This window comes from Oceaniglobus ichthyenteri, from assembly GCF_003057885.1.
GTDB classification, from domain to species: Bacteria; Pseudomonadota; Alphaproteobacteria; order Rhodobacterales; family Rhodobacteraceae; genus Oceaniglobus; species Oceaniglobus ichthyenteri.
Map to the genome: position 1 here is coordinate 54,877 of NZ_QAGK01000011.1, position 56,545 is coordinate 111,421.

Genomic DNA, 56,545 nt, shown 5'->3' on the forward strand with positions numbered 1-56,545 from the left:
CGCGACCGCCTGAAATCGTTTTGTTGTGATCATTGGAATCTGTGGCAAAGGCGACTCCGCAGGAAATTCATGATCTATTAACCAGCCCTGCGATAGATTGATCGCATGTGGACCTTGCGCGCGCTTTTGTTGGTTTTTTCGATGGCTCTGGCGGGATGTGACAGCCCGTCATTGGCGTTTCAGGGAATGCCATCCCAGACGGTCGCAATCGGACCGTCAACTTTCAGCGTGCGTATGCGCGGTGACCGGGTTGAATCCCTGCGCACCAGTCGCGAATGGCGTCCGCGCGAAGCCGATATTATGGCCCGCGCAGCTCAGGCCATGGAACGTGCAACTGGGTGCCCATTGCGCAAGGGGTCATTGATCGGGGATCAGGCGATACAGCGCGCCAAGGTGGTGTGCGGCAACCGGCCAAACCCGCCGCCGCAAAAAGTTTCGGTGCCGGTGGACGCCGAATGTCTGCCATCGGGATCATATGTCGTGCGCGGGCGCGGGGTGAAAGTAACCGAGGTAGAGTGTGAAACCTGGTATCAGCGCGCTAATTCCAGCGCGTTACCCTGAAATGTTCGGTGTCGTTTGATATCCAGTCAAAGTCATTCATCCGGCTTTTTCGGTTCTGTGGCGTTTACAGCCTCCCAAATCCGGGCCGGGGTCAGCGGCAGTTCGGGCAGGGTTGCGCCAGCCTGGCGCAGGGCATCGGCGACGGCGTTCGTGGTGGCGGCCAGCGCGCCGGTGGTTCCGGCTTCGCCCACGCCCTTGGCCCCCAGCGGGTTGGTGGGCGATGGGCTGTCCTGGGTGATGATGTGCACCGGCGGCATGTCTTGGGCGCGGGGCAGGGTGTAATCCATCAAGCTCCCGCTCAGGATCTGGCCTGATGCGTCAAATACATGGCCCTCGAACAGGGCGTTGGCGATGCCTTGGGCGATACCGCCGCGCAATTGCCCATCGACCCCATGATGGGACAGAACGCGCCCCGCATCATCCACCGCCAGATACCGCAAAACATGACACAGGCCCGTGGCCGGGTCGATGGCGACTTCGGCAATATGGCACCCTGACGGATAGGTTTGCCGCACAGGGGCTTTGCCCGAAATCGAAAACGCGCCCTGTGACGCGGCCCGGTCCAGTGCGGCGGCAAGGGTGCATATTATATTGCCCGAATTGTCACGGATTGCCTGAACATCGCCGGTCAGGGTGTCGGGTGGAACGCCCTGCGCGGCGGCGGTGTCGTCAATCAGGCGCGCGATCAGGGCATCACAGGCGTGATACAATGCCGATCCGATCTGCGTGGTTGAACGTGATGCATAAGATCCCGCCGCCTCAAGCATTGCGTCTGGCGCGCTTTGCTCCAACGTCACGGCAGTTGGCGGCAGGCCAAGGCGCGCCGTGATCATATCGCAAAACAATCCGGCATGATCCTGCCCCGTGCTTTGGCTGGCGGTGATCAGGGTGATATGCGCCGTGCCATTGTGGCTGTCGATGTGCAACTGCACCTCATCACGGGGGGTGGCGCCGCCGCCGGCCACCTCAACAAACAGCGCCGCGCCGATCCCGCGCAGCAAACCTGCGGCGCGGTCGGTATTGGCCCGGGCGGCGAATCCATCCCAATCGGCGGCGCGCCGCGCCGTGTCGATCAGGGCGGGATAATCGCCGCTGTCGTATTCCGCACCCAAGGGAGTGCGCCAAGGGAAATCAGCCGCGCCAACGGCATTTATTCGGCGCAAATCTAACGGGTCTTGCCCGGTTTCTATCGCCGCCATATCCACCAACCGCTCAACCAGCAGCGCAATATCGGGGCGTCCCGCGCCGCGATAGGGGCCCATGGGAACGGCGTTGGTGAACATCAGATCGAACTGCGCCCGCGCCGCCGGAATACGGTAACATCCGGTAATGGTCATCAGCGGGTTGTTCACGCTGATATGCGCGCCGACCGGGTGCACATAGGCGCCCAGATCGGCGTTGATCTGAACCGAAATGGCGGTGAACCGGTGCGCGCTGTCCAGCGCCAACCGCCCGGTCAGCCGGGTGCCGCGCCCATGATAATCGGTGGCAAACCCGTCACTGCGGCTGGCCTGCCAGCGCAGCACGCGCCCGGTGCGCCGTGCTGCGGCCAAGAGGGCGATGGTTTCGGGATAGGCCGCGCCGCGCACGCCAAACGCCCCGCCCACACGCTCGGCGTGAATCCGAACCGCACCGGGGGCCACGCCCAAAACGGCGCAAATATCGCGGCGTTGCTCGGCAATACCCTGATGCGGGACCCACAGATCGAAAAGGTCGCGATCAGGGTCAAAGGCGGCGATGGCGGCCATCGGCTCCATCGGGTGGGGGGCGACACGGGGCAGGGCGATGGTGGTTTCAACCACCCGCGCGGCGTTGTTCATCGCATCCGCCACCGCGCCCGCATCGCCCAGATCAACCCGGGCGGCCCTGTTGCCGGGGGCCTCGGGGTGAATGTCGGGGCCTGTGCGCGCGCTGTCCAACCCGACGATGGCAGGCAGATCATCATATTCCGGTGCCAATGCTTCAACACCATCCTGGGCGGCGGCGGCGGTTTGTGCCAAAACCATCGCCACAAGCTCCCCAACATAACGCACGCGATCTGTCGCCATTACCGGGCGGTGCGGCACGATCAGGGGGCGGCCATCGATTGTGGGTTGGCGCAGAAACGCCGGAAAATTGCCCAAGCGCCCCAGATCACCGGCCACCAGAACATCAACGACACCCGCCACATCCTGTGCGCCCGCGATATCCAGGCCCAACAGCACCCCATGGGCGCGATCCGCGCGCAAAAACGCCACATGCAGCGGGCCTTTGGGCGTAACATCGGCGGTATAGCGGGCGGTGCCGCGCAGGGGATCACTCATCGCGCGAGGCGGAAGAAATCCACCGCCGTTCCGGATAAAACCGCCGCTTGCGCCGCCGCGTCGGGCACCGCCGCGCGCACCAATGTAACAGGATCGGCATCGCCCATGTCAAAGGGCCAATCGCTGCCCATCATCACCCGGTCGGCCCCGGTCAGATCAACCAGCCGCGCCAAAGTGGGCGCATCGAACACGCAGGTGTCATACCACATCCGCCGCAGATACGTGGACGGCGCATCGCCAATCAGGCGGCGCAATTCGGGGCGCGCGTTCCATGCGTGATCCATCCGCCCGACGTAATAGGGGAAGTAACCGCCGCCATGGGCCACCAGCACCCGCAAATCCGGGTGGCGATCCAACACGCCGCCAAAGATCAGGTGATGAACGGCGATGATTTCTTCTAACGGTTGGCCGACGACATTAACCATAAAGAAATCGCTCAGCCGCTGACCATGGCTGAACCCCAGGGGATGAATGGCCAGCACCGCACCCAATTGCGCCAGCCTTGCCCATACCGGATCAAGCGCCGGATCGGATAGCTCCATCTCATGGGCGCGGCTGTCGATTTGAAAACCGCGCAGGCCCAGTTCTTCGACCGCGCGGGTGGCTTCGCGCACCGCCGCGTCAGGTGCGCTGAGAGGCAGGGTGCCAAGGCCGGCAAACCGCCCCGTATCGCGCCCGACCGTGGCCGCGACATGATCATTTTGCGCCCGCGACAGGCGCGCCAAAAGATCGGCCTCGGCCCAGTAATGCTGTTGGCCGGGGGCGGGCGCGATGATTTGAAAATCAACGCCCATTGCCGCCATTGCCCTGTCGCGCGTTGGGCCATCGTTGAACTTTTGCATCAGATCGGGCCCTTGGGCGCCGTCCACCGCGCGGCTTTCTTCGGACATATCGCGCTGATAGGGGACGGCCCCCCGGGGTGGTGGCCCGCCCAGAATATCGTTGACGCCGGGGCACAGGGTGTGGGTGTGGATGTCGATGATCATGGGGCGACACTTTCGGGTTGGCGCAGGTGGAAATCACTTGCCTGTTGAAACGCATCGGCAAGGCGCAAAAGCAACGGTTCGCACCAGGGCCGCCCGACGATCTGACAGGCAATCGGCAGGCCCGCCCGGTCAAACCCGATGGGAAAGGCAATGGCGGGCAGGCCCAAATAGTTGATCGCGCGGGTGTTGCGGGTAAGCGTGGCAATTGCGCGCGCGATGTCTTGCGGCGCGCCTTGGGTGGTGGCGGCGATGCTGGGCACGGGTACGGGATAGGCGGGCAACAGCGCCGCATCGGCCCCGCCCATCACCGTATCGATCCAATTTTGCGCGATGGCGCCGCGCCGCATCAGCGCCCCTGCATAATCGGTTGCGCGGTAACACAGGCCCGGCTCGATCCGGGCGCGCACCTGATCGGCGTAGTCCTGTGGCCGGGTGATCAGCCATTCGCGGTGCAGCGTCGCCGCCTCAACCGCCATGACAAGATGGGCAAAGGCATTGGCCGGGGCCATTTCGGGGGCTGTGGTTTCAACCAGAGTCGCGCCCAGCCCGGTCAGCGTGGCGGCGGCGTCATTCAGCGCACTGGCGATGACGCTGTCCAGTTCCTCGTCGTAATAACCGCGTGGGCGGGCCAGGGTCAGGCCCGCGATTTTCCCGGTCAATGCCGCCTCGTGGTGCAAAACCGGGGCCCAGGCGGTGGTAGGATCGGCGCGGTCTTCCCCGGCGATGACATCCATGATCCGGGCTGCATCCCGCGCACTGGTGGTCAGCGGCCCGACAGTATCAAGCGTGGCCGACAGCGCCATCGCCCCGGCACAACTGACCGCGCCGTGGGTGGGTTTCAGCCCGGTCAACCCACAGGCCGCCGCCGGATGGCGCAGGGAACCGCCGGTATCGGTGCCCAAAGATCCGGCAATCGCGCGCGCCGCCACGGCAATGCCCGACCCCGAGGACGAGCCGCCACAGATATGATCGGGGTTCCAGGGGTTGCGCCCGTGACCGTAATGTTCGTTATACCCTGTCGGGCTGAGGGCGAATTCGGCCATGTGCAGCGTGCCAAGGTCGATGGCCCCGGCGCCATCCAGCCGGGTCAGCACGCTCGCGGTGGTGGTGCCGACAACGCCGCTGGCGATGGTGCTGCCACAATGGCTGGTGCGACCTGTGCGATAAAACAGATCCTTGTGCGCCATCGGCACCCCGGCCAGAGGGCCAAGCGGGCGGCCCTTGGCGCGGGCGGCATCCTGTGCGCGGGCCTGTTCCTGCGCGGCATCGGGTGTCAGGGTGGCAAGGGCGTTCAGCCCGGCGATGGAGTTCAGCCGCGACAGGGCGGCGGTTGTTGCCGCTTCGGCGCTGATCTCACCCCGGGCAAAGGCATCGGCAGCGGCGATCACGCCGGAACACCGGCTCATCGGGGCGGCCCGGGCAGGCATGACGCCTTGAGCGCGGCAAAGCTTTGCGGTGTTGACGCAAATGGCAGCGGTGGCAGCGCGGCGATGCTGGCCTCGGTGGCCTTGATTACGGCGGCGTGGCGTTGACACATATCGTGTTGCGAATCAGAACGTTCGGTCATGGGCGGCCTCAGAGTAAAAATAGCGAAATCGCGGGAATATAGGTGACAAGCAGCAGCACGAGGATCATTAGCCCGACAAACGGCAGCACCCCTTTCACGGCTTCGCCGTAGCCGAGGCGAAAGGTTGTCATCCCAATAAACAGGTTCAGCCCGAAAGGCGGCGTGATCATCCCGATAGACACGTTCACAACCACGACAGCACCCAGATGGATCGGATCAATCCCGACCGCCATGGCCGACTGATAGATCAGCGGCGCCATGACAATGATGGCCGAGTTCGGATCAATGAACATCCCAGCAATCAGAAACGCAAAGTTGATCATCGCCAGCAGGGTTTCCGGGGCAAACCCGCCAATCGCCTGACTGATTTTTACCGGATACTGCATCAGCGTCATGAAATAGGTCATCACCGTGCCTGCCGCGATCAGGATCAGCAAAATGGCGATGGTCTGGGCCGAGGCCGCCGAGATTTTCGGCAGATCGCGTATCCGCAACTGACGATAGATCAGGGTTTCGACAAACATCGCATACACACAGGCAAAGGCCGCCGCCTCGGTCGGGGTGGCCGCACCGGTATAAATGCTGCCCAATACGATTACCGGCAGGCCCAGCGCCCATCCCGCCCGGCGCAGGGCAATCATCCGGTCGCGCCAGGATGCCTTTGGCGATTTGCCGATATCGCGTACCCGGGCATAGACATAGGAATACACCCCCAAAACCAGGGTAAACACCGCCCCCGTGGTCAACCCGGCCAGAAACATCGCGCCAACCGAATTGTTGGTTTCAATCGCATACAGGATCATCGCCACGCTGGGCGGCACCAACATCGCCAGGGTCGAGGCCGACAGGATCAGCCCCACGGCAAACCCGCGGCTGTACCCCTGCCGCACCAGTGACGGAAAAACAATCGGCCCGATCGACACCACAGCCGCCGGCCCGATGCCCGACATCGCGCCAAAGATCGCACAGGCCCCGGCGGTGGCGATGGCCACGCCGCCGGTGATATGCCCGGTCATCGATTCCGTCAGCACGACAAGACGTTTGCCGATTTGCCCGCGTGAAATGATATCGGCGGCAAAGATGAACAGCGGAATCGCAACAAGGGCAAACCGGTTGACCCCATCAATCATCCGCTGAGGCAAAACCATTGACGGGATCGGCGGTGCGAAAACCTCAAACCCGACCACGGTGGCGGCAAGAATTGCCAGAAAGATCGGCGCCGACATAAGCAGCGCCAGAAGGGCAACAGCAGAAAAAACGATGGCCGGCATGGCTATATCTCCTTGTCGGCAACGGGCGCGGGCGTGGCGCCCGCCACCACCTCGGGGGCCAGCACATCGGGGAGCGGTGGCAACCTGTTGGTGAACGCCTGAAACAGGGTTTCAAGGCCCGACAAGGTGGCCAGCGTGGCGCCAAGCGCGGCGGGCAAAAAGAAAAAGTAACGCGGCACCGGCAATGTCGTGCTGCGTTGTCCGGTGCCGGCCGAAAAAATCACCAATTGCCACGCGGTATAGGCCAGAAACCCCATCACCAGCACAACAAGCAGCCCGATCAATCCGCGCATCACGCGCTGTACCCTCGCAGATGCCATCAGCATCACGATATCCACGCTGACATGGCCGCCCCGCCGCAACAACGTATAGGTGCCCAGAAAACACAGATACACCATCAACAGACGCGCGCCTTCTTCCGCACCCAAGATGTTGAACGAAAACAGATAGCGCCCCAGCGCGTTCAGAAATACGATTGCGGTGATCATCATAAGCGACAATCCCGCGAAGAAATCGATCACGGTGTCGATCCGGTCGAGAAAGCGGCTGGCGGGATGTCCGGGCACGGGTCTTCCTTTGGCTAGGGGCCGGTTTGTACCGGGTAACAGACAGGGGGTGCCCGCCCCGGAATGGGGCGGGTCGGATGACGAACCGAAGGTGTCGCGCTATTGCATTTCGGCTTCAAATGCGTCGAGGATCGCCTGACCCTCATCTCCGGTGCGTTCCAGATACCACTTTTTGATCCCTGGCAGCGTGGCATCGCGCATCGCCGCGCGCTCATCTTCGCTGACTTCGACAACTTCGACGCCGCCTTGGCGGATCAGTTCGATATATTCTTTTTCCTGACGGGCGGTTTCATCGAACGACACCTTGTTGCCTGCGGTGACGGCTTCGTCGATGGCCGTGCGGCACTCATCGGTCAGCTTTTCCCACCACGCTTTGTTCACGGTCACGTATTGATCCAGCGTGCCGTGCGATGTCATCGTCACGTAATCCTGCACTTCGTGGAATTTCATGTTGTATGTGGTTGGAATCGGGTTTTCCTGCGCCCCGATGGATCCGTTCTGCAGCGCGCTGTAGGTTTCGGAAAACGGCATCGTTGTCGGGCTGAGGCCCAGCAGGATCTGGCGTTCGGTCATCAGCTCTGATGGCATCACGCGCGCCAGCTTGCCCTCATAGGCGGCGAGGGTGTTCAGGGGTTCATTTGATGTCCACTGCATGAACCCGGTGTGCCAGATATCCAGCATGACAAGGCCGTATTTATCAAACGATTCGGCCAGCATGGCGGCAGCGGGGCCTTGGTGAAGCGCCAGCAATTTGTCGGTGTCGGTGGGCCAGAAGAACGGAAAATCCAGGATCGCCGAAGTTATGTTGATCGGTGCCATATAGGCGGCGGGCTGCACGCTCATCTCGATCGAGCCGAATTGCACGCCTTCGTTGATTTCGGTAAATCCGCCCAACTGGCCCGATGGAAACACCTGAACGGCGATATCGCAGCGCTCGTCCGCCTCTAACAGCTCACCTACCTTTTGCGCGCCCAGATCGCGCGGATCGCCGGGTGGCAGCAGGTGGGCGATTTTCATGTTATAGGTTTGCGCGCTGGCCGCCGACAGCCCGATGATTTGCGCAACCACCAATGCGGTGGCGGCGGTTAATTTTAAAGATACATTCATTTTCATTCTCTCCCGTTGGGTCGGACGGGTTGGCCCGACCTGTTCCATTTCATTGTTTTTGTTATGTTTTTTGGGCCTTGTGCCAGTCGCAAAGCGCGCCGCCGGTGGTAAAGGTAACATCATCGCGCTGCGATAGATTTTCGATCACTTCGCGGAAATACCGGCAGCGATGCGGCGCGCCCATGATATAGGGGTGCAAGACCAAGGCCATCACCCGCGCCGATCCGGTTGCATCGTCAAGCAATTGTTCGGCCTGATCCAACGCGCGATCCCGATATTCGCGCGCGGCGTGGTGTTGAATCAGCATCATCGCCACATCGTTACATTCTTGGGTATAAGGAATGTTGACGATTGAGCCATTGCGCGTGCGCAGATCGACCGGTTGATCGTCAAGCACCCAATCGCAAACATAATCATACCCCGCATCGACCAGATGTTCGGGCGTATCCCATGTTTCGGTCAGACCGGGGCCCAGCCAGCCGCGGGGTTTTTGGCCGGTGAACCGCTCGATCGCCTCGGTGGTTTTGCGAATATCCTCGGGTTCGTCGGGCACCTTTTGCATGTTTTGTTGGGTAAATCCGTGGCCGATAAATTCCCAATTCCGTTCATGGGCGGCGCGTGAAATCGGTGCGTAACTGTCAATCGCCGATCCGTTGATTGCCAGACAGGCAGGAATGTTGAAATCGTCAAACACCTTGAGCAGCCGCCAGAACCCAACGCGGTTGCCGTATTCGTGCCAGGCCCAATTCGGTACATCGGGCGTGGGCGATCCGCCTGCCGGGGGCGTCAGAACGGTGCGCGGCATCGTGCGTTCGGGATCCCATTCCTCGATATTGACGATCACCCAAACCGCCAGCTTTTTGCCACCCGGCAAAGACAGCGGCGCGCGTTCGGATATGGCGGAATACTCCAGCCGTTGATTTGGCAACATGCGGGTCATTCCGGGCCTCCTATGGTGATCGACAGGGGCGGCAGGCCGTCGGCGCGTGCCTTAATCTTTTGCCCGGGGGTGACCGCGCCAACCCCTTCGGGGGTGCCGGTCATAATCACATCGCCGGGCTGCAATTTATATTGGCGCGACAGGTTGGCGATGATTTCGGCCACCGACCAGATCATATGCGCCGTAGTCGAATTTTGCCGTTCGGTGCCATCGACCGACAGGGTGATGGCACGGGTATCATGGCCCGCATCGCCCACCGGGCACAGCGGGCCGATGGGGGCGGAATGATCGAAAGATTTGCCCATTTCCCAGGGCCAGCTTTTTTCACGGGCGCGAAATTGCAGATCGCGCCGGGTCAGATCAATGCCGATGGCATAATACCCGACATGGTTCAGGGCGTTTTCAACCGTGATTTCGCGCCCGCCGGTGGTGATGGCGGCGACCAGTTCAAGTTCGAATTGCAAATCATCGGTCATTGGCGGGTACGGCACGGTTGCACCGGTTTCAACCACCGCATCGGTGGGTTTTTGGAAAAAGAACGGTGGATCGCGTGGATCGGCGCCTTCGTTCATTTCCAGGATATGCGCGGCATAGTTGCGCCCGACGCAATAAATCCGCCGCACTGTGAACCGTTCATCGCGCCCGGTTATGGCCAGGGTCGCGGTCATGGGTGCACCTTGTGACTGGCATTATACCAATCATAAATCTCTTCGCCGTTCATATGCAGCACACCGTCATGGGCGTTGATATGGCTGTATACCTCTTCAAGATATTTGATCCGGTGGGGTTGGGCCGAGATATAGGGGTGAATGGCAATCGCCATGATCCGCGGGCGGTCGGCCCCCTCTTGCCACAAACGATCAAACTGATCGCAACATTTCTGTTTCCAATAGCCGGATTCGTGGTGCTGCACGATCATCGTCGGGATATCGTTCAACTCAACCGAATAGGGCAGGGTGACAAGTGGGCCATTGTCGGTGGAAATCGCCGTGGGTTCATCGTCATACACCCAGTCGCCGATATATTTCACCCCCGCCTCGGCCAGCAATTCGGGCGTGTCATAGGTTTGGGTCAACCCGGGGCCAAGCCAGCCAACCGATGGTTTGCCGGTGAACTCATGCATCGTATTCATTGACCGTTTGATCATGCCGCGCTGATCTTCGATCTTGTGCATCGGGCCTTGCTCCCAAGCATGGCCCATAAACTCCCACCCGGCATCGCGTGCCTGTTCGGCCACGCGGGTGTAATCCTCGATCACGCGGGCGTTGATGGATAGGGTGGGTTTGATGCCCAGCTTTTCATACAGATCATAAAACCGCCATACACCAACACGCATCCCGTATTCGTGCCACGACCAATTCGGCACATCGGGCAACAGGGTTTGGCCGGTGGGGGCCGGAATCACCTGGCGCGCCATGGGTTTGGAAATATCCCACACCTCAAGGTTCACAATGGTCCAGACGATAATGCGGTTATCGCCCGGCAGTTTCAGCGGCGGGCGGTCGACAATCGCCGAAAACGGCGCGCGCGATGATGGGATTCTGTCGGTCATGTTGTGCTCTCCTTTGGCTTTGTAACCTGCCATTCGGTTTCGATCCTGGTTCCGGCCGCGCGCAGGATCACCGACATCGGACACCGCGCCTCAAGTGCGTCGCGCAGAGAATCGAGCGTTGCCGCGTCGGCATCGGTTTCCGCCTCAAGCGTCAGGCGAATATCGGGGAACGGCACCGGGACGTCGGCCTCGGCGTCGATGCCGCGATGATCCAACATGCCCTCGCATCCGATGCGGCGAAAATGCAGGTGGATCCCCCGCTCGTGGGCAATGCGGCGGGCAATTACATTGGTACAGGCCACCAGCGCGCCCAACATGGTTTCAAGCGGGGTCGGCCCCACATCGGTGCCGTGGCGATAGGGTGGTTCATCAATGACAAAGGCGTGGTTGCGCATGCGCACTTCGGTCAGGCTCATCGTGGGGCAGTGGCCTTCGACGTTGACGCGGATAAGGGGCTTTTTGCGAACATTCATGTGGGATCAATCCTCCAGGGATGCAGCCCCTCGTTCAGGATCTGCGTAAGGGTCAGGTAAAACAGCCGCGCACCTTTGGCGTGCCAATCGCGGGCCGTGTCGCGCGCCACCGGCAGGCCAAAGGGCATACCGTGTGCGCGCAATCGATTGGCAATGTCATTTACCGCTGCTTGCACATCGGGGTGGGTCGGTTGCCCCGGATGGCCCATGGATGCGGCCAGATCATTTGGCCCGATCAAAACCGCCGCAACACCGGGGTTATCGGCAATGTCATCCAGTGCACCGTGCCTGCCACGCTTTCGATTTGTGCGATCAGGGCAGTGCGCGGCGCGGTCGCTGCGTGCACGTCAAAAAGTTGCGCCAGGGCGGCACACTGCGCGCCACTTTCGACCTGTGGCACCACCAGCGCATCAACTCCGCAATCGAGGTATCGAATGATGCTGCCCGGTGCCACGCTTTCGGTGCGCAGCAACGTCGCCAGACCCGCCGCGCGGGCGGCGCGCGCCATATGCGCGGCCTGCGTGATGCCAATGGCGGTGCGTTCGCAATCAATGAACAGTGCGCTATCGGCAATACGCGCCAGCGCATCGCCCACGGCCAACCCTGCACCGCCGGGATTCACCGCACAAAGCGGAGTCTCACCCCTTAACCGTTGGCGCAGGTTCGCCATCCGATACCCCCCTCTGTCGTGCAATTGCTCTGCTTAAGCTGAACACAGACCCGTGTAGAAAATTGTGCACAATTTTATTTGCATCTGTCAAACTTTTTTGAAGTTATCGGAGGTAGGAGGGGTAATATTTTGAAATAGTAAATAAAAACAAATTGTTAAAATTACGATGGGGCAGCGGGCAACCTTTGGATTCCAATCTTTAGAATAATTGTACGCGATTCTTCATCCTCGGTTATATTCCCAAATAATAAACTATACGGATGCGCCCCATGACCGATACTTTTGACACCCCCGATTCGCCAAAACGCGCACGTCGCGGCCCACGATCAATGCAGGTGGCCGACCGTTTGCGCGAACGCATTCTGGCAGGCGAAATTCACGCCGGAGAGCGGGTGAACGAAGCCCGGCTCAGCCTGCAATTGGGGGTATCGCGCACCCCAACGCGGGCCGCATTGCACGCGTTGGCCGCCGAAGGGCTGTTGGATTATGAAACAAACTGCGGCTTTACCGTGCGCAGCTATTCCGACGAAAGCATCGCCGAGGCGTTTGAAATTCGGGCCGTACTGGAAGGGTTGGCCTGTCGGCTGGCCGCCGAACGCACCCCCGACCCGGCCGTCACCGATGCATTTCGGCGCGCCCTTGCACAGGGCGATGAAATTGTCGCCGGTTTTCGCGAAACCACCGCGCAGATGGAGGCATATCGGCAAATGAACATTGCCTTTCACAACGCGGTGATGGCAGCCGCCGAAAACCAGATGTTGGAAGAAACTTTGCGCCTGGCCCTGGCCCGCCCGGCCAGCAGCCTGCGCAATATCGTATCGTTCACACAGGCCCAGATCCGAAGCCGCCATGACGACCATCACCGGATTTTCGATGCCATTCAAAACGGCGAAGGCTGGCGCGCCGAATTGTTGATGCGCGAACATGTGACCCGGATCAAATCAAGTCAGGTCAGGCCGCAAACCGCGCCCTGACCGCAGGCGTCGGATTTATCGCCCGATCCGCCGACCATCGGTCAGCGCGCCGATCTTGTTCACGATGCTTTCGGCGTCAATGCCGAAGTGGCGGTACAAATCGCCGATGGTTCCGGTTTGGCCGAAATGCTCAACCCCCAGCGGAATCGTGCGGTGGCCCGCAACCGAGCCAAGCCATGACAGCGTGGCGGGGTGGCCATCAATCACCGTGACCAACCGGCAATGGGGCGGCAGATCTTGCATCAACCGCTCTACATGGCTGGTGGCGTCGGTCTGGCCGCGGGTGCGGGCGCGCTGGGCCGCTGTCCAGCCGGCATTCAACCGATCCGCCGACGTGACGGCCAGAACCCCCACATCGCGGCGATGTTCGCCCAAGGCCCCGGCGGCGCGAATTGCCTCTGGCGCAATGACCCCCTGATAAGCAATGACGACGTCGCAGTTCGGCCCCGGCTTGCGCAGCCAATAGGCCCCATCAATCGCGCCCTGTTGCCAATCGGTATCGGGCCGTTGCCCCGGTTGATCGACCGGGTTGGTGGACAGGCGCAAATAGACCGAACCGCCGATTTCATCGCGCAGCCAGGTGTGTTCGTCCGGGTCACCGGTGCCGTCGCGCTGAAGATAATCAAAGGCCCAGCCCATGATCACCGCCAATTCATCGGCAAAGGCCGGTTCAAACGCGGCCAATCCATCCTGGCTCATCCCGATCAGGGGGGTGCCGATGGATTGGTGCGCGCCGCCCTCGGGGGCCAGGGTGACGCCCGACGGTGTGCCAACCACGATGAACCGCGCGTCCTGATAGCAGGCGTAATTCAACGCATCGAGGCCGCGCATGACAAACGGATCATACAGCGTGCCAATCGGAATCAACCGTTTGCCAAACAACGAATGCGACAGGCCCGCCGCGCCCAGCAACAAAAACAGGTTCATTTCCGCAATGCCCAGTTCGATATGCTGACCCTCGGGGGTAAATTCCCATTTCGCGGTTGATGGAATGCGGTGTTCGATAAACGCGTCGGTCTGTGCCTTGCGGGAAAAAAGCTTGCGCCGGTTCACCCAAGGGCCAAGGTTGGTTGTGCCGGTCACATCGGGCGATGTGGTGACGATACGTGCGGCCAGATCGCTTTGGCCCTTTGACAGATCGTCAAGGATTTTGCCAAAAGCCATCTGGGTTGAAATCTCGCGGTCAGAGGACAGGGTGATTTCAGGAACGGGCAAAATATCATCGGAAAACCGGCGCCGACCCCTGGCGAAAAATGGCACGCGGTCAAGAAAGGATTGCAATGCGTCGGGGTCATCGACCGCGGCGAATTTATCCCATTCCTGCCCCTCTGGCACACCCATATGCGCCTGCCAATCGGCCATCTGCGTCTTGGTCATCAACCCGCCGTGGTTGTCTTTGTGCCCGGCAATCGGCGTGCCCCAACCTTTGATCGTATAGGCCAGAAAACAGGTGGGCCGATCATCTTTCACGCTGGCAAACACATCGGCCATGGTGGTTACGCAATTGCCGCCCAGGTTTTCCATCAGCGCGCTCAATTCTTCATCGCTGCGCCGCTCGATCAGTGCCGAAACAGGCCCCTGATCGCCCAGATCATCCATCAGCCGTTTGCGCCACACCGCCCCGCCCTGATAGGTCAGGGCCGAATATTGCTGGTTCGGGCAGGCATCAATCCAGTCGCGCAGGGCGGCGCCGCCTTCTTCCTCAAACGCGGCGCGTTGCAAGGCCCCGTGTTTGATGCGGATCACATTCCAACTGAACGCCTCAAATATCTTTTCAATCCGCTCAAACAGCCCCTCGCGCACCACCCCATCCAGGGATTGCCTGTTGTAATCAATGATCCACCAACAATTGCGCAGATCGTTTTTCCACCCCTCTTGCAGGGCCTCATACACATTGCCTTCGTCCAACTCGGCATCTCCAACCAGGGCGACGTGCCGCCCCAAGGGTATGTCGCCGCCCCAATCCTTGGCGGTGATGTAATCCTGCACGATTGACCCGAACGCGGTGATCGCCACGCCCAAACCGACCGACCCGGTGGAATAATCCACATCATCGCCATCCTTGGTGCGGCTGGGGTAACTTTGCACGCCGCCAAAGCCGCGAAAGTTCTGCATTTTTTCCAGGGTTTGATTGCCCATCAAATATTGCATTGCATGAAAAATGGGCGAGGCATGGGGTTTCACCGCCACCCGATCTTCGGGCCGCAGGGCCGAAAAATACAGCGCCGTCATGATCGACACCATTGAGGCAGAACTGGCCTGATGCCCGCCGATCTTGATCCCGTCCTCTTTGGGGCGGATGTGATTGGCGTGGTGAATCATCCAATGCGACAGCCACAAAAGGCGGGTTTCCAGGGTCTTGAGCGGATCAGCGGTATTCATATCACAACCTTTGGGCAACGGTTTTGGGGCATTGTTTTTTCTCACAATACCCGGAAATGCGCGCATATCCTTATCAATTTTTTTGGCTGATAGGGGATGCATTGGTTAGTATCGCCAAAAATTACAGAAAAAGTGGCGATAATGACCAAACTTGATACTTACGATTTGGCCCTTCTCAGGATGTTGCAGAAAAACGGGCGCGCCACGATCAACGATCTGGCCGAAGGCGTTGGGCTGAGCCCTTCGCCGGTCGCGCGTCGGGTACGGATGTTGGAGGACGCGGGAATCATCACCGGCTATGCCGCCCTGTTGGATGAGGCGGCGCTGGGCTTTGAATTTTCGGTGTTCGTATCGGTGAAACTTGACCGGCAGGTTGATGATGCTTTGGCAAAGTTTGAAGCAGCGGTGCGCCGCTATCCCGAGGTGGTGGATTGCTGGCTGATGACTGGCAATCGCGATTATCTGTTGCGCGTCGCCACCCGCGGTCTGGCCGATTTTGAACAGTTCCTGACCGGCACATTCACCAAGATCCCCGGCGTGACATCCATCGAAAGCTCGATTCCCCTGCGGCGGGTCAAATCGGGGCTGGCGCGGATTCTGGATCAGTGACAGGGGCCGAGTTTCCTTTTGCCCTGTCGGCAAATCACCCCTATACCACCGGCGCGTTGGCCTGGGCGTTTCCGCCGGGCCAACAGCGCGACACAAAAATGAGGCAGACACAGCGTGCGGTTCACCCGGTTAAAATTGAACGGGTTCAAATCCTTTGTCGATCCAACCGATCTGGTCATTGCCGAAGGGCTGACCGGGGTTGTTGGGCCGAACGGCTGTGGCAAATCGAATCTGCTTGAGGCGTTGCGCTGGGTCATGGGGGAAAATCGTGCCAGCGCGATGCGCGGTGGCGGTATGGAAGATGTGATTTTTGCCGGCGCCGCATCGCGGCCCGCGCGCAACTTTGCCGAAGTATCCCTGCATATCGATAATTCCGAACGGCTGGCCCCGGCCGGGTTTAACGATGCCGATGTGTTGGAGGTAACGCGCCGGATCACCCGCGATGCCGGATCGGCCTATAAGGCGAACGCCCGCGATGTGCGGGCGCGCGATATTCAGATGTTGTTTGCCGATGCTTCAACCGGCGCGCATTCCCCGGCCTTGGTGCGTCAGGGGCAGATTTCAGAACTGATCAACGCCAAACCCAAGGCGCGGCGGCGGATATTGGAAGAAGCAGCAGGCATTTCCGGCCTCTATCAGCGTCGTCACGAGGCCGAGTTGAAACTGAAAGGTGCCGAGGCAAATCTGCTGCGCGTTGATGACGTGGTTGAACAACTGGCAACCCAGCTTGCGCAGTTGTCGCGCCAGGCGCGGCAAGCGGCGCGATATCGTGAAATCGGCGCCGATTTGCGCCGCGCCGAAGGCTTGTTGTTGTATCGCCGCTGGCGCGAGGCGGACGTGGCGCGCGCCGCGGCCGAATCCGATTTGCGTGCCAAAATCGCCGCAGCAACGCAGGCCGAGCGGGCCGCCCTTGTGGCCGATGCCGCCCGCGATCAGGCCGAAGAGTCCCTGCCGCCCCTGCGCGAAGAGGCGGCAATTGCGGTGGCGGTTTTGCAGCGCCTTGAGGTTGAGCGCGAGCAATTGGCCGAATCCGAAACCCGGGCGCAGACGCAGATTGATGCCTTGCGTGCCCGGATCGATCAGTTGGAAAAAGACGCCGAGCGCGAAGAGACCCTGAACAGTGATGCCGGTGAAACCATTGCCCGGCTTGAGGATGAGTTGCGCCGTTTGCTGCGTGACATGGAGGGGCAGGACGACGCCCTGGCGCAAGCGGCCGAGGCCGCAGCCGAGGCGCGCGATGTGTTGGCATCGCGCGAAACCGCCCTATCGCAACAGACCGAAGATGTGGCGCGCCTGTCGGCCCGCCATCAATCGGCGCACCGCCTGGCCGAAGACGCCACCCGCACCCGCGACCGCGCCGAACACGATGCCGAACTGGCCCGCACAGCCGTTGCAGCGGCGCAAACCGCATTGTCCGAGGCCGAAGCCGCATTTGAAATGGCACAAGAGGCGCAAGACACCGCCGCCGATCTGGCCGAAGACGTCGAGGCGGCGCTGTTGGCGGCGGATGAGGCGCGCAGTGATGTGCAATCGCGCGAGGCCGAGGCGCGTGCGCAACGGTCTGCCGCCGAGGGCGAATTGGGCGCATTGCGCGCCGAGGCGGCGGCGCTGGCGAAACTGGTGGCGCGCGATACCGCGGAAGCCGGGCAGGTGATGGACCTGTTGAGCGTCACACCGGGATACGAGGCGGCGCTGGGCGCGGCGTTGGCCGATGATCTGCGCGCGCCCGCGATTGATGTGGCGGGCGTGTCGGGTTGGGCGCCGTTGCCCGAATACGACAGGGCGCAGGAGTTGCCCGAAGGCATCCCATCGCTGGGCGATCATGTGAGGGTGCCCGATGTCCTGGCCCGGCGGATCGGCCAGATTGGAATTGTCGCCCGGCAAGAGGGCAGCCAGATGCAGGGCCGGTTGTTGCCGGGCCAACGGTTGGTCAGTGTCGAGGGCGATTTGTGGCGCTGGGATGGGTTTCGCGCCGGGGCCGAAGATGCACCATCAACCGCCGCGTTGCGGTTGCAACAAATGAACCGGCTGGAAGGGCTGAAACAGGATATCGCGCGCCTGGCATCCCAGACCGATGATGCGGCACAAGCCCATGAGATGCTGAAGCAAAGGCTTGATCAGGCGACCAGGGCCGATCATGACGCCCGCGCGGCGCGCCGCGATGCCGACCGGCAATTGGCCGATGCCAACCGCGCCCTGTCACGTGTTGAGGCAGATCGCAACATTTCCGCCGGTAAACTGGAAAGCGCGCGCCTGGCCGTGGCTCGCCACGAAGAAGAGGCGATGGAGGCGCGCCGCCGCGCCAAAGAAGCACAAACCGCCGTCGCCGGTCTGGCCGATCTGTCGGCCCTGCGCGCCGATGTCGAAGACATCAAGATGACCGTCGAAGCATCGCGGATGACAATGATGCAGCGGCGGTCGTTTCACGATGAATTGCGCCGCGATGGCGAAGCCCGGGTGCGCCGCCAAAAGGCGGTTGAAAAGGATTTGGCGGGATGGCGCACCCGGCTTGAAACAGCGGAAAAACGCATGGGCGAACTGGATGCGCGGCTGGCCGCATCGCGCGCCGAATTGGCCCAGGCGCGGGGGATTCCCGATGATATTGCCCGCAAACGCGCCGAAATGGATAGCGCGTTTGAGGAAGCGACGGCGCGCCGTCAGGCCTCGGGCGATGCACTGACTCTGGCGGAAACTGCCCTGCGCCAGACGGTGATCGCCGCGCGCGATGGTGAACGCGCCGCCAGCGATGCCCGCGAGGCCCGCGCGGTTGCCGAGGCACGGGAAATGGGCGCGCGCGATGCCGCAACTCAGGCCGCTGAACGGATCGAAGAGGCGTTGGATCTGTCGCCCGATGCCTTGCTGAACACGCTTGAGGCCGACCCCGAAAAAATGCCGCCCGCAGAACAGATCGAATCCGAGGTGAACCGGCTGAAACGGCAGCGCGATGCCTTGGGTGCGGTGAACCTGCGCGCCGAAGAAGACGCCAAAGAGGTGCGTGACGAGCACGATCTGCTGGTCACGGAAAAGGCCGATCTGGAAGAGGCGATCAAGGCCCTGCGCAGTGGCATTGCCGGGTTGAACCGCGAAGGGCGCGAACGTTTGCTGACCGCATTTGAGCAGGTGAACAGCAATTTCGGCATGCTGTTCACCCATCTGTTCGGCGGCGGTGAGGCAAAGCTGGAATTGGTGGAATCCGATGATCCGTTGGATGCGGGGCTGGAAATCATGTGCCAACCGCCGGGCAAAAAACTGTCGGTGTTATCGTTGTTGTCGGGCGGAGAGCAGACGCTGACGGCGATGGCGCTGATCTTTGCGGTGTTCCTGGCGAATCCTGCGCCGATTTGCGTGCTGGATGAGGTGGACGCGCCGCTGGACGATGCCAATGTCACCCGGTTTTGCGATATGTTGGACGAAATGACCCGCCAGACCGACACACGGTTCCTGATCATCACCCACCACGGGGTGACCATGGCGCGGATGGATCGGTTGTTTGGCGTCACCATGGGCGAACAGGGCGTGAGCCAGCTTGTTTCGGTTGATCTGAAAAAAGCCGAAAGCCTGGTGGCATGAAAAAGGGTCGGCGCGTGATGCGCCGACCCGATTTTTCAGGATATCATCCCAAAGTGCTCAGCTTATTTTGCTTCGTACTCGGGCATGTCCTTCAGCGTTTCACCGGCTGCGTCGACATGTACCGATATTTCGTCGGCATCGTCAGCGTCGCGCATCAGCTGGATCTGGTCCATCGACATGGCGACCTGATGTTCGCCCATGCCCAGGAAACCACCGATATCCATGATGACTTCGGTTACTTGGCCTTCGTTGCTGATCAGAAGTTCGGAAACTTCGCCGATCCACTCGTTGTTCACGTCATAGACGGGCGCACCTGTCAGATCTTCGGTGTTCAGATCACCGATATCAAAGGCAACCATGTTGTCGGTGTTGATCGGATCGCGGGCCATGCGATCGATTTTCATGGTGTCGTCTGTGGCAACAACGGGCGCGGTTTCGGTCGTGGCCACTGCATCGCGACGCTGATATGCGCCGCCATCGGCCGAGCGGGTCCAGGCATCAACGCGGTCGACGTCAAATTCGGGAGCATTGTCCAGCTGGGCTTCGGTGGCTTTTACAACGATCCAATAGTCGCCTTCACCGTCGCCATCGCGCACGAACTGCAACTGATCGATTGTCACGGCCACTGTACGTTCGCCCAAGCCGAGGAAACCGCCGATATCCAGCAGAACGGCTTCGGTTTTGCCTTCGCGTGAAATCAGAATGTCGCTGATTTCACCGACGTCGTTCCAATCGTCGGATACGTCCATGTAGCCATCGGGGCTCATCTCGTTTTCGGATGTATACAAACGCTTGCCGATCAGGGTCGAGGCGCGCATTTCAAACTGCGAAACGTCGGCTTCGGAGGCAAAGAACGGGCTGTTCATGGTGTGGCTGTCGGCCAGAGCGGGAACAGCGAACAGGGTTGCGAAAGCGGTGGTTGTCAGAAAACGTTTCATTGTCGAGATCTCCTATCTTTTTTACGAGGGTCATTGCCCTGCGATCTGAACAACCAATGGCCAACCGGGTCGGTAAGTTCCGGCTTGTAAAATAAATTGTGAACCTTTTTTTACCGGGGAACCAACCGGGCGCGGCGCGCGTTTGTGACAATTTTTGTCAGATAGGCGGCGTTGGTTTCACCGTGCTTGACCGAATGGCGCGTGGTGCGGTTAAGTTGAACAATAGCTTTGGGAAGGGAATTTTCAAAATGAGATTACTTACCACTATCGGCGTGGTCGCCGCCCTTGTCTGCACACCGGCGCTGGCACAGGGGATCAGCAAAGGCGTGGGCAGTTTTCCGGTAACCGAGAGCCCGGCAACACCCGGCGTGACGCCCTTGCCACCCCCAGAAGAGCCAGGCGGGCTGCGCAAAGGATTGCTGGCATCTGACCCGGCTTCGATTCAGCAGGTGATGTTGGCCGAGGGGTATCAAGCGCGCCTGACAACATCCAATGGCGGCAATCCGTTGATCACGGGAAAGATTTCGCGCACGGAATACTGGGTGTATTTTCTGGACTGTCAAGATGGGCAAAACTGCAAAGGTGTGCAGTTTCACAGCGGGTATATCGTTGATCGTCCGATTGATGCGGCCGAAATGAATGAGTTCAACGGGCGGTATCGCTATATTCGGGCGTGGCTGAGCGATGAGGGGCATCCGCGGATGCAGATGGATTTGCTGATGCGTGATGATGGAATGGGGCCGGAAACATTTGCCACCTATCTGGATCTGTGGCGGCAGCTGGTTTCGATCTGGGAGGAACAGCTGGGCGTTTAAGCGGGTGATGGGGGTGACGTGCGGCTGCGCCGACACCCCACCCGCCATCCCACATGCGCCTAAAGTTTTGACAGCAGAGCCGGGGTAGGCCAGGCATCGGCAGGCAGGCCGAGGCGCTGTTGTTCGAGCTGCACCGCCTCGCGGGTTTTTGCACCCAGAATACCATCGATTCCACCTACATCATGGCCCCGTGCAACCAGTTTGGCCTGCAGGCGTTCCATTTGATCGTTCGACAGGCCCGGTTCGGGCGTGCCCGCGTCAAACACCTTGGCGCCTTCCAGCCGGGTGGCGAAATAGGCGGCGGTGGCCACGTAAACAAAGCTTTGGTTCCATTCAAAGTAGACATCGAAATTGGGATAGGCCAGAAACGCCGGGCCTTTGCGCCCTTGAGGCAGCAGAACGCGGGCGATTGTGTCAGGCGCGGCCAAGGGGTCGTTGCGCGGGGTGATGCCCAGGGCCGCCCATTGTGCCACGGTTTGGGGATGGTTCAGGCCGGTTTTCGACCAGTCAAGATCGGCAGGCACGTTGATTTCATGCAACCACGGTTCATTGGCGCGCCAGCCCAACGATTGCAGCATTGCCCCGCCCGACATCAGCGCATCGGCGGGAGAGGTTTTCAGACTGACCTTGCCATCGCCATCCCCATCGCGGCCATTTTCCAGAATATCGCGCGGCAGCATTTGCACCATGCCGATTTCACCGGCCCAGGCCCCGGTGGTGGTGGCGGGGTCAATTTCGCCCTTTTCATATAATTCCAGCGCGGCGAACACTTGTGGGCGAAACAGGTCGGGGCGGCGGCAATCATGGGCCAGGGTCATCAGGGAATTGACCGTATTGAAATCGCCCTGCACCGCGCCATAATCGGTTTCAAGCGCCCAGAACGCGGTCAGCACTCCGGGGCTGACACCAAATTCCGATTGCACACGGTCAAAGGTTTCGGACCATTTGCGCAGGTTGGCGCGGCCATTGTCGATGCGATTCTGGCTGATCAGGCGGCGCGAAAAGTCGACGAAGGGGATTTGGAACACGCCTTGGCGGCGGTCGGCGTCAAGGGTGCGTTGATCCATGCGCGTGGCTTGGAAAAAGGCCCGGGCCTTGGCCGGGTCATGGCCGCGGGCCACGGCCTCGGTCTCCATCCTGGTGCGGAAATCGGCAAAGCTGCCGCCGCAGTCAACCGGGGATTGGGCCAGCGCCATGGGTGCGGACAACAAGAGGGTCGTAACGGTGGCGACGGTGCGTATCATCAAATTATCCTTTGGGCGAAATGAAATCTGGAGGAGTGTAGCAGGCGCATCCGGTCAGACAAATGCAATGCAGATCAAAAGCGCCAGAGCAGAGGCCCAACTGCGCCAGAGCAGTTTTATGGCGCCGTCGATATCATCGGCGCTCAGGCTGTGGCGGCCGGTCGGGTTGACATAGGGAAACGGTGTGGTCTGGCCTTCATAACTGCGCGGGCCAGCAAGGGCGATATCAAGGGCGCGGGCCATCGCCGCCTCGGGCCAGCCGGCATTGGGGGATTTATGGCGTTTGGCGTCGGCGCGGATCGCGGCCCAGTGGCGCATCTGCCCCGTGGTCAAGGCTAAAATCAAGGCGGTGAGCCGTGCCGGGATCAGGTTGAGCAGGTCGTCAAAGCGCGCGGCGGCCCAGCCAAAGTCGGCATGACGGGGGGTGCGATAGCCAATCATGCTGTCGGCGGTGTTGGTGATTTTGTAGATCAACAGCCCCGGCAGACCGGCAAGCGCAAACCAGAACGCCGGCGCGATGACGCCATCGGAAAGGTTTTCGGCAGCGGATTCAATCGCGCTGCGCGCCACGGCGGTGTCGTTCATTTGTGCCGTGTCCCGGCTGACGATCATGGCAACGGCGCGCCGGCCATCGGCCGTGGAGCGGCGCAGGCCGTCAGCGACGGCGCGCACATGGTCGACCAGACTGCGCTGGGCCAACAGGATTGCGGCGACGATCAGTTCAGGAAGCGGGCCAAGCGGAATGGCGGCAATCAACGCCGCAATGGCCAGCGCAAGGGCGATCAAAAGGGCCAGCGCGATGATGCCTTTTGCCCGCCGTCCACGTCCGGTGTTGAGCGTTGTATCAAGCCGGGAAATGGCGCGGCCCATCAACACGGCCGGGTGCGGCAGACGCGACCACAGCCAGCGCGGTTCGCCAAAGATGGCATCCAGGATCAGAGCGAGGATCAGGGTCATGGCCGCTGCGCGACGCTCGGCTGCGCCATCGCCCCGCCCACCGTCCCGCAGGCGGTTTTGACCCGGTGCCAGTGTTCGGGTGCCGGTAACCCCAAGCGCAACCAAGTAGTATTGTAAGGAAAGGTGCGCGTCAGAATCTTGTGCGCGGCAAAATGCGCGTGCCACGCGCTGGCATCCGGCACGGTATAAAGACGGAACAGCGGGCAATCGCCCTGCACCGTGGCCCCGCCCGCCTGCATCAGCGCATCAAGGCGCGCGGCGTCACCGGCCAGCCGGATGCGGGTTTCATCGGCCCATGAATGATCTTTCAGCGCGGCCGTACCGATGCGCAGTGCCGGCCCCGCTACGGGCCAAGGGCCAAGGTGCGCGCGCAAAGCGGCAATCAGATCGGGCGCCCCGATGGCAAAACCCAGCCGAAGCCCGGCAAGACCCCAGAATTTGCCAAAGCTTTTCAGGATTACGCGATCGTCGCCAGCCGTATGCACAAAACTTTGGTGCGGGGCCGTGTCGCAAAAACTTTCGTCGATAACGGCAAAGCCTGACATATCCCCCGCAAGGAACTCTCCTGTCGGGTTGTTGGGGTGCACGACCACCTGCACGTCGCCGGGGGTGGCCGAGACGGCCCAACCGGCCGCCTGAAATGCGGCGGCGTGTTCATTATAGGTGTCGGTGCGAATTTGCACCCGTTTGCCGGGCAGGCACCGGGGCAGGGCCGAGATCAGGCATGATGCGCCGGGTGCGGCCAGTATGTCGGCATTTGGGGGAACGTTCCAAAAGGCCCGCGCCGCCTGTTCCAGACCGGTGCGCGCACCCGCGTCGGGCAGAGCGGCCCAATCGGACAGGAGCAGATCTGGCAAGGGGAAAGGCACGGGGTTTATGCCGGTGGACAGGTCGATCCAATCCGCCCGTGTACCGCCCCAGCGTGCGCAGGCGGCATCCAACGCGCCCCCATGATCGCGCGGTTCGATCATTCCTGATTATCGGGCATGAAATGTCGGCGGGCAAAGGAAATGGCCATCTTGGTGCTCGGGTCCATGATCAGATCAGTTTGGCGGAATGTGACCGGAACGCCCGGAACTGCAAGCGGAAATGCGCCTGTGGGTTTCGGGCCTGCAAAACAATTAACCGTTCATGATTTTGTTAACTTTTCGTTAGCAATTAGATCACACAAGTCCTACCTAAGTGTAAATGCCACGAAACACGGAGTGCGGCACATGGACGTGTTGATGGTTGAAGACAATACAGCCTTGTCGGCGCTTTGGTCTGCCAGTTTGCGCCGCCATGGCGCGCGGGTGACGATTTCGGCCTCTCAGGCCGAGGCCATCGGGCAGTTGCAACGCACCGCGTTTGACGTTCTGATCCTGAGCCTTGGTCTGTCGGATGGATCGCCCCTCGCAGTGGCCGATTATGCGGGGTATCGCCGCCCCGAAACCAAAATCATCCCTGTTACGTCGGATACGTTCTTTTCTGATGGGTCGGTGTTTGCCCATGTGCCCAATACCTGCACCACCTTGGCCAGCACTGCACGCCCCGATGACATGGCGGCCATTGTTGAACATTACGGCAGCGCCGGGGTGCGGTAACCTTGCCTGTGCCGCCCGCCTGGATCGTACCGGTTGCGCCTGAATTATACGGGCATGGACAGCAAAATCTGAATATCCGCCACATTCGTACCTGTGGCGTCGGTGATGAACAGGTCATTTGCAAGCGTCAGCGCGGCGTTGCTGTCATTGTTGGCAAGCAAGGCATCGGCGTCGCCTTGGGCGGTGATCCGCGCCCAGGTGTCGGCATCCACAATGCCGCCCGCCGCTTGGGTCGGGCCATCGCGCCCATCGGTGCCGCCGGACAGAAACAACCAGCGCCGGGCCAGGGGCGTGGCGTGGGCCAGTTTGGCGAACCGCAGCGCCAATTCCTGATTGCGCCCGCCCAAGCCCGTGCCGGTCAGCCTGACCGTGGTTTCCCCCCCAAAAAGCAGGGCCACAGGCGGCGCATCGGGTGCAATTTTGGCGGCGGCCCCATGAATGGCGCGGGCCGCATCGCCCACATCCCCGATCAGACGTTCGCTGACGATTTTTGCAGTGAAATCGGGCGCGGCTGCGGTGGCGGCGGCGGCCACTGATTGACTGTTTGATCCGATCAGATGATTTTGCGCGCGCAACACCGGGTATGGCGCGGCGGGCGCGGTGAGATGGGCGCGCATGGCCGGGGGTAACACATCCCAGACCCCGACGCGCTGCAATGTTTCGCGGGCCTGGGCGCGGGTGCCGATTGGTGCTGTGGTGGGCCCCGAGGCGATGGCATTCAGATCATCGCCGATCACATCCGACAGGATATATCCCGTAACCGGCGCAGGGGCGGCGAGGCGCAGCATCCCGCCGCCTTTCAATTGCGATACCTGTTGGCGGATCATGTTCATTTCCACGATATCCAGACCACTGGCCAAAAGAGCACGGTTCAGCGCAATCTTGTCAGACAGATCCAACCCTTCGGCCGGGGCCGGAACCAAGGCCGAGCCGCCGCCGGAAATCAGTGCGATCACCTGATCGTCGGGGCCTGCCGTGGCCAAAAGCGCGATCACCGCCTGACCTGCTGCCAAACCGGCGGCATCGGGCACCGGATGGCCCGCGTGCATCAGGGTGGCACCGGGGCAGGGCGCGGTGTTTTCGTGATGGGTGATGCACAAAGCCCGGTGCGGGCCGGTCACATGCGCGAGGGCGGCGCCCATCATCGCCGGCGCCGCCTTGCCAATCGCGATCAAGATCGTTTGACCTTTGGCTTTGGGAAACGGGGTGTGGCCAAGAAACCGGGTCAGCGCCGCTGCCGGATCGGCCTGTGCCACGGCGCACAGGAACATGCGGCGCGCAACCTGGCGCAGATCTTCGGTGGTGTGCATCGCGTGGCCCCGCATCGGATGTGTTTTGCCACAGACAAGGCCGTGGCGCGGCGGCTGTCAAGGCGCGGCGCGGCCAGGGTGCGGCATTGTGCCGTGTGATTCGCGCGCCGACAGGGGGAAAAGGTTGTTGCGCCCCCCGCTCCGGGCTAGGATAAGCCCCATCATGTCAAACCGCCATATCACCCATTCCTTTCCGGCTGATTTTTCTGCCGAACCTGCCCTGCCCTCAACCGTAGGGAGGTGCAGCGAATGCCCGATTCGTCACAATGCGGTATGTTCGCAATGCGAATCGACCGAGTTGCAGCAGTTGGAAAACATCAAGTATTATCGCAGTTTTGCGCCCGGTCAGCCGATCGTGTGGCGGGGCGATCGGATGGAGCATGTGGCATCGGTGGTCAGCGGTGTCGCGTCGATCAGTCAATCCATGGAAGATGGCCGCACGCAAATGGTGGGCCTTTTGATGGGCGGTGATTTCATCGGCCGACCGGGGCGCGAGGTGGCGCCCTATGACGTCACCGCCGTCAGCGCGGTCACGCTGTGTTGTTTCCGCCGTCGTCCGTTTGAAACGCTGTTGATGACCACGCCCAATGTGGCCCGGCGCCTGTTGGAAATTGCATTGGATGAACTGGACGCTGCGCGCGAATGGATGCTGCTTTTGGGCCGCAAGACCGCGCGCGAAAAGATCGCCAGTCTGCTGGTGTTGATTGCCCGGCGCAGTCATGTGCCCGGCACCGCGCGCACCACACCGTTTGAGTTGCCCCTGACGCGCGAAATGATGGGCAATTATCTGGGGCTGACGTTGGAAACTGTCAGCCGCCAGATTTCGGCGCTGAAGGCCGCCGGTGTGATCGAGGCCGATGGCAATCGCGCGATTTCGGTGCCTGACATGGCGCGGTTGCGCGCCGAGGCTGGCGAAGATGACTTCGCCAGCGGGGGCCACTGAACCGGGTGCGCCCATAGCGTTAGTGCGCCATGAGGATAGGCAGCGGGCTGTGTTCCAGCATCCGCCGGGTTGTACCGCCAAGGATATACTGACGGGTGCGCGAATGGCCGTACCCGCCCATCACGATCATATCCGACCCTTGCGATTTCGCCTCGGACTGGATCACGTCTGAAATGCGCTGACCGCTTGATGGAATGACCGAAATCCGTACCTTTGCGCCGTGGCGCGACAGGAACGCCGCCAATGCGCCGCCGGGGTCCGACCGTTCCGGGCCATGGGAGGGCGGATCGATGACGCAGATCAGAACCTCGTCCGCCTCGGCCATGAATGGAATCGCCGCGCGGGCGGCGGCCATGGCAGGCGCGCCCTGATCCCAGGGCAACAGGATGTTCTTGGGTGGCGCGGCTGTTTTCGCGCCTGTGGGCAACACCAGAACCGGCGCCGCGCTATCCAGCAGCACCGCCTCAAGCGCGCCGACATCCACCGATACGGCATCTTTGCCATAGGGCTGTGGCAACACCGTCAAATCACCGAATCGCGCCCGTTGCACCAGGGCATGCCCCACATTTGCGGAAGGCGTGACAAAGGACACATCATCCCAGGTAATGTCTTCTGCGGCCATACGTCGCTTGAGCGCGTCTGCCATATCCTTGACGGCGGCATCGGCATCGTTGAGCGCGGTGGTCAGAACGACGGCGTTCATCCCCGCATAATACACCCCCGGATCAACCGCGTTTACCCCGGCCAATACAACCGTCAGGTGCGCGTCCAACCGGCGGGCCAGATCAATGGATGCATCCAATGTGCCGGTCTGGTCGGTTTCGCTGTGTATCAAGGTTGTGAGCGTGCGAAAGGCCATCTTGGGTCTCCTTCTACATGGTTTACCCGCCAAGTTTGCCATGTGTGGCAGGTTGGCACCTTGACGGGTATCATTGCATTGGGTGATTAGTGTTGATCCAGATCAAGGCGCTGTCAAATTCGATACCGCATTCCTGACCTGTGAACAGGGCTGGGTACGTGCGATTCGTGCTTGGTGAAATTCGAAAGACGGGGAACACGTATGTTCAACACATTTAAACTTATCATCTTTGGGGTGATCGCGCTGTGCGCCGCGATTGCCGCCAATTACGGGCGTGATATCGCCTATCAGGTGCATGCAATCATCATCATGCTGGCTGCCGCCGGCATGTTCATCATGGTTTTGCGCGGGTTCGATGACACGCCGCGCGTCGATGACCGCACCGGATATATGGACGGCGTGATCCGGTATGGCGTGATTGCCACGGCTTTTTGGGGCGTGGTCGGGTTTCTGGTGGGAACCTATATCGCGTTTCAGCTGGCCTTTCCGGTCTTGAATCTGGATTTTGCACAACCTTTTACAAACTTTGGCCGTTTGCGCCCGCTGCACACCAGCGCGGTGATTTTCGCGTTTGGCGGCAATGCCCTGATCATGTCGTCGTTTTACATCGTGCAGCGCACCTGTGGAACGCGTCTTTGGGGCGGCAATCTGGCGTGGTTCGTTTTCTGGGGCTATAACCTGTTCATCGTCCTGGCGGCGACCGGATATGTTCTGGGCGCGACCCAATCGAAAGAATACGCCGAGCCCGAGTGGTACACCGATATCTGGCTGACCATCGTCTGGGTGTCGTTCCTTCTGGTGTTCATGGGCACGCTGTTCACCCGCAAGGAAAAGCACATCTATGTGGCCAACTGGTTCTTGCTGGCGTTCATCATCACGGTTGCGATGCTGCACCTTGTCAACAACATCAGCATTCCTGTTTCGATCTTCGGCAGCAAATCCGTACAGCTGTTTTCAGGTGTGCAGGATGCGATGGTACAGTGGTGGTATGGCCACAATGCCGTTGGCTTTTTCCTGACCGCCGGGTTCCTGGGGATGATGTATTACTTTGTGCCCAAACAAGCCGGTCGCCCCGTGTTCAGCTATAAGTTGTCGATCATCCACTTCTGGGCACTGATCTTTCTTTATATCTGGGCGGGTCCGCACCATTTGCACTATACCGCACTGCCCGATTGGGCCGGGACATTGGGCATGGTGTTTTCGATCATCCTGTGGATGCCCAGCTGGGGTGGCATGATCAACGGTCTGATGACGCTTCAGGGCGCGTGGGACAAACTGCGTACCGATCCGATCATCCGGATGATGGTGGCTTCGCTGGCGTTTTACGGCATGTCCACATTCGAGGGTCCGATGATGTCGATCCGCGCTGTGAACTCGCTGTCGCATTACACCGACTGGACCATTGGTCACGTGCATTCCGGTGCCTTGGGCTGGAACGGCATGATCACATTCGCCGCGCTGTATTTCCTGACTCCGCGTCTGTGGGGCCGTGAAAAGATGCATTCGATGGCGGCGATCAACTGGCACTTCTGGTTGGCCACGATCGGCATCGTTTTGTATGCATCATCGATGTGGGTCAGCGGCATCATGGAAGGCCTGATGTGGCGCGAGGTGGATTCCCAAGGGTTCTTGGTCAACTCGTTCGCCGATACGGTGTCCGCGAAATATCCGATGTACGTTGTGCGCGGTCTGGGCGGGGTCATGTACCTGGCTGGCGGCATGCTGATGTGCTGGAACATGTGGATGACGATCCGCGGAGGTGCCCGTGTAAAGGCCCCCGTTGGCGTCCCTGCAGAATAAGGAGGCCGCAGATATGGCCAATAATACAAAAATCCCGGATCCCGAAAACGATCCAAATGTCAGCACCGTAAAGGATTTTCCCGAAGAAATCCCCAACGAGCTGCCGCACCAGTCGTCGTTTCTGGCGCGTCACCAGATCATCGAACGCTCGCCGACTTTGCTTTTGGTGTGTTCGCTGCTGGTGGTGTCGATCGGCGGGATCGTGGAAATTGCACCACTGTTCTACCTGCAAAACACCATCGAAGAGGTGGATGGCATGCGCCCCTATTCCCCGTTGGAATTGACCGGCCGTGACATTTACGTGCGCGAAGGCTGCTATACCTGCCACAGCCAGATGATCCGCCCCATGCGGGACGAGGTTGAGCGGTACGGCCATTACTCGTTGGCGGCGGAATCGATGTATGATCACCCCCACCAATGGGGCAGCAAACGCACCGGGCCCGATGTGGCCCGGGTTGGCGGGCGCTATTCCGATGCCTGGCATGTGGACCACCTGAAGGATCCGCAATCCGTGGTGCCGGAATCGATCATGCCGAAATATGCGTTTCTGGCAGATACGCCGATCACCGGTGAATATGTCGCTGATCTGCTCAGCACCCACCGCTTTATCGGCACACCATATACCGACGAGATGGTGGAACTGGCCCAGGCCGATTTCATCACCCAGGCCAACCCGTTTGGTGATGGCGATATTGATGGGCTATTAGAGCGGTATCCAGGGGCCGTGGTCAGCAATTTCGACGGTCAGGATCGCGTCACCGAAATGGATGCGCTGATTGCTTACCTGCAAATGTTGGGTACTTTGGTCGATTTCTCGACCTTCACGCCTGACGCCAGCCGATAGGGGGCACCATGGAAACATATACTTTCCTGCGCTACGTGGCTGACAGCTGGTTTTTGCTGGCTATGACGTTGTTTTTTCTTGGGGTTATTGCATGGGCATTCCGCCCGGGCAGCCGCAAGACACATGACGATATCTCGCAGATCCCCCTGCGCGAAGAACTTGAGACGATAAAGAAAGGGGGCAAGAAATGAGCAACAAAAAAGAAACCGACCAGATCACCGGTGTTGACACCACCGGCCACGATTGGGACGGCATCAAAGAGCTGAACAACCCGTTGCCGCGCTGGTGGCTGTGGTGCTTTTACGGCACCATCATCTGGGGCGTTGCCTATACCGTGGCCTATCCGGCCTGGCCGATGATCTCGGGCGCGACAACCGGTTTGCTTGGGTATTCGACCCGGGCCGAAGTTGCCGAAAACATCGCCGCAGTCGAAGAGGCGAACGCCGAACTGACAGCGAAGTTGGCCTCGGTCGATCTGACCGTTCTGGCCGATGATCCCGATTTGAACCGGTTTGCCAGTGCGGCGGGGGCGGCGGTGTTTCGCACCAACTGTTCCCAGTGTCACGGGTCGGGCGCGGCGGGGGCCTTGGGGTATCCCAACCTGCTCGATGATGATTGGCTGTGGGGGGGTGATATCGAAAACATCGCCTATACCGTGCGCCACGGCATCCGCAACGAGGCCGATCCTGACGCGCGTTGGTCAGAAATGCCCGCATACGGCGAAGTGTTCACCGACGAGGAGATCACCCAGGTGGTCAACTATGTTCAGAACATTTCAGGGCAGGACCACGACGCAGCCTTGGCCGAGGCGGGATCCGAGCTGTTTCTTGACAACTGCGCGGCGTGTCACGGTGACGCAGGGATGGGCGACCCGGAATTGGGCGCGCCAAACCTGACCGATGCACTGTGGCTGTATGGCGGCAATGCCGAAGCGTTGGAATACACCGTGCGCAATGCCCGCTTTGGGATCATGCCGCCGTGGACACCGCGCCTGTCGGATGCCGAAATCAACGCTGTCGCGGCCTACGTTCACCAGTTGGGCGGCGGCGAATAATCGAACACCAGAGGCAAAGTTCCCCGCCTCTGGTCACACCTCTGCCGGTCCCTCCTGTTCGCACTCGGGGATGGGCGGGGGTGTTTTCATATGGGTCAGGCAGATTGGCGGTGCCCTGCGTCAGAAGGGCCCTTTGACATTCTGCAGGACGATACCCAATTTGACGTGTAATGTAATGCGATCAACGCTTTTCATGGCCTTGGCCGCCGGATCGACCGAAACCGCGAACAGGTTCGGTTTGGTTGATCTGCATCAAGGCCAACAGCCTAATTCAGCTTTACACCAGCATTGCGAATAAAACCGGAGCCGCACCATGGCCACAGATACCCCCCCATCGCTTTACGCCGCACGGGAACCGATCTTTCCCCGCCGGGTCAACGGATTTTTCCGTAAGTTCAAATGGTGGATCATGATTGTCACCCTTGGCATTTACTATCTAACCCCCTGGATCCGTTGGGACCGTGGGCCTGCCTTGCCCGATCAGGCTGTTTTGGTCGATCTGGCGGGGCGGCGGTTCTATTTCTTCTGGATCGAAATCTGGCCCCACGAATTTTATTTCGTCGCCGGACTGTTGATCATGGCGGGGCTGGGATTGTTCCTGTTCACCTCGGCCTTGGGGCGGGTGTGGTGCGGTTATACCTGTCCGCAAACCGTGTGGACTGATCTGTTCATTCTGGTGGAACGCTGGATCGAAGGTGACCGCAACGCCCGTATCCGTCTGCACCGCGCCAAATGGGATGCGCGCAAATGGATGCTGCGGCTTAGCAAATGGTCGGTCTGGTTGGTGATTGCCGTGGCCACGGGCGGGGCTTGGGTGTTTTACTTTGCCGATGCGCCGACCCTGGCCAAAGATCTGTTCACCTTCGGTGCGCCGGGCGTCGCCTATGCCACCATCGCGATTCTGACGGCCACGACCTTTGTGTTTGGCGGGTTCATGCGCGAACAGGTGTGTATCTATATGTGCCCCTGGCCGCGGATTCAGGGCGCGATGATGGACGAAGGCACGCTCACCGTTGGCTACCGTGACTGGCGGGGTGAACCGCGCGGCAAGCACCGCAAGGGCGCCCGCGCCGCTGCGGCCACACGCACCGCCACCGCCTATGGCACACCCGAAAGCGATCTGCCGCCCGAACCCGAGGCACAGGTAGGCGATTGCATCGATTGCATGGCCTGCGTCAACGTCTGCCCCATGGGCATCGACATTCGTGATGGTCAGCAGATGGAATGCATCACCTGTGCGCTGTGCATTGACGCCTGTGATGATATCATGGCCAAAATCGGCAAACCCCGTGGTTTGATTGATTATCTGGCGCTGGATGATGTGCCGCCCACGGCGCGCGGTGATTTGGCGGCGGTGCGCCCCCTTGGAACCGATTCAACCGATGACCGATCCGTGACCGTGCCCGTCGAAGGCCGCATTCCCGACGCGCCCTATGCCGGGGCCGCCCCGGTGATCACCACGGGTGTTGGCGATTGGAAACCAAAACCGGTATGGAAGCACATCCTGCGCCCGCGCACGATTATTTACACATTCCTGTGGACATTGATTGGCATCGGCCTTGTCTGGGCGTTGTTCGTGCGCAGCGATATCGGCCTGACCGTCGAACCGGTGCGCAACCCGACCTATGTCACCCTGTCGGATGGGGCCGTGCGCAACGCCTATACCCTGCGTTTGCGTAATATGACCGGACAAGACCGGGAATTCCGCCTGCTGCTGACGTCGGATGATACATTTGCCATCACGCTTGAGGGCGAAGGCGATGCAGATACCGTGATCGTGCCGGCGCAGGAAACCCTGCAACAGCGGATTTATATCACGTCGCGTCCCGAAGAACCCGCCGCCAGCCGCGCCCACACCGACCTGCGACTTTGGGTCGAAGATGTGGTAACAGGCGAACGGGCAGGCCGCGAAACCACCTTTAACGGAAGGGCAAACTGATGCAAAAAGAACTGACCGGGCGCCATGTGGCGATTATTGTGTGCAGCATGTTTGCCGTGATCATCGCGGTCAACCTGACCCTGGCGTTTCAGGCGGTGGCGACATTTCCGGGGCTTGAGGTGAAAAACTCTTACGTTGCGTCGCAAAATTTCGACAGTGATCGCGCCGCGCAAGAGGCATTGGGGTGGGATGTATCGGCGGTGCTGGATCAATCCGGCACCCTGCGTCTGACCTTTGGCACCGAAACCGGCGTGGCACAGCCCGATATCACCTATGCCGTGTTGGGGCGGGCCACCAATGTGGCACAGGATGTGACGCCGGACTTCACCTTTGATGGCCAAAGCTTTGTGTCCCATGTCGATCTGGGCGAAGGAAACTGGAACCTGCGTCTGGTGGCCCTGGCCGAGGATGGCACCGAATTCAAACAGCGTGTGATCGTCAAGGTGCTGAAATGACAACGGCCTGCCCTGCCTGCGCGACAATGCCCGACACAACGCCGATGGCCGAAGGGGGATTGCAGATATCGCTGCCCACGATCCACTGTGCCGCCTGCATGCGCGCGGTGGAACAGGCATTGGCCGATGTTGACGGGGTGATTTCGGCGCGGGTGAACCTGGGTCTGAAACGGGTGCGGATCGAAACCGCACCCGGCGTCAGTGCCGCGCCCTGCCTGGCGGCAATCCGTGCGGCGGGCTATGACGCACTGGAGCTTGACGGCTCGGCCCTGGGTCAGGAAACCGACCCGACGGGGCGCAGATTGCTGATCGCCATGGGCGTATCAGGCTTTGCAATGATGAACGTGATGTTGCTGTCGGTTTCGGTGTGGTCTGGCGCCGATGTGGTGACGCGCGACATGTTCCACTGGATCTCGGCCGTGATTGCCGTGCCTGCCGTGGCCTATGCCGGGCGGCCGTTTTTCGATTCGGCGGTGTCGGCGTTGAAGGCCGGGCGGCTGAACATGGAGGTGCCGATATCCCTGGCCCTGATCCTGGCCACGGGGATGTCGATTTTTGAAACGGCGCAAAGCGGGCGGCATGCCTATTTCGATGCCGCGCTGTCGCTGACGTTTTTCCTGCTGATCGGGCGCTATCTTGATCACCGCACGCGTATTGCCGCCCGGTCGGCGGCGCGCGAATTGGCGGCGTTGGAGCCGTCGCGCGCCGACAAGATCACGGCGCGCGGCGTTGAAACCGTGCCGATTGCCGATGTTGCCTTGGGCGATATCCTGCACATTCCCGCCGGAATGCGGGTGCCCACCGACGGGATCGTGACACGGGGCCACACCACCCTTGATCGTGGGTTGGTGACAGGCGAAAGCGCGCCTGTGGCGGCCGGTGTCGGCGATACCGTGGTCGCGGGCGAGGTCAACCTGACCGGTACGTTGGAAATGCGGGTGACGGCGGTGGGGGCCGACACGACATTGCGGCGCATGGCGGCAATGGTCGAAGTGGCCGAAAGCGCGCGCAACAAATATTCGGGTCTGGCCGATCGTGCGGCGGCGGTTTACGCGCCGGTCGTGCATATCATGGCCTTGGTCGCATTGCTGGGCTGGTGGATGTACAGCGGTGATTTGCGGCTGTCGCTGAATATCGCGATTGCGGTGTTGATCATCACCTGCCCCTGCGCCCTTGGGCTGGCGGTGCCTGCGGTCAGCACCGCAGCGTCGGGCCGGTTGTTCCGTCAGGGGATATTGCTGAAAAACGCCACCGCGCTGGAGCGTTTGGCCGAGGTCGACTGTGTGGTGTTTGATAAAACCGGCACCCTGACCGATGGCGCCGCAGCGGCGCAAACCGGGCTGTCGCGCGATGAAATGTCGGTGCTCAAGGCGCTGGCGCTGGCCTCGTCCCACCCGGTGGCGCGGGGGTTGTTGGCCGGGTTGCCCGGCGATCTGCCTGCCGCCGATCTGGATCATATCGAAGAAATCAGCGGCAATGGCGTGCAGGCCAGTTGGGATGGCACGCCGGTTGCCTTGGGGCGGGGCGCGTGGCTGAATACCATCGGCAACCCGACATTGAAAATCGGCACGGCCACGCGGGCCCTGGCGACGGGCGAAACCATGCGTCTTGGCGTGGCCGAGGCCGTGCGCGGATTAAAGGCGGCCGGCGTGCAAACCATTCTGTTGACCGGCGATACCGCCCATGCCGCCGACCGGATCGCGGCACGTGCCGGCATTGCCGATGTGCGCGCAGACATGCGCCCCGAAGACAAGGTGGCGGTGCTTGACGCGCTCAAGGCCAATGGGCGAAAGGTGCTGATGGTTGGTGACGGGCTGAACGATACGCCCGCCTTGGCCAGTGCGTTTGTGTCGATGGCACCCGCCAGCGCGATGGATGTGGCCCGGGTGGTCAGCGACATGGTGTTGCTGAACCCCGATGTGGCGGTGTTGCCTGATGCGCTGGATCTGGCAAAGCGCGCGCGCAAACGGATCGTTGAAAATTTCGCCACAGCCGCCATATATAATGTGGTGGCGGTGCCCTTGGCGCTGTTTGGCTTTTGCACCCCGCTGATGGCGGCTCTGGCGATGTCCACATCCTCGATTTCGGTGCTTCTGAACGCTTTGAGGTTACGCAAATGAATATTCTGGTCGTTCTGGTTCCGGTTTCTTTGGCTTTGGGCACGATGTGGCTTGTCTGGTTTGTCTGGGCGTTGAAGAATGATCAGTTTGAGGATCTGGAAGGCGATGCACAGCGCATTCTGTTTGATGAGGATGATAACGCCCCAAAGGAATAATGCCGGGCAATCCGTGGCGTTTGGTCAAGGGAATGTGTGATGATCATCAAAACGATACGCCCCCGGATCGCGGCCCTGTGCCACATGATCGCGATCGCCTGATGCGCCCCGCCCCGCGATTTTTGCAAGGCGGCATCCCACTTCCGAAATCGGTGTTGTGGATGATTGTCGGGCTGTCGCTGTGCGCGGGGGTCTTGGGGTTTTCATTGGGCCGCGATATCGCCGCGCTCAGCGAAACCGAAGCAATTGCCGCCTATGCCACGATTTATGCCCAGGATACCGGGGGGGATATCAGCGATTGCGCCGCGATCCCCGGCAACGGTGCCGTCTGGTTAATTGTGCGCTGTGGAACCGGCGCGGCATTTCGCAGCTATCGCGTGGCGCGCGACGGTGGGCTGGTCAAGGGCGGCGGCGGGCCTTCGGCCTGATCTTGCGGAAACACCCGCGCCGCCGCTGTATCTGATTGAACTGGCGCGGGCATCCTGGCGCGATTGGCCAAAGGCTCAATCGTTGTACATGCCTTCATAGATCGGGCCAAGTGTGTCGGGATCAAACAGGGATGACACGCTGGTGCCGTTCCAGATGTTCAGAATCGCCTGGGTGAACATTGGCGCGGTGGGCACGATACGGATGTTGCCGGCGGATTTTACGGCGTCGGTGGGTTCAATGCTGTCGGTGATAACCAGCGATTTCATCACCGATCCGGTGATCCGTTCGACTGCGGGGCCCGACAGCACGCCATGGGTGATATAGGAGTGCACCTCTTTTGCGCCGGCTTCGATCAACACTTCGGCGGCTTTGCACAATGTCCCGGCGGTGTCGCAGATATCATCGACAATCAGGCACACCTTGTCGGTCACATCGCCGATCACGGTCATTTCGGCCACTTCGCCGGCCTTTTCGCGGCGTTTATCGACGATGGCCAGCGGGCTGCCCACCCGTTGGGCCAATTCGCGGGCCCGGGCCACGCCGCCCACATCGGGCGAAACGATCATCATCTCATCCATCCGGCCCTTGAACTGATGTTTGATATCCAGGGCAAAAACCGGCGAGGCATAAAGGTTATCCACCGGAATATCAAAGAACCCCTGAATTTGCGCGGCGTGCAGATCCATGGTCAGAACCCGTTCGATGCCTGCCTCAACGATCATGTTGGCAACCAGTTTGGCGGTGATCGGCGTGCGCGCCTTGGTGCGGCGATCCTGACGGGCATAGCCGAAATAGGGGATCACGGCGGTGATGCGCGCTGCCGAAGACCGGCGCAGCGCGTCGGCCATGATCAGCAACTCCATGAGATTGTCATTGGCCGGATTCGATGTAGGCTGAATGATGAACATATCTTCGCCACGGACATTCTCGAACACTTCGACAAAGATTTCCGCGTCGTTGAACCGTTCGACCCGGGCATCCAGCAACTTTGTGCTCATTCCGCGGTGCATCGACATGCGGCGCGCGATGGCTGTTGAAAGAGTGCGATTGGCATTGCCCGAGATCAACTTGGGTTCGGATATGGCTGGCATGAGAGGGGTTCCCGTGGTGGCATTCCATGACGGAATCGTGACGTTGACACCGCTTAGCATGGGGTTAGGGTGACGCAAACCTTTTGGCGGCTGGGAATGACGAAAAATGGCACATATCGACTATTTCTTTGCAACAACTTCGCCCTATACCTATCTGGCGGGCACCCGGCTGGAAGAGATCGCACAGCGCCACGGTGCGACGATCACCTATAAACCGGTGGACATGATGCAGGTTTTTGCACGCACGGGCGGTGCCGCGCCCAAAGATCGCCATATCTCACGACAGGAATATCGGCTGATGGATCTGGCGCGGTCAGCGCAGTTTCTTGAGATGCCGATCAATCTGAAGCCGGCCCATTGGCCCACCAACATGGCCCCGTCGGCCTATGCGATCATTGCCGCGCAATCGGCGGGCACCGGCGATGTCGGGGCGTTGGTTCATGCATTCACCCGCGCCTGTTGGGCCGAAGAATTGGACATTGCCGATGACACCGTCATTCGCGATTGTCTGACGGCGTCGGGGTTTGACCCTGATTTGGCCAACTCGGGGTTGTTGGCAGGGGCCGAAACCTATGCCGCGAATACCGAACAGGCAGTGGCGCGGGGCGTGTTTGGCGCACCATTCTATATTACCGATGATGATGCGCGGTTCTGGGGCGGTGATCGGCTGGCCCATCTGGATGCGCATCTGGCGGGGTAAGCGGGCGGGTTGGTTACAACAGCGCGATGAACCGATCAATCAGGGTCGGATCAATCGACCAATCACACACCAGACGGGCGCGAAATGTGCCATCCGCGGTTTCATCGGCAAAATATACAGCCCCGGCTTTTTGCAAACGGGCATGGGTTTGTGCGGGCAGATCGACGAACATCATGTTGCCCGGCACCGAATAGTTCAGCGTCAGGCCCGCCGCACGCAGCCCATCGGCCAAACGGGCCGCATTCGCGTTGGCCGCCCGCGCCATGGTCAGCCACAGATCATCTGTCAGATAGGCGTGCATTTGCGCGCTGAGATAGCGGTGTTTTGAAAACAGATGCGCGCCACGTTTGCGGCGCAGTTCAAATTCCCATGCCTTGGCGGGGTCGAATATCACCGCGGCCTCAACCCCCAGCAATCCATTTTTGGTGCCGCCAAACGACAGGGTATCAACCCCCAATCGCCAGGTCATATCGGCAGGCGTGCAATTCAGCGCGGCGATGGCATTGGCAAACCGTGCCCCGTCCATATGCACCGGTAGTCCGTGATCGCGGGCCACATCGGTAAGGTCGGATAATTCCGCCAGGCTGTGCAAGGTGCCGGATTCGGTCAGCTGCGTAATCGTCAGTGGGCCGGGTTGCACCCCGTGCACCACCCCGCGCGGATGTTGCGCGATGGCCGCTTTCAGGGCCTCGGGTGTCATTTTACCATCAACCGTTGCGACCTGCGACAATTTCGCGCCGCCGGTGTAAAATTCCGGCGCGCCGCATTCATCGACATCGACATGGGCGGCATCGGCGCAAAACACCGTATCCCATGGCTGTGCCATGATACCCAGCAACAAGGCATTGGCAGCGGTGCCCGTGCCCACAAGATAAACCGCCGCTTCGGGGGCTTCGAACAGATCGCGGATCTGATCGCGCACCTGATCCATCATCGCATCATTGCCGTATCCCGCAGAAAACCCCTGATTGGCGGCGGTCAATGCCTCCATCACCGCAGGGTGGGCCGGGCCCGCATTATCAGAGGCGAAAAACATCAGGTTGGCTCCTCGATGATATAATTTTCCCATTCTTCTTCGGGCACTTCGAATTCCGGAATTGTGAATCCCTGCACCGACACGCCCGCATCATGAACCGACTGCGCCGTGCCGGAAATCAGCGGGTGCCAATGAAACAGCTGTTTGCCCTCGTGCAACAGGCGATAGGCACAGGTTGTCGGCATCCAATAGGCGTTCTTGCCGATATTGCCGGGGGTCAGGGTGATGCATTCGGGTACGAATTGATGGCGGATCGGGTATTGCGAACAATGGCAGCTTTCCCCATCCAACAGGCGACAGGCCACGCGCGTCAGGGCGACTTCGCCGGTGTCCTCATCCTCAAGCTTGTTCAGGCAGCATTTGCCGCAGCCGTCGCACAGGGCCTCCCATTCCTTTTTCGACATGTTTTTCAGGGGGATACGTTCCCAAAACCGGTCACGCAGGCCATCGCGGTTGATCGGGTCAGACATTGGCCAAAATCGCGCGCGCCTGGGCGCTGTCGGCGTCCATTTGGGTGATCAGGGCTTGCAGGCTGTCGAATTTCTCTTCGCCGCGCAGATATTCAACCAGGGCAACCGACAGGTGGGCACCATAAAGATCGCCTTTGAAATCGAACAGGAAGGTTTCGATATTGGGTTCGTTATTGCCAAACATCGGCCGCACCCCGATTGAGCTGACAGCGTCATAACTGCCCTGATGCGAGCCGGTCAGAACATCAACCTTGACCGCGTAAACGCCAAATTTAGGCGGGTGCAGTCCGGCGATCGACATGTTCGCGGTGGGATAGCCCAATTCACGGCCACGTTGCTGGCCACGAATCACCGCGCCTTCGATCCGGTGCAGATGGCCCAGCATCGCGGCGGCGTCACGGGGTTTGCCGGCGCTCAACGCTTCGCGAATCCGGGTTGATGACACGGCGCCCTGATCGGCCTGAAGCAATGGCGCAATGGTCACACCAAACCCCATTTCAGCGCCATAGGTTTGCAGATCGGCGGCGGTGCCCGCGCGCCCCTGACCAAAACAGAAATCAGCACCCACCACCACATGGGACAGGCCCAATCCATCGGCAATCACCTGACGCGCAAACCCATCGGGCGTCAGGGCGGCAAGGCCGCGATTAAAGGCGATTTCATACAATCGTTCGATGCCCAGCTTTGCCAGCCGGTTTGCCTTTGCCTCGGCGTTCATCAGGCGAAAGGGCGGGGCATCGGGGGCAAACACCTGCCGTGGGTGGGGTTCGAACGTCAGAATGCCCAAGGGCCGGTTGAGCCGTGTGGCATGGGTGCGGGCAATATCAATGACCGCCCGATGGCCCGTATGCACGCCATCGAAATTCCCGATTGCAACGCTGGCGCCGCGATCCTGGGGTGAAATAAACTGATAATCACGGATAATTCGCATGCGCACCGGATAGCGGGGCAGGCGCGGCGGCGCAAGCGGTCAGTCGAACTTGCGCGAGGGGGCCAAAACCGTGGCTTCGCCTTTCAAAACCGGTTTGCCGTCAATCAGGCATTTGGTTTCAAGCTGTACCCGACGTTTGGCGTAATCAATCGCCAGAACCGATACTTCGGCGCGCACCACATCGCCGGGGCGCACCGGGGCGAGAAATTTCAACGATTGCCCCAGATAGACGGTGCCATGCCCCGGCAGTTGTTCGCCAATCACCGCCGAGATCAGACCGGCCGTCAGCATGCCATGGGCGATTCGCCCTTCAAAGATGGTGTCGCGGGCGTAATCATCATCCATGTGAACCGGATTATAATCGGTACTGACCTCGGCAAATAATTCAATGTCGCGGTCGGTGATTTGCTTGGTCAGATGCCGCATCATCCCGACTTCCAGATCTTCAATGCAGATTGTTCCCCGTGGCATGTTATCAAGCATTGAAACCCCTCCGCGCAATAAAGCGACACGTTTTGACTTTATGAGGTAACAATATTACTTTGCAGGTGCAGAAATCAAGAAAAATCTGAACCCGTTTTCTGCCTTGAACATTCATCAAGCCACGATTGGCGAACCTGAGAGGTTGGGCAATGCCCATACCCCGCCGCGTTTGCGCACCTGCCGCGCAATTTTTCTGCGCATGCAGCATGAAGCCGCGTGCGCGCAGAGCATCAAGATGAATTATACGAAAGGGCTGGAGCGGGCGGCGGGAATCGAACTCGAACGGATTGAGTGTTGATTAGCAGCGATAATGCGCATTAGCTATTGTGTATGCGCCTGTATTGCGTAGCAAAATGTGAAGCAAATATAACATGGTGAACCCAGACTTCCTACCCAGCAGAATGACGGCCCCGGCCCCGGCGCCGAAGGTGCTGGTCTTAAGGCGTGCTGACCGAGACGTAGTTGATTTTTTTCGCGCCGATGGCCCTGGGCACCTCTCAAGGATGCACGCGGTTTTGCGGGCATCTGTTGATGCTGCGAGGGCGGCGCAATGACCCGCCCCACCGACGCCAACTCCGTTGCGGCAGACGCGCACTATGATCGACCCGAGGCTATCGGCCACGATGATGGCGAGACGTGCAATCGCGTGGTCTAGCCGGCTGAGGGCGCGCCACGCGGGTATCCCCGAGCGCGGGATTTACGACAATAAGCGAACCGCAGTTGACCGCGGGTCGCGGGAAGGAGCTAAAGTCAACATGCTAAGTTACTTATCAGTTGCTGGCGACGTTTTCAACGGTTGCGGAAGGGTGGTTTCGCATCGTTTTCGCGTGCGACTCGTCAAACGTTGACACAGCGTTGACACAAAATGCGCAAGCAAAAGCCCGACTGTTTTGGTCGGGATTTAAGCTTTTGATTTAGCGCTATTTTTTGATTGCGGGAGTAGGATTTGAACCTACGACCTTCAGGTTGTGAGCCGAAATCTCTACAATTACAATAACTTACGAAAAACAAATACTTAGCTGCCAAGCCTTTGATTGAGCGATATTTTCACTTTTGCAAGCATCAGCACTCGCACGGATTTACCGGCAAAACCTGCGCGAAATACGCAGTCGCAGGTTGATGTGGCGTTGATGTAAGCTGACCGGTGGTGCACTGGTCATAATCGGTTTCGGCCTATTGCGGACGTTGGGTTTAAGCCTCCATGAATTTGCGCTTACTACAACTGGGGCCCGGCTTAGAGCTCTTGAAGTAAATCAATAGACGCTTCAGTTAGGACTTGCTCATCATACAGCCGTCTGCTTGCAAGTCGCTCGATGCGCGGATCTGCAATTGAATACTCATTTGACGGCTTCCCACCCGCTCCGCCCTCTGCTTCGCGCTTACCGTTGAGCGATATTGCCCCAGAGTCTTGCCACTTCACAATTCGGTTTGTCGCGCCGCCTGCGCTAAATTTGAAAGCTTGCTGAACTTCTTTGTTAATAAAGGTAGTCTTATCCAACCGTAATATTTGACTCAGGATGTCTTTGTCATATAGCGACCAAATTACATCGGAGACATATTTATCCATTCCAATATCTAAGTCGTTCTCAGAAATAAAGAGGCGATTGTCTGACAATGCATGTGTTGCATCAAACTCTCTCGCAACGGTATCAAGTAGGCGAATGATCTCTCTCGGCGACTTCACGGCCAAAACCAGTATTTGGCCGATCTTTTCGTCCGCCATATCCTCATCTTCAACGAGGTCTGCAAACCCATTAAGTCTATTTGAGCTAAAGAATCTAATCCGTGTATCGATCATCACGCGTAAAAATTCTGGCGTCCACGACACTTCGCTCAAAGCCAGCTTGTCCAGCCGAACTTCAAGCGGTCCACTGGTTAAGTGATCCCGCATGCGATCCCAAAGGAAAAACTGCCACCCAAGCCCTTCAACCTCCATGAGTTGGACATGTGCAAGAAGTGGATATATCAAGTGGGCAGACGTCTCGGGCGAGCTTTGGGTTTTGGGATGCTCGTCGACCTTGTCTACAAAAACTGCTATACCTGAAAACCCGAATACCCTTGCGATTTCAACCAATTTCGCGAGCACGGCCGTACCTGATAGAATTGCACCATTCTCGCTTAGTAGAATTGAAATTTCGGCCTCTAAGCTTCCTGTATTGGCATGTTTTTCGGCCAACCCCGACGAAACTCTTCCAACCATCTGAGCAATAACTGACCACTTTCTGTTGACCCAATTCGATGTACGGCTTTTCCAGTTTTGCCTTAAAATCGTCATTGCAGATCGCTGACTTACACGCCGATTGGCTTCTGGCACCGAGAGGTAGAACGCCCGCACCAAACATAAAAACAGGGCCAACTCGTCTGGCTCCAATAGTTCAACTATATCTTCGGCGTCGTCCTGATCGGAAACCCAAAGTAGTAGTGTTTCCACCACTCTAAAAGATAGTTCTTTGATCAGCTCATCCGAAGTCACGTCATCAACATTACCGTTGTCTAACAGCCTCGAAAAATCGACGAGCGGTACAACCAATGGGACTTCATCTCCATCAGCATGTTTCCTCCAAAGCTCTCGCTCCGTAGATAGGCGAGTTGCTGATTTCCCTGATCCACGCGCACCAAACAAAATATGAGTAGAGGGTGTCAGAGCTCGCCTTTTTGCAACCTCAAAGTAAGGAAGAACCACAGCGTAATCTAAGATATCGGGTTCATTTTCTGCAACGTACTGTTCAAACGGGCTACCGTCGAAAACAAAGTTCTCCTCAAACGTTGGCATGTCTGTTCTCATAATAATATTGTAGGGAGCCTATAACTACGCCAGTCAAACCAAAACCAAAAAATTCACTGAAGTTGAAAGCAACTAAGGTAGGTTCAGCGCCTCATCTTGGAAAAGCTGATCGGGCGTCCATTGTTGAAATTCTACGCCCAATTTTTACTGTAGGGCACAAATTTCGCGCTTACAGCAAAGGTCTGCTTCCGGCCCGAAATAACAGCCGCGTGCATGGCCACAATGCCGTCGCAGACGCTGCCACCAACCTCATCTTTGCTTTTTCCCCAGATTCGTCCGTTTGACCCTCTTGCTCCGAATCGAGCACCCGTGCAGGTTGCACGTGTGGGGAGAGCGGTCCTCAACCAAAAGCAAAACAGGTCTATCGGAAAAACAAATTCGGCCGCTAGAGGCGCGTTAACGCCCGCCAGGTCGTTCCACCCAGACAATTACCCTGCGCCGTCGCGTCGCGGGCTGCAGACGGTTTGAGCTCAGATCATCCTCGGGTCATTTTGAGGAGGTTTTAGCCATGGCCTTGCCGCCCCGCGTGTTTTTCACCCTTCATGAAGCCTCAGCGCGCTGGGGCTGCAACATCGCTGACATTGCTGGTTGGGCTGATGCGGGCAGGATTCGCATTTTGAGCGGGATTCCGCCTGTCTGCTGTGGCGCGGAGATCATTGCAGGCAAGGTCGTGCTGTCGCCTATGGAACTGCTCCCGCTATTCCGCCGGTGTGGGACTGGCCCCTCTGAAGGCGTGATGCGGCGCATCCAACCTCTGGTCGGCCATGACTGGATGCTGATCACCGATCCCGCAGGCGGCATTCCTGTTGCTGTCGCCGACATGATGATCCTCTGGCTGAGGGGGTTCATGCTTTTGAGGATGAAAACGATATGGTTCGGCGCGTGGCGGCTGGGCCTGGCGCGTCAACATCCTATGACTGGGAGGGGATGACGGTTGCCCTGATGCTGCGCATTCACGGCGACGGGCTGCCCGCGACCCAACCTTCACGCCCGCCGGAAGCGCGATCAGTGCCCGTCCACCACTGCCAAGATCCGCGCAAGCGATTCGGACTCCACGCCCACCGGCACGGTGACCCGGCGCCCGTTCGGCGGGGCTATCTCAACCTGAGAGCCCGGAGGCGGACAGGGATCGACTGAATTGGTCTGCAGCGCGGGCGCTTTCGTCACGGTCACCGGCGCGAACGATACCGGGCGAGAAGACCCAAGCTCACCGTTTCGGTACTGCCGCCGCCAGGTTGTCAGCAGCGACCGGCAAATGCCATGCCGCCGCGCTGTGGCTGCCGCCTGGCGGTGGCCGATAAAGCTTTCATCCACAATGCGCAGTTTATCATCATCTGGCCAATACCGGCGGCGATCACCGTCAGCGGCGGAAAGAACTTCGATTTGAGGGCGGTTGATAAAGTCGGACATAAGGTCGGACTTACCATCGGATCGATCCCGAAATCAGACGGCCGCCGCCGGAGGCTTACGGCTCAACTATATCCAACCCGGAAAGCCCCAGCAGAACGCCTATATCGAACGCTACAACCGCGTAGTTCGAGGTGAATGGCTTACCAATACATCTTTGAAACCATTGAGGAGGCACAGGATCAGGCCACAGAATGGCTCTGGACATATAACAACGAGCGACCCAACATGGGCATCGGCGGCATCACACCCGCAATGAAAATGAAAACAGCCGCCTGAATTCAACGGCTGAGCCCCATTAAAAATGGGGGAATTACCCCATGCGGCCTAAGTTGCTGACTGATCAGATTTCTCCAGATGTGTGATGGAGGCACCCTAGATCGCCACCTCACTCACAATCTCATGCAGATGCGCAAGAGACGCCCCGTCGCCATATCGCTCGTGTGTCAGCTTGTGACCCATGAGGGCGCGCCTTATCCGCTCGTCAACGCCTGCGGCTAAAAGCCGATCCTCAAACGAATGGTGCAGACAATACATGGTGTGCACGGGCGTTGGCAGGGTGATGTTGTTGTGGAGGTACTTATTCAACAACCCCGATAACCCCCGCTATCCCGGTATCGTGGAAACCCGTCAGGACATGCCTGAAATGCCTCAAGGTTCAGCCCGTCCAGCGACCCCGGCGCCAGCAGGGTGCTTTTGATTCAGTCTTGACTAAAAGAGACGCGTGTAACTTCGGTATCGTCGCGGATCGAAAGGCCAGTGAGCGGAAGTGATAGGTTAAGTCTTTTTTGCTCATTCAAGGGTTCAGGAAATTTGCAGGCATCCCCTTGTATTTATTGGAAGAATTTATGGTCAGCCCCTCATTCTGTATCCGGCACTTCCACCATTTCTTGAAATCAAGCGCGTCATCACCGTTGGTGTCCTCAAGTGGAATATCCCTGATCAAGTCGATGAAGTTCCTGATTGTCTTCTTGCGGCCATTCTTCCAGATCCTGGTCTTTGCTTTTGCCCCATGTGCGTTCTTCCGCGAGCGTCCAGAACAGATCGAGCGCTGCACTGACGGTTATTTTTGGCCGCGCCGCGCCACCAAGGATTGCCTCCATGTCGAAGCGGTCAGGACGACCGGCGCGGGTTCGCCCCACCGCCTCGATGCGCTCAAGAAGCTGATCGGCGGGCAGGGCGGCAACCCGGTCAATGGGCAGGAACCGAAACCCGCGTGACTTCGCCAGATCGCGTGCCGTCTTGAACCGGGCCTGGGCATCCTTTGTGTCTCCCGCCAGCTTCGCCTCCCATGCACTGACCATGGTATCGCAAACGCCCTGGGCCTTCGCCGTGGCCTCGGTCAAGCTTTCTGTGTTGAGGCTGACCCACATTTCCACGCGGTCCTCAATGCTGGAAGATCGCGGAGGAACGCGCTTCTTGATGTGGTATGTTGTGCCGCGCAGGATCGGCTTAATCGGTTTTGCCATGGCCACCACTATCGCAGCACAGCCCCCCTACGACGGGCAAGGTGCAAAATGCGTAGCAGGATGTGTAGCAAAAACACGACAAAACTGGAGTGTTTGAGCGACCAAATTTGGGCTTACTGTTAAAAATCAATGACTTATTTGATCGTGCTTCGCCATGGCAAGAGGGATTTTGGAGCGGGCGGCGGGAATCGAACCCGCGTCTCTTGCTTGGAAGGCAAGGGTCTTACCATTACACAACGCCCGCACAGCGGGTATTGGATAACGCCGCTGTCTGCCAAGCGCAAGTCAAAAGCTTTGCCGCGTCTTTGCATTCAACCACCCATTGCCATCTTGGCCCAGGGGCGCAACGTATCTGGCCAGCGCGATGGCGAACCGCTAACCTCGAGCCATCGTTTTTTATATATCGCCGTCACCCTGCGCGTTGGGGGTGGCAGCCTCCGGGATGAAAGAGCCATGACAAAAATCATCGACTCCCTCGCCGATATTTCGGCCTCTTACGATGCGGTATTTTGCGATCTTTGGGGCTGTTTGCACAACGGCATAAAGGCCCATGATGCCGCGGTTGCGGCGCTGCGGGCGTTTAAATCCGATGGTGGCACGGTGATTTTGCTGACCAATGCGCCACGCCAGCGTGCCAGCGTCGAGGCGCAGCTTGCCCGTTTTCAAACCCCGCGCGATTGTTGGGACAGCATCGCAACCTCGGGCGACAGCGCGCGCATGGCGATGTTTCAGGGGGCCATCGGCGACAAGGTCTATTTCATCGGCCAACCCCATGACGAAATCTTTTTTGATCCGATCAGGATTGTCGATGATCCGATCACCATTCAGCGCACCGAACTTGACGACGCCACCGGCATTCTATGCACCAGCCCGTTTGATTCGTTCGCCGATCCGGCGGTGATGCGGCCGACGTTTCTGCACGCCATCGCCCGCGGTTTGCCGATGCTGTGCGCCAACCCCGATGTGGTGGTGGACCGCGGCGATACCCGTGAGTGGTGCGCCGGGGCCCTGGCGGCGCTTTATCGCGAAATGGGCGGCGAAACCCTGATGTATGGCAAACCCCACCCCGGTGTTTACGATCTGGCCCGGCGTCGGATGATCGAACTGGGAAAGGATATTCCGGACCGCCGCATTCTGTGTATCGGGGATGGAATCAATACCGATATTCAGGGCGCCATGGGCGAAGACCTTGATTCGCTATTCATCACCGGCGGCCTGGCTGCGGCGCAAACCAGAACCGATTACCAACCCGACCCGGGCGCGTTGCAGGAATTTTTGGCCACAGCCACAACAACCCCCACCTTTGCTATTGGCCAACTTCGCTGATCGCAGGTGGATCGGTTCGGGGCAGGGCAGTTTGACCGGTAATATGGGCGGCGCTGCCTGTTGAAAACGGGCGCGCCCCGAAAAACCCGGTTTCGCGTGGCAATTCCCACCTTGATTTCCTTGGCGAATGGTTTTACCTCAGGGTCAGTGCAGGGGTTTAGCTCAGTTGGTAGAGCATCGGTCTCCAAAACCGAGGGTCATGGGTTCGAGTCCCCTAGCCCCTGCCAGTTTTCCGATACTCGTGGGTTGACCCGGTTGATTGCCGTGTTTTTTGTATGATCCAACCTCGGCCCGCGTCTTCTGAATTTTCGCCACGCCCGGCAGGTGAAACCGCGCCCACACGCTGTTGGGGGTTGATAATCGGGGCGGGGACGTGCAAATGCCTTCGCAACACAAGGATTTATCAGCATGGCCAGCAAGACCAACCCGTTTCAGTTTCTTCAGCAGGTGCGCGCCGAAATCGCCAAGGTTGTGTGGCCGACGCGCCGCGAAGTGATCACAACGACAGTGATGGTGTTCATCATGGCCACGATCACGGCGATTTTCTTTTTCATTGTCGACCTGTTGATCCGTACTGGTCTTCAGGGCCTGTTGCAGATGTTCGGCTGAAAACGCCTATCTGCCCTTGATATCGCGGGGCAGGGCGGGTAACCGATGCACGAACTCCCCAATTGGCGTGCCTCGATTCGTAGGGTGCGCCAGTTTTTTATTGGGGGCAGATCCGTGATGAGCAAGGTGAGGGTATTATGGCGAAGCGTTGGTATTCGGTGAGCGTGCTCTCGAATTTCGAGAAAAAGATCGCCGAACAGATCCGCACCGAGGTGATCGAAAAGGGTCTGGAAGACGAAATCGAAGAAGTGCTGGTGCCCACCGAAGAGGTGATCGAGATGCGGCGCGGCAAAAAAGTGCCGACAGAACGGCGTTTCATGCCCGGTTACGTGCTGGTGCGCATGGAAATGTCGGATCAGGGTTACCATCTGATCAACTCGATCAACCGTGTCACCGGGTTTCTTGGCCCCCAAGGCCGCCCGATGCCGATGCGCGATTCCGAGGTGAACCAGATTCTGAACCGGGTCGAAGAGAATGAGAATGCACCGCGCACTTTGATCTCGTTCGACATTGGCGAAAAGGTCAAGGTTGCCGATGGGCCGTTCGAAGGGTTCGAAGGCATGGTCGACAGTGTTGATGACGAACATCAGCGCCTGAAAGTTACTGTTTCGATTTTTGGCCGGGCCACCCCGGTTGAATTGGAATTTACCCAGGTTTCGAAAGAAATCTAAGCGTGGAAGGCGCGGGGCCGCGGCCCCTGACCGGACCACGACAACCCAAGGTTTGCGGGCGCGCCCAAAAACCGTTGTAAGGAGAAGGCCCCATGGCCAAGAAGAAAGTCGGCAGTCTCAAGCTGCAAATCCCGGCTGGCAAAGCCAACCCATCGCCACCCGTCGGCCCCGCATTGGGCCAGCGCGGCATCAACATCATGGAATTCTGCAAGGCGTTCAACGCCAAGACCCAGGAGATGGAAGCCGGTGCGCCTTGCCCGACGATCATCACCTATTATCAGGACAAATCCTTTACGATGGAAATCAAGTCGCCTCCTGCGGCTTATTACCTGAAAAAAGCGGCCGGCCTGAAGCCACAGGGCAAGCGGAATCGCCCTCAGGGTTCGCCTCTTCCCGGTCGTAACACCGTGGCCACCGTGACGGTCAAGCAGGTGCGCGAAATCGCCGAAGCGAAGATGAAGGATCTGAGCGCGACGGATGTTGAATCCGCCATGAAAATCATTGTTGGCTCGGCCAACTCTATGGGCATCGAGGTGAAGTAAGATGGCAAAACACGGAAAACGCACCACCGCCGCCCGCGCCGCCTTTGCTGGCAAATCCAATCTGACCGTCGAAGACGCGGTCAAGCTGGTAAAAGCCAACGCCACAGCGAAATTCGATGAAACCATCGAAATTTCTCTGAACCTGGGTGTTGATCCGCGCCACGCGGACCAAATGGTGCGCGGCACGGTGAACCTGCCCAACGGTACCGGTAAAACCGTGCGCGTTGCAGTGTTCGCGCGCGGCGCCAAGGCCGAAGAAGCAACCGCCGCAGGGGCCGACGTCGTCGGTGCCGAAGATTTGATGGAGCAGGTTCAGGCCGGCAATATCAACTTTGACCGTTGCATCGCGACACCTGACATGATGCCGATCGTTGGCCGTTTGGGCAAAATCCTTGGCCCCCGCAACCTGATGCCGAACCCGAAAATCGGCACCGTGACCATGGATGTCAAGGAAGCGGTTGAATCGGCCAAAGGCGGCCAGGTTCAGTTCAAGGCCGAAAAGGCCGGTGTGGTTCATGCCGGTGTTGGCAAGGCATCGTTCGACGAAGCCCAGTTGGTGGAAAACGTGCGCGCGTTTGTAAACGCCGTAAGCAAAGCCAAACCGACAGGCGCCAAGGGCACATATATGAAGGGTGTCAATCTGACCTCTTCCATGGGCCCTGGTGTGACTTTGGATGTGGCCAACGCCACCGGAAACTAAGCCCGGATTTGGCGCGACCCCGCGCCAAACCTGTGCGAACACGACAAATGGCCCGGCGCAGCGATGCGGCGGGCCTTTTTCATCGGGTTGACCCAAGATAATTGCGCAACTGGGGTTGGCAATGTCGCCACATCCCCTTATTGAGGCTTCTCACGGGGGTCCGAGATTCGGCACCCCCGTTCTTCGTCCAAGACGGTGGGTGGTCGCAACCGCGATCTTAATACCCTGCCATAGACGGGAACAGTCGAATTTTCCTGAGGTTTCCTTGGGTGGTTTTGTCTTTACCCCGTTCATCTAGGACTTTGGCCGCCGGTAACGGGGGCCGAACATGAGCCGAGGGGGTGACCCTTCATCCGGTGGGTTCGCCCGCCAGAACTTGGAGTGAAACTGTGGATAGAGCCCAGAAAGAGAAAGTGGTCGAGGAACTCGGCCAAATCTTTGAAAGCTCTGGCGTCGTTGTGGTTGCCCACTACGCCGGTATGACAGTTGCCGAAATGCAGGATCTGCGCGCGCGTATGCGCGAAGCAGGCGGATCTGTGCGTGTTGCCAAGAACAAGCTCGCCAAAATCGCCCTTGAAGGAAGTGACTCCGCCACGTTGGCCGATCTTCTAACGGGCATGACCGTTCTGTCCTATTCCGAAGACCCTGTGGCAGCCGCCAAAGTGGTTGACGATTACGCCAAGACCAACCCCAAACTGGTTGTTTTGGGCGGGTCGATGGGTGGAACGGCCTTGGATCCAGCCGGTGTCAAAGCCGTCGCAGCCATGCCTTCGCGCGAGGAGCTTATTGCCTCCATCGTGGGTTGCATCGCCGCGCCTGCCGCAAACATCGCCGGGGCCATTGGCGCGCCAGCAAGCAATATCGCAAGCATCCTCACCACGATCGAGGAACGCGAAGACGCGTAAAGCAACAGTTAATCGGCGTGGGGTTGTAATAACGCACGTTGGAACACATCTGAAAGAACGGAAAGCAAAATGGCTGATCTGAAGAAACTGGCAGAAGAGATTGTGGGTCTGACCCTTCTCGAAGCACAAGAACTGAAAACCATCCTCAAGGATGAGTACGGCATCGAGCCCGCCGCAGGCGGCGCTGTTATGATGGCCGGTCCTGCTGGCGACGCTGGCGGTGCGGCTGCTGAAGAGCAGACCGAATTTGACGTGATCCTGAAGGCCGCTGGCGCCCAGAAGATCGCCGTCATCAAGGAAGTCCGCGCCATCACCGGCCTGGGCCTGAAAGAAGCCAAGGATCTGGTCGAAGCCGGCGGCAAGCCCGTCAAGGAAGGCGTTGCCAAAGCCGAAGCCGAAGACATCAAAGCCAAGCTGGAAGCAGCCGGCGCCGAGATCGAGCTGAAGTAATTTATGGGCTTTTGCCTTAACGAATGATGAATGGCTGGTCCCGGAGGTTTCCGGGGCCAGCCGCCCGCGTCTTGGGAAGGGCTGTGTGACACAGCGTTTCCCCAGTCGCGGTTCAGGATCGGGAGGTCGCCTGTGGGAAGGCGGCCAGGTATGGATCTGAACCCCGCATTTCGTCAGGGCCTTTCACCGCCGCCCACCGGTGAACGGCCAGCGAAAAGAAAGGTGTTGCCACATGGCTTCAACATTCCTCGGCCAGAAACGCTTGCGCAAATATTACGGTAAGATCCGTGAAGTTCTGGAAATGCCGAACCTTATCGAGGTTCAGAAATCTTCCTATGATCTGTTCCTGCGGTCGGGCGATCAGCCTGATCCGATGGATGGCGAAGGCATCAAGGGCGTGTTCCAATCGGTTTTCCCGATCAAGGATTTCAACGAAACCGCCGTTCTGGAATTTGTCAAATACGAGCTGGAAAAGCCGAAATACGATGTTGAGGAATGTCAGCAGCGCGACATGACCTATGCCGCGCCGCTGAAAGTGACGCTGCGTCTGATCGTGTTCGATGTGGATGAAGACACCGGCGCCAAATCGGTGAAAGACATCAAGGAACAAGACGTGTTCATGGGCGACATGCCCTTGATGACCCACAACGGTACATTCATCGTCAACGGCACCGAACGCGTGATCGTGTCGCAAATGCACCGCTCGCCCGGTGTGTTCTTTGACCATGACAAGGGCAAAACCCACAGCTCGGGCAAATTGCTGTTTGCCTGCCGGATCATTCCCTATCGCGGCTCGTGGCTGGATTTTGAATTCGACGCCAAAGACATCGTGTTCTGCCGCATTGACCGCCGCCGTAAATTGCCGGTGACAACCCTGTTGTACGCTCTTGGTCTGGACCAGGAGGCGATCATGGATGCCTATTACGATACGGTCGATTTCCGGCTGGATCGTGGCAAAGGCTGGGTGACGAAATTCTTCCCCGAACGTGCACGCGGTACCCGCCCGGGCCACGATCTGGTGGATGCTGCCACCGGCGAAATCATCGCCGAAGCCGGCAAAAAAGTCACCCCGCGCGCGGTTAAAAAGCTGATCGACGAGGGCAAGGTTACCGAACTGCTGATCCCGTTTGATCAGATTGTGGGCCGCTATGTCGCCAAGGACATCATCAACGAAGAAACCGGCGCGATCTATGCCGAGGCCGGTGATGAGCTGACTTGGGAAGTTGATAAAGAAGGCGAAGTGACCGGCGGCACCCTGCATGAGCTGCTTGAGGCTGGCATCACCGAAATTCCGTGTCTTGATATCGATAACGTCAACCACGGCCCATACATGCGCAACACCATGGCGATTGATAAGAACATGGGCCGCGATACCGCGCTCATGGACATCTATCGCGTCATGCGCCCGGGCGAGCCACCCACCGTCGAGGCGGCGTCGAACCTGTTTGACACATTGTTCTTTGATAGCGAGCGTTATGATCTTTCGGCCGTTGGCCGGGTGAAAATGAACATGCGTCTGGATCTGGATGCCGAAGACACGGTGCGCACCTTGCGTCGTGAAGATATCGTTGCCTGTATCAAAGCGTTGGTCGATTTGCGCGATGGTCGTGGCGATATCGACGATATCGACCATTTGGGCAACCGCCGGGTGCGCTCGGTCGGTGAATTGATGGAAAATCAGTATCGCGTCGGCCTGCTGCGCATGGAGCGTGCGATCAAGGAACGTATGTCCTCGGTTGAAATCGACACGGTGATGCCACAGGATCTGATCAACGCCAAACCGGCGGCTGCGGCTGTGCGCGAATTCTTCGGCTCGTCCCAGCTGTCGCAGTTCATGGACCAAACCAACCCCCTGTCCGAAGTCACGCACAAGCGCCGCCTGTCGGCCCTTGGGCCGGGCGGTTTGACCCGCGAACGCGCCGGGTTTGAGGTGCGCGATGTGCATCCAACCCACTATGGCCGGATGTGCCCTATTGAAACGCCCGAAGGCCCGAACATTGGTCTGATCAACAGCCTGGCCACCTTTGCGCGGGTCAACAAATACGGCTTTATCGAAACGCCGTACCGCGTGGTCAAAGACGGCCAGGTGACTGACGAAGTGCATTATATGTCGGCCACCGAGGAAATGCGCCACACCGTGGCACAGGCCAACGCCAACCTCGATGACGATATGAAATTCGTCAACGAATTGGTCAGCACCCGCCAGTCGGGCGATTATATGCTGGCCCCCTCCGAATCGGTCGATCTGATTGACGTGTCGCCGAAACAGTTGGTTTCGGTTGCGGCATCGCTGATTCCGTTCCTTGAAAACGATGACGCCAACCGCGCGCTGATGGGATCGAACATGCAACGTCAGGCCGTGCCTTTGTTGCAGGCCGAGGCGCCGTTCGTCGGCACCGGGATCGAAGAAGTCGTGGCGCGGGATTCCGGCGCGGCGATCATGGCGCGCCGTGGCGGTATCATCGATCAGGTCGATGCGACCCGGATCGTGGTGCGTGCCACCGAAGATCTGGAATTGGGCGATGCGGGCGTCGATATTTACGGGCTGCGCAAATTCCAGCGGTCCAACCAGAACACCTGTATCAATCAGCGGCCTTTGGTAAAGGTCGGTGATTATGTGCGCGGCGGCGAAGTGATTGCCGATGGGCCAAGCACCGACATGGGTGAACTGGCCTTGGGCAAAAATGTGGTTGTCGCGTTTATGCCCTGGAACGGCTATAACTACGAAGACTCGATCCTGATTTCCGAGCGGATCACCCGCGACGACGTGTTCACCTCGATCCATATCGATGAATTCGAAGTGGCGGCGCGCGATACGAAACTGGGCCCAGAGGAAATCACCCGTGATATCCCCAACGTGGGCGAAGAAGCGTTGCGCAACCTCGATGAGGCCGGCATCGTTTATATCGGGGCCGAGGTTGGGCCAGCGGATATTCTGGTGGGTAAGATCACACCCAAAGGCGAAAGCCCGATGACCCCGGAAGAAAAGCTGTTGCGCGCGATCTTTGGCGAAAAGGCCAGCGATGTGCGTGATACATCCCTGCGTCTGCCGCCGGGTGATTTCGGTACTGTCGTCGAAGTGCGGGTGTTCAACCGGCACGGCGTCGAAAAAGACGAACGCGCCCTGCAGATTGAGCGCGAAGAGGTGGAACGCCTGGCCCGTGACCGGGACGACGAGCTGACAATTCTTGAGCGCAACATCTATGCCCGTCTGCGTGGGATGATTGAAGGCCGCGAAGCCGTGAAAGGCCCCCGTGGCGTGAAACCCGGCACGATGATTTCCGACGATCTGTTGGATAATCAACTGACCCGTGGTCAGTGGTGGCAACTTGCCCTGGCGGAAGAGCAGGAAGCAGCCCAGGTTGAAGCCCTGCATGCGCAGTTCGACATTCAGAAAAAGGCGCTGGATGCGCGTTTTGAAGACAAGGTCGAAAAGGTACGCCGGGGCGATGATCTGCCACCGGGCGTGATGAAGATGGTCAAAGTGTTCGTCGCGGTAAAGCGCAAGCTGCAGCCGGGCGACAAGATGGCCGGGCGCCACGGCAACAAAGGTGTGATTTCCAAGGTTGTTCCAATAGAAGACATGCCATTTTTGGAAGACGGCACGCCGGTCGATTTCGTGTTGAACCCTCTGGGTGTTCCGTCACGGATGAACGTCGGTCAGATTCTGGAAACCCACATGGGTTGGGCGGCGCGTGGCCTTGGCATCAAGATCGATGATGCCTTGGGTGACTATCGCCGCTCGGGTGATCTGACTCCGGTGCGCGATGCGATGAAGATTGCCTATGGTCAGGATGTGCATGACGAAGTGTTGCACGACATGGACGAAAAACAGATCGTCGATGCCGCCCGCAATGTGACTCGCGGTGTCCCGATTGCCACGCCGGTTTTCGACGGCGCGAAAGAGGTCGATGTGAACGACGCCCTGACCCGCGCCGGATTTGATACATCGGGCCAGTCGCGTTTGTTTGATGGCCGCACGGGCGAAGAGTTC

General features: G+C 59.3%; 56 protein-coding genes, 2 tRNA genes and 1 pseudogene (2 of these 59 running past the window's edge). 30 read left to right on the forward strand and 29 right to left on the reverse strand.

Going from position 1 to position 56,545, the window contains the following annotated elements:
• Together C8265_RS15290 and C8265_RS15295 are read left to right on the forward strand one after the other, a co-directional pair.
• On the forward strand, positions 1-13 hold the 3' portion of the coding sequence (locus C8265_RS15290) for an SRPBCC family protein (RefSeq protein WP_108484890.1). 455 nt of this gene lie to the left of the window's left edge; 13 of the gene's 468 nt are visible here — the last part of the coding sequence; the start codon falls outside the window, past its left edge; the stop codon is at positions 11-13.
• A 92-nt stretch (positions 14-105) separates the two neighbouring features.
• Positions 106-561, forward strand: coding sequence for a hypothetical protein (locus tag C8265_RS15295; RefSeq protein ID WP_108484891.1), 456 nt, complete (start codon positions 106-108; stop codon positions 559-561).
• Between the two features lie 32 nt (positions 562-593).
• Here C8265_RS15295 and C8265_RS15300 read toward each other — a convergent pair whose 3' ends face one another.
• From C8265_RS15300 to C8265_RS19925, 13 genes are all read right to left on the reverse strand, one after another.
• Entirely contained in the window at positions 594-2,864 is a 2,271-nt protein-coding gene (locus C8265_RS15300) for a xanthine dehydrogenase family protein molybdopterin-binding subunit (RefSeq protein WP_108484892.1), read from the reverse strand.
• Positions 2,861-3,850: an amidohydrolase family protein gene (locus tag C8265_RS15305; protein ID WP_108484893.1), complete on the reverse strand. Its 990-nt coding sequence runs from the start codon at positions 3,848-3,850 to the stop codon at positions 2,861-2,863. Before C8265_RS15305 ends, C8265_RS15300 begins: the two co-directional genes overlap by 4 nt.
• On the reverse strand, positions 3,847-5,256 hold the full coding sequence (locus C8265_RS15310) for an amidase (protein WP_108484958.1): 1,410 nt from the start codon (positions 5,254-5,256) through the stop codon (positions 3,847-3,849). The genes C8265_RS15305 and C8265_RS15310 overlap by 4 nt, the downstream gene beginning before the upstream one ends.
• A complete protein-coding gene (locus C8265_RS19545) occupies positions 5,253-5,417 on the reverse strand; it encodes a hypothetical protein (RefSeq protein WP_164512349.1) in 165 nt (54 codons plus the stop codon). The genes C8265_RS15310 and C8265_RS19545 overlap by 4 nt, the downstream gene beginning before the upstream one ends.
• Positions 5,418-5,425: 8 nt before the next feature.
• Positions 5,426-6,688, reverse strand: coding sequence for a TRAP transporter large permease (locus C8265_RS15315; RefSeq protein ID WP_108484894.1), 1,263 nt, complete (start codon positions 6,686-6,688; stop codon positions 5,426-5,428).
• 2 nt (positions 6,689-6,690) lie between these two features.
• On the reverse strand, positions 6,691-7,254 hold the full coding sequence (locus C8265_RS15320; RefSeq protein WP_108484895.1) for a TRAP transporter small permease: 564 nt from the start codon (positions 7,252-7,254) through the stop codon (positions 6,691-6,693).
• A 99-nt stretch (positions 7,255-7,353) separates the two neighbouring features.
• Positions 7,354-8,361: a TRAP transporter substrate-binding protein gene (locus tag C8265_RS15325; RefSeq protein WP_164512350.1), complete on the reverse strand. Its 1,008-nt coding sequence runs from the start codon at positions 8,359-8,361 to the stop codon at positions 7,354-7,356.
• Between the two features lie 61 nt (positions 8,362-8,422).
• Positions 8,423-9,301: a polysaccharide deacetylase family protein gene (locus tag C8265_RS15330; RefSeq protein WP_206050346.1), complete on the reverse strand. Its 879-nt coding sequence runs from the start codon at positions 9,299-9,301 to the stop codon at positions 8,423-8,425.
• Complete coding sequence (locus C8265_RS15335) at positions 9,298-9,969, reverse strand: fumarylacetoacetate hydrolase family protein (RefSeq protein WP_108484897.1); 672 nt, start codon at positions 9,967-9,969, stop codon at positions 9,298-9,300. Before C8265_RS15335 ends, C8265_RS15330 begins: the two co-directional genes overlap by 4 nt.
• Positions 9,966-10,853 carry a polysaccharide deacetylase family protein gene (locus C8265_RS15340; RefSeq protein WP_108484898.1) on the reverse strand — a complete coding sequence of 296 codons (888 nt, stop codon included), beginning with the start codon at positions 10,851-10,853 and terminating at the stop codon, positions 9,966-9,968. Before C8265_RS15340 ends, C8265_RS15335 begins: the two co-directional genes overlap by 4 nt.
• Positions 10,850-11,326 (reverse strand): OsmC family protein, encoded by a 477-nt coding sequence (locus C8265_RS15345; RefSeq protein ID WP_108484899.1) that lies wholly within the window; start codon positions 11,324-11,326, stop codon positions 10,850-10,852. The genes C8265_RS15340 and C8265_RS15345 overlap by 4 nt, the downstream gene beginning before the upstream one ends.
• On the reverse strand, positions 11,323-11,565 hold the full coding sequence (locus tag C8265_RS19920; protein ID WP_206050347.1) for an HpcH/HpaI aldolase family protein: 243 nt from the start codon (positions 11,563-11,565) through the stop codon (positions 11,323-11,325). The genes C8265_RS15345 and C8265_RS19920 overlap by 4 nt, the downstream gene beginning before the upstream one ends.
• Entirely contained in the window at positions 11,562-11,996 is a 435-nt protein-coding gene (locus C8265_RS19925) for an aldolase/citrate lyase family protein (RefSeq protein WP_108484901.1), read from the reverse strand. Before C8265_RS19925 ends, C8265_RS19920 begins: the two co-directional genes overlap by 4 nt.
• Positions 11,997-12,265: 269 nt before the next feature.
• Here C8265_RS19925 and C8265_RS15360 point away from each other — a divergent pair, with 269 nt between their 5' ends.
• Positions 12,266-12,970, forward strand: a complete 705-nt coding sequence (locus tag C8265_RS15360; protein ID WP_164512351.1) for a GntR family transcriptional regulator — start codon at positions 12,266-12,268, stop codon at positions 12,968-12,970.
• 15 nt (positions 12,971-12,985) lie between these two features.
• Here the strand turns inward: C8265_RS15360 and C8265_RS15365 are convergent, their stop codons facing one another.
• Positions 12,986-15,352 carry a transketolase-like TK C-terminal-containing protein gene (locus C8265_RS15365; protein WP_108484960.1) on the reverse strand — a complete coding sequence of 789 codons (2,367 nt, stop codon included), beginning with the start codon at positions 15,350-15,352 and terminating at the stop codon, positions 12,986-12,988.
• Positions 15,353-15,493: 141 nt separating this feature from the next.
• Here C8265_RS15365 and C8265_RS15370 point away from each other — a divergent pair, with 141 nt between their 5' ends.
• Positions 15,494-15,961, forward strand: coding sequence for an Lrp/AsnC family transcriptional regulator (locus tag C8265_RS15370; RefSeq protein ID WP_108484903.1), 468 nt, complete (start codon positions 15,494-15,496; stop codon positions 15,959-15,961).
• A gap of 114 nt (positions 15,962-16,075) precedes the next feature.
• A complete protein-coding gene (gene smc, locus C8265_RS15375) occupies positions 16,076-19,531 on the forward strand; it encodes a chromosome segregation protein SMC (RefSeq protein ID WP_108484904.1) in 3,456 nt (1,151 codons plus the stop codon).
• 62 nt (positions 19,532-19,593) lie between these two features.
• On the opposite strand, the gene C8265_RS15380 is transcribed toward smc, so the two are convergent.
• Positions 19,594-20,469: a PRC-barrel domain-containing protein gene (locus tag C8265_RS15380; protein WP_108484905.1), complete on the reverse strand. Its 876-nt coding sequence runs from the start codon at positions 20,467-20,469 to the stop codon at positions 19,594-19,596.
• A 248-nt stretch (positions 20,470-20,717) separates the two neighbouring features.
• Between C8265_RS15380 and C8265_RS15385 the strand changes: the two genes are divergently transcribed.
• Complete coding sequence (locus tag C8265_RS15385; protein WP_164512352.1) at positions 20,718-21,284, forward strand: YbjN domain-containing protein; 567 nt, start codon at positions 20,718-20,720, stop codon at positions 21,282-21,284.
• A gap of 59 nt (positions 21,285-21,343) precedes the next feature.
• Here the strand turns inward: C8265_RS15385 and C8265_RS15390 are convergent, their stop codons facing one another.
• Genes C8265_RS15390 through C8265_RS15400 form a run of 3 tightly spaced genes read right to left on the reverse strand, consistent with a single transcriptional unit; the run spans position 21,344 to position 24,456 of the window.
• Positions 21,344-22,528, reverse strand: coding sequence for a lytic murein transglycosylase (locus tag C8265_RS15390; RefSeq protein ID WP_108484907.1), 1,185 nt, complete (start codon positions 22,526-22,528; stop codon positions 21,344-21,346).
• 54 nt (positions 22,529-22,582) lie between these two features.
• Positions 22,583-23,485: an adenosylcobinamide-phosphate synthase CbiB gene (cbiB, locus tag C8265_RS15395; protein ID WP_108484908.1), complete on the reverse strand. Its 903-nt coding sequence runs from the start codon at positions 23,483-23,485 to the stop codon at positions 22,583-22,585.
• Complete coding sequence (locus C8265_RS15400) at positions 23,482-24,456, reverse strand: threonine-phosphate decarboxylase (RefSeq protein ID WP_108484909.1); 975 nt, start codon at positions 24,454-24,456, stop codon at positions 23,482-23,484. The genes cbiB and C8265_RS15400 overlap by 4 nt, the downstream gene beginning before the upstream one ends.
• 243 nt (positions 24,457-24,699) lie before the next feature.
• On the opposite strand from C8265_RS15400, the gene C8265_RS15405 reads away from it, so the two are divergent.
• Positions 24,700-25,068 (forward strand): response regulator, encoded by a 369-nt coding sequence (locus tag C8265_RS15405; RefSeq protein ID WP_108484910.1) that lies wholly within the window; start codon positions 24,700-24,702, stop codon positions 25,066-25,068.
• Between the two features lie 44 nt (positions 25,069-25,112).
• Here C8265_RS15405 and C8265_RS15410 read toward each other — a convergent pair whose 3' ends face one another.
• Positions 25,113-26,378, reverse strand: a complete 1,266-nt coding sequence (locus tag C8265_RS15410) for a glycerate kinase type-2 family protein (protein WP_108484961.1) — start codon at positions 26,376-26,378, stop codon at positions 25,113-25,115.
• 163 nt (positions 26,379-26,541) lie between these two features.
• Here C8265_RS15410 and fnrL point away from each other — a divergent pair, with 163 nt between their 5' ends.
• Complete coding sequence (gene fnrL / locus C8265_RS15415; protein WP_108484911.1) at positions 26,542-27,321, forward strand: transcriptional regulator FnrL; 780 nt, start codon at positions 26,542-26,544, stop codon at positions 27,319-27,321.
• Between the two features lie 19 nt (positions 27,322-27,340).
• Here the strand turns inward: fnrL and C8265_RS15420 are convergent, their stop codons facing one another.
• Positions 27,341-28,180 carry a universal stress protein gene (locus C8265_RS15420; RefSeq protein ID WP_164512353.1) on the reverse strand — a complete coding sequence of 280 codons (840 nt, stop codon included), beginning with the start codon at positions 28,178-28,180 and terminating at the stop codon, positions 27,341-27,343.
• A gap of 201 nt (positions 28,181-28,381) precedes the next feature.
• Here C8265_RS15420 and ccoN point away from each other — a divergent pair, with 201 nt between their 5' ends.
• The 9 genes from ccoN (at position 28,382) to C8265_RS15465 (ending at position 36,975) form a co-directional block, all read left to right on the forward strand.
• Positions 28,382-29,980, forward strand: a complete 1,599-nt coding sequence (ccoN, locus tag C8265_RS15425; RefSeq protein WP_108484913.1) for a cytochrome-c oxidase, cbb3-type subunit I — start codon at positions 28,382-28,384, stop codon at positions 29,978-29,980.
• Positions 29,981-29,993: 13 nt separating this feature from the next.
• On the forward strand, positions 29,994-30,824 hold the full coding sequence (ccoO, locus tag C8265_RS15430) for a cytochrome-c oxidase, cbb3-type subunit II (protein WP_108484914.1): 831 nt from the start codon (positions 29,994-29,996) through the stop codon (positions 30,822-30,824).
• Between the two features lie 8 nt (positions 30,825-30,832).
• Entirely contained in the window at positions 30,833-31,015 is a 183-nt protein-coding gene (locus tag C8265_RS15435; RefSeq protein ID WP_108484915.1) for a cbb3-type cytochrome c oxidase subunit 3, read from the forward strand.
• Complete coding sequence (ccoP, locus tag C8265_RS15440) at positions 31,012-31,878, forward strand: cytochrome-c oxidase, cbb3-type subunit III (protein WP_108484916.1); 867 nt, start codon at positions 31,012-31,014, stop codon at positions 31,876-31,878. Before C8265_RS15435 ends, ccoP begins: the two co-directional genes overlap by 4 nt.
• A 313-nt stretch (positions 31,879-32,191) precedes the next feature.
• Complete coding sequence (gene ccoG / locus C8265_RS15445; protein WP_108484917.1) at positions 32,192-33,817, forward strand: cytochrome c oxidase accessory protein CcoG; 1,626 nt, start codon at positions 32,192-32,194, stop codon at positions 33,815-33,817.
• On the forward strand, positions 33,817-34,272 hold the full coding sequence (locus C8265_RS15450) for a FixH family protein (protein WP_108484918.1): 456 nt from the start codon (positions 33,817-33,819) through the stop codon (positions 34,270-34,272). Before ccoG ends, C8265_RS15450 begins: the two co-directional genes overlap by 1 nt.
• Positions 34,269-36,392: a heavy metal translocating P-type ATPase gene (locus C8265_RS15455; protein WP_108484919.1), complete on the forward strand. Its 2,124-nt coding sequence runs from the start codon at positions 34,269-34,271 to the stop codon at positions 36,390-36,392. Before C8265_RS15450 ends, C8265_RS15455 begins: the two co-directional genes overlap by 4 nt.
• Complete coding sequence (gene ccoS, locus C8265_RS15460) at positions 36,389-36,547, forward strand: cbb3-type cytochrome oxidase assembly protein CcoS (protein ID WP_108484920.1); 159 nt, start codon at positions 36,389-36,391, stop codon at positions 36,545-36,547. The genes C8265_RS15455 and ccoS overlap by 4 nt, the downstream gene beginning before the upstream one ends.
• A gap of 77 nt (positions 36,548-36,624) precedes the next feature.
• The gene (locus tag C8265_RS15465) at positions 36,625-36,975 is read left to right on the forward strand and encodes a hypothetical protein (protein ID WP_126623182.1); all 351 of its coding nucleotides are present in this window, start codon (positions 36,625-36,627) and stop codon (positions 36,973-36,975) included.
• A 75-nt stretch (positions 36,976-37,050) separates the two neighbouring features.
• Here C8265_RS15465 and C8265_RS15470 read toward each other — a convergent pair whose 3' ends face one another.
• Positions 37,051-38,067: a ribose-phosphate pyrophosphokinase gene (locus tag C8265_RS15470; protein WP_108484922.1), complete on the reverse strand. Its 1,017-nt coding sequence runs from the start codon at positions 38,065-38,067 to the stop codon at positions 37,051-37,053.
• Positions 38,068-38,173: 106 nt separating this feature from the next.
• On the opposite strand from C8265_RS15470, the gene C8265_RS15475 reads away from it, so the two are divergent.
• Positions 38,174-38,767, forward strand: a complete 594-nt coding sequence (locus C8265_RS15475) for a 2-hydroxychromene-2-carboxylate isomerase (RefSeq protein ID WP_108484923.1) — start codon at positions 38,174-38,176, stop codon at positions 38,765-38,767.
• A gap of 13 nt (positions 38,768-38,780) precedes the next feature.
• Here C8265_RS15475 and C8265_RS15480 read toward each other — a convergent pair whose 3' ends face one another.
• From C8265_RS15480 to C8265_RS15495, 4 genes are read right to left on the reverse strand one after another with little or no spacing between them, the layout of a single operon-like run.
• The gene (locus C8265_RS15480) at positions 38,781-39,803 is read right to left on the reverse strand and encodes a threonine aldolase family protein (RefSeq protein ID WP_108484924.1); all 1,023 of its coding nucleotides are present in this window, start codon (positions 39,801-39,803) and stop codon (positions 38,781-38,783) included.
• Positions 39,803-40,273, reverse strand: a complete 471-nt coding sequence (locus C8265_RS15485) for a YcgN family cysteine cluster protein (RefSeq protein ID WP_108484925.1) — start codon at positions 40,271-40,273, stop codon at positions 39,803-39,805. The genes C8265_RS15480 and C8265_RS15485 overlap by 1 nt, the downstream gene beginning before the upstream one ends.
• Entirely contained in the window at positions 40,266-41,204 is a 939-nt protein-coding gene (locus C8265_RS15490; protein ID WP_108484926.1) for a bifunctional riboflavin kinase/FAD synthetase, read from the reverse strand. Before C8265_RS15490 ends, C8265_RS15485 begins: the two co-directional genes overlap by 8 nt.
• A gap of 39 nt (positions 41,205-41,243) precedes the next feature.
• Complete coding sequence (locus C8265_RS15495) at positions 41,244-41,687, reverse strand: MaoC family dehydratase (RefSeq protein WP_108484927.1); 444 nt, start codon at positions 41,685-41,687, stop codon at positions 41,244-41,246.
• A 401-nt stretch (positions 41,688-42,088) separates the two neighbouring features.
• Between C8265_RS15495 and C8265_RS20010 the strand changes: the two genes are divergently transcribed.
• Positions 42,089-42,241, forward strand: a complete 153-nt coding sequence (locus C8265_RS20010) for a BrnA antitoxin family protein (RefSeq protein WP_420818874.1) — start codon at positions 42,089-42,091, stop codon at positions 42,239-42,241.
• A 680-nt stretch (positions 42,242-42,921) separates the two neighbouring features.
• Here the strand turns inward: C8265_RS20010 and C8265_RS15510 are convergent.
• Positions 42,922-44,460, reverse strand: coding sequence for a hypothetical protein (locus tag C8265_RS15510; RefSeq protein WP_108484931.1), 1,539 nt, complete (start codon positions 44,458-44,460; stop codon positions 42,922-42,924).
• Positions 44,461-44,980: 520 nt separating this feature from the next.
• On the opposite strand from C8265_RS15510, the gene C8265_RS15515 reads away from it, so the two are divergent.
• A complete protein-coding gene (locus C8265_RS15515; protein ID WP_108484932.1) occupies positions 44,981-45,403 on the forward strand; it encodes a hypothetical protein in 423 nt (140 codons plus the stop codon).
• 74 nt (positions 45,404-45,477) lie between these two features.
• Here C8265_RS15515 and tnpA read toward each other — a convergent pair whose 3' ends face one another.
• Positions 45,478-45,882 (reverse strand): IS66-like element accessory protein TnpA, encoded by a 405-nt coding sequence (gene tnpA / locus C8265_RS15520; RefSeq protein WP_108484933.1) that lies wholly within the window; start codon positions 45,880-45,882, stop codon positions 45,478-45,480.
• A 55-nt stretch (positions 45,883-45,937) separates the two neighbouring features.
• On the opposite strand from tnpA, the pseudogene C8265_RS15525 reads away from it, so the two are divergent.
• Positions 45,938-46,158 (forward strand): annotated as a pseudogene (locus C8265_RS15525) (integrase core domain-containing protein); the annotation flags it as partial.
• 644 nt (positions 46,159-46,802) lie between these two features.
• Here the strand turns inward: C8265_RS15525 and C8265_RS19805 are convergent.
• Both C8265_RS19805 and C8265_RS15535 read right to left on the reverse strand, forming a co-directional pair.
• Positions 46,803-47,357, reverse strand: coding sequence for a hypothetical protein (locus C8265_RS19805; protein WP_240611111.1), 555 nt, complete (start codon positions 47,355-47,357; stop codon positions 46,803-46,805).
• A gap of 161 nt (positions 47,358-47,518) precedes the next feature.
• Positions 47,519-47,592 (reverse strand) — tRNA-Gly (locus C8265_RS15535).
• A gap of 209 nt (positions 47,593-47,801) precedes the next feature.
• Here C8265_RS15535 and C8265_RS15540 point away from each other — a divergent pair.
• The 9 genes from C8265_RS15540 to rpoB all read left to right on the forward strand — a co-directional run.
• On the forward strand, positions 47,802-48,674 hold the full coding sequence (locus C8265_RS15540) for a TIGR01459 family HAD-type hydrolase (protein WP_108484962.1): 873 nt from the start codon (positions 47,802-47,804) through the stop codon (positions 48,672-48,674).
• Between the two features lie 151 nt (positions 48,675-48,825).
• Positions 48,826-48,901: transfer RNA gene (locus C8265_RS15545), tRNA-Trp, on the forward strand.
• A 181-nt stretch (positions 48,902-49,082) separates the two neighbouring features.
• Positions 49,083-49,283 carry a preprotein translocase subunit SecE gene (secE, locus tag C8265_RS15550; RefSeq protein WP_108484934.1) on the forward strand — a complete coding sequence of 67 codons (201 nt, stop codon included), beginning with the start codon at positions 49,083-49,085 and terminating at the stop codon, positions 49,281-49,283.
• Between the two features lie 137 nt (positions 49,284-49,420).
• A complete protein-coding gene (gene nusG, locus C8265_RS15555; RefSeq protein ID WP_108484935.1) occupies positions 49,421-49,954 on the forward strand; it encodes a transcription termination/antitermination protein NusG in 534 nt (177 codons plus the stop codon).
• Positions 49,955-50,046: 92 nt separating this feature from the next.
• Positions 50,047-50,496 (forward strand): 50S ribosomal protein L11, encoded by a 450-nt coding sequence (rplK, locus tag C8265_RS15560; protein WP_108484936.1) that lies wholly within the window; start codon positions 50,047-50,049, stop codon positions 50,494-50,496.
• 1 nt (position 50,497) lies between these two features.
• Positions 50,498-51,196 carry a 50S ribosomal protein L1 gene (gene rplA / locus C8265_RS15565; RefSeq protein ID WP_108484937.1) on the forward strand — a complete coding sequence of 233 codons (699 nt, stop codon included), beginning with the start codon at positions 50,498-50,500 and terminating at the stop codon, positions 51,194-51,196.
• A 389-nt stretch (positions 51,197-51,585) separates the two neighbouring features.
• Positions 51,586-52,101 carry a 50S ribosomal protein L10 gene (rplJ, locus tag C8265_RS15570; RefSeq protein ID WP_108484938.1) on the forward strand — a complete coding sequence of 172 codons (516 nt, stop codon included), beginning with the start codon at positions 51,586-51,588 and terminating at the stop codon, positions 52,099-52,101.
• A gap of 69 nt (positions 52,102-52,170) precedes the next feature.
• The gene (gene rplL, locus C8265_RS15575) at positions 52,171-52,551 is read left to right on the forward strand and encodes a 50S ribosomal protein L7/L12 (RefSeq protein WP_108484939.1); all 381 of its coding nucleotides are present in this window, start codon (positions 52,171-52,173) and stop codon (positions 52,549-52,551) included.
• A gap of 232 nt (positions 52,552-52,783) precedes the next feature.
• Positions 52,784-56,545, forward strand: partial view of a DNA-directed RNA polymerase subunit beta gene (gene rpoB / locus C8265_RS15580; RefSeq protein WP_108484940.1) — the 5' portion only. Its footprint extends 381 nt past the window's final position; only the first 3,762 of its 4,143 coding nucleotides appear in the window; it begins with the start codon at positions 52,784-52,786; its stop codon lies beyond the right edge, outside the window.

Bases quoted from the DNA above. Each gene is read 5' to 3' on its own strand.
- C8265_RS15295 (WP_108484891.1), top strand. From the start codon at position 106: ATGTGGACCTTGCGCGCGCTTTTGTTGGTTTTTTCGATGGCTCTGGCG.
- C8265_RS15300 (WP_108484892.1), bottom strand. From the start codon at position 2,864: ATGAGTGATCCCCTGCGCGGCACCGCCCGCTATACCGCCGATGTTACG.
- C8265_RS15305 (WP_108484893.1), bottom strand. From the start codon at position 3,850: ATGATCATCGACATCCACACCCACACCCTGTGCCCCGGCGTCAACGAT.
- C8265_RS15310 (WP_108484958.1), bottom strand. From the start codon at position 5,256: ATGAGCCGGTGTTCCGGCGTGATCGCCGCTGCCGATGCCTTTGCCCGG.
- C8265_RS19545 (WP_164512349.1), bottom strand. From the start codon at position 5,417: ATGACCGAACGTTCTGATTCGCAACACGATATGTGTCAACGCCACGCC.
- C8265_RS15315 (WP_108484894.1), bottom strand. From the start codon at position 6,688: ATGCCGGCCATCGTTTTTTCTGCTGTTGCCCTTCTGGCGCTGCTTATG.
- C8265_RS15325 (WP_164512350.1), bottom strand. From the start codon at position 8,361: ATGAATGTATCTTTAAAATTAACCGCCGCCACCGCATTGGTGGTTGCG.
- C8265_RS15330 (WP_206050346.1), bottom strand. From the start codon at position 9,301: ATGACCCGCATGTTGCCAAATCAACGGCTGGAGTATTCCGCCATATCC.
- C8265_RS15335 (WP_108484897.1), bottom strand. From the start codon at position 9,969: ATGACCGCGACCCTGGCCATAACCGGGCGCGATGAACGGTTCACAGTG.
- C8265_RS15340 (WP_108484898.1), bottom strand. From the start codon at position 10,853: ATGACCGACAGAATCCCATCATCGCGCGCGCCGTTTTCGGCGATTGTC.
- C8265_RS15345 (WP_108484899.1), bottom strand. From the start codon at position 11,326: ATGAATGTTCGCAAAAAGCCCCTTATCCGCGTCAACGTCGAAGGCCAC.
- C8265_RS19925 (WP_108484901.1), bottom strand. From the start codon at position 11,996: ATGGCGAACCTGCGCCAACGGTTAAGGGGTGAGACTCCGCTTTGTGCG.
- C8265_RS15360 (WP_164512351.1), top strand. From the start codon at position 12,266: ATGACCGATACTTTTGACACCCCCGATTCGCCAAAACGCGCACGTCGC.
- C8265_RS15365 (WP_108484960.1), bottom strand. From the start codon at position 15,352: ATGAATACCGCTGATCCGCTCAAGACCCTGGAAACCCGCCTTTTGTGG.
- C8265_RS15370 (WP_108484903.1), top strand. From the start codon at position 15,494: ATGACCAAACTTGATACTTACGATTTGGCCCTTCTCAGGATGTTGCAG.
- C8265_RS15380 (WP_108484905.1), bottom strand. From the start codon at position 20,469: ATGAAACGTTTTCTGACAACCACCGCTTTCGCAACCCTGTTCGCTGTT.
- C8265_RS15385 (WP_164512352.1), top strand. From the start codon at position 20,718: ATGAGATTACTTACCACTATCGGCGTGGTCGCCGCCCTTGTCTGCACA.
- C8265_RS15390 (WP_108484907.1), bottom strand. From the start codon at position 22,528: ATGATACGCACCGTCGCCACCGTTACGACCCTCTTGTTGTCCGCACCC.
- cbiB (WP_108484908.1), bottom strand. From the start codon at position 23,485: ATGACCCTGATCCTCGCTCTGATCCTGGATGCCATCTTTGGCGAACCG.
- C8265_RS15400 (WP_108484909.1), bottom strand. From the start codon at position 24,456: ATGATCGAACCGCGCGATCATGGGGGCGCGTTGGATGCCGCCTGCGCA.
- C8265_RS15405 (WP_108484910.1), top strand. From the start codon at position 24,700: ATGGACGTGTTGATGGTTGAAGACAATACAGCCTTGTCGGCGCTTTGG.
- C8265_RS15410 (WP_108484961.1), bottom strand. From the start codon at position 26,378: ATGCACACCACCGAAGATCTGCGCCAGGTTGCGCGCCGCATGTTCCTG.
- fnrL (WP_108484911.1), top strand. From the start codon at position 26,542: ATGTCAAACCGCCATATCACCCATTCCTTTCCGGCTGATTTTTCTGCC.
- C8265_RS15420 (WP_164512353.1), bottom strand. From the start codon at position 28,180: ATGGCCTTTCGCACGCTCACAACCTTGATACACAGCGAAACCGACCAG.
- ccoN (WP_108484913.1), top strand. From the start codon at position 28,382: ATGTTCAACACATTTAAACTTATCATCTTTGGGGTGATCGCGCTGTGC.
- ccoO (WP_108484914.1), top strand. From the start codon at position 29,994: ATGGCCAATAATACAAAAATCCCGGATCCCGAAAACGATCCAAATGTC.
- C8265_RS15435 (WP_108484915.1), top strand. From the start codon at position 30,833: ATGGAAACATATACTTTCCTGCGCTACGTGGCTGACAGCTGGTTTTTG.
- ccoP (WP_108484916.1), top strand. From the start codon at position 31,012: ATGAGCAACAAAAAAGAAACCGACCAGATCACCGGTGTTGACACCACC.
- ccoG (WP_108484917.1), top strand. From the start codon at position 32,192: ATGGCCACAGATACCCCCCCATCGCTTTACGCCGCACGGGAACCGATC.
- C8265_RS15450 (WP_108484918.1), top strand. From the start codon at position 33,817: ATGCAAAAAGAACTGACCGGGCGCCATGTGGCGATTATTGTGTGCAGC.
- C8265_RS15455 (WP_108484919.1), top strand. From the start codon at position 34,269: ATGACAACGGCCTGCCCTGCCTGCGCGACAATGCCCGACACAACGCCG.
- ccoS (WP_108484920.1), top strand. From the start codon at position 36,389: ATGAATATTCTGGTCGTTCTGGTTCCGGTTTCTTTGGCTTTGGGCACG.
- C8265_RS15470 (WP_108484922.1), bottom strand. From the start codon at position 38,067: ATGCCAGCCATATCCGAACCCAAGTTGATCTCGGGCAATGCCAATCGC.
- C8265_RS15475 (WP_108484923.1), top strand. From the start codon at position 38,174: ATGGCACATATCGACTATTTCTTTGCAACAACTTCGCCCTATACCTAT.
- C8265_RS15480 (WP_108484924.1), bottom strand. From the start codon at position 39,803: ATGTTTTTCGCCTCTGATAATGCGGGCCCGGCCCACCCTGCGGTGATG.
- C8265_RS15485 (WP_108484925.1), bottom strand. From the start codon at position 40,273: ATGTCTGACCCGATCAACCGCGATGGCCTGCGTGACCGGTTTTGGGAA.
- C8265_RS15490 (WP_108484926.1), bottom strand. From the start codon at position 41,204: ATGCGAATTATCCGTGATTATCAGTTTATTTCACCCCAGGATCGCGGC.
- C8265_RS15495 (WP_108484927.1), bottom strand. From the start codon at position 41,687: ATGCTTGATAACATGCCACGGGGAACAATCTGCATTGAAGATCTGGAA.
- C8265_RS20010 (WP_420818874.1), top strand. From the start codon at position 42,089: ATGACGGCCCCGGCCCCGGCGCCGAAGGTGCTGGTCTTAAGGCGTGCT.
- C8265_RS15510 (WP_108484931.1), bottom strand. From the start codon at position 44,460: ATGCCAACGTTTGAGGAGAACTTTGTTTTCGACGGTAGCCCGTTTGAA.
- C8265_RS15515 (WP_108484932.1), top strand. From the start codon at position 44,981: ATGGCCTTGCCGCCCCGCGTGTTTTTCACCCTTCATGAAGCCTCAGCG.
- tnpA (WP_108484933.1), bottom strand. From the start codon at position 45,882: ATGTCCGACTTTATCAACCGCCCTCAAATCGAAGTTCTTTCCGCCGCT.
- C8265_RS15540 (WP_108484962.1), top strand. From the start codon at position 47,802: ATGACAAAAATCATCGACTCCCTCGCCGATATTTCGGCCTCTTACGAT.
- secE (WP_108484934.1), top strand. From the start codon at position 49,083: ATGGCCAGCAAGACCAACCCGTTTCAGTTTCTTCAGCAGGTGCGCGCC.
- nusG (WP_108484935.1), top strand. From the start codon at position 49,421: ATGGCGAAGCGTTGGTATTCGGTGAGCGTGCTCTCGAATTTCGAGAAA.
- rplK (WP_108484936.1), top strand. From the start codon at position 50,047: ATGGCCAAGAAGAAAGTCGGCAGTCTCAAGCTGCAAATCCCGGCTGGC.
- rplA (WP_108484937.1), top strand. From the start codon at position 50,498: ATGGCAAAACACGGAAAACGCACCACCGCCGCCCGCGCCGCCTTTGCT.
- rplL (WP_108484939.1), top strand. From the start codon at position 52,171: ATGGCTGATCTGAAGAAACTGGCAGAAGAGATTGTGGGTCTGACCCTT.